The sequence below is a fragment of the Streptomyces sp. NPDC032745 genome (genome assembly GCF_055579465.1).
In genome coordinates, this window is sequence record NZ_JBVING010000025.1 from 1 (window position 1) to 54,947 (window position 54,947).

The 54,947-nt window shown below is 69.6% G+C and carries 55 protein-coding genes; 26 read left to right on the top strand and 29 right to left on the bottom strand.

The genetic code is table 11. From position 1 onward, the window contains the following. Positions 1–198 precede the first annotated feature (198 nt). Together ACZ5WG_RS38805 and ACZ5WG_RS38810 are read right to left on the bottom strand one after the other, a co-directional pair. Entirely contained in the window at positions 199–1,566 is a 1,368-nt protein-coding gene (locus tag ACZ5WG_RS38805; protein ID WP_468729422.1) for an NAD(P)-binding domain-containing protein, read from the bottom strand. A 127-nt stretch (positions 1,567–1,693) separates the two neighbouring features. Beyond that, positions 1,694–1,969, bottom strand: a complete 276-nt coding sequence (locus ACZ5WG_RS38810; protein ID WP_468729423.1) for a DNA glycosylase AlkZ-like family protein — start codon at positions 1,967–1,969, stop codon at positions 1,694–1,696. A 154-nt stretch (positions 1,970–2,123) separates the two neighbouring features. Here ACZ5WG_RS38810 and ACZ5WG_RS38815 point away from each other — a divergent pair, with 154 nt between their 5' ends. Further along, the gene (locus ACZ5WG_RS38815; protein ID WP_468729362.1) at positions 2,124–2,495 is read left to right on the top strand and encodes an ArsR/SmtB family transcription factor; all 372 of its coding nucleotides are present in this window, start codon (positions 2,124–2,126) and stop codon (positions 2,493–2,495) included. A gap of 106 nt (positions 2,496–2,601) precedes the next feature. Here the strand turns inward: ACZ5WG_RS38815 and ACZ5WG_RS38820 are convergent, their stop codons facing one another. Beyond that, positions 2,602–2,937 (bottom strand): alkylmercury lyase family protein, encoded by a 336-nt coding sequence (locus ACZ5WG_RS38820; RefSeq protein ID WP_468729363.1) that lies wholly within the window; start codon positions 2,935–2,937, stop codon positions 2,602–2,604. Positions 2,938–3,076: 139 nt separating this feature from the next. Beyond that, entirely contained in the window at positions 3,077–3,346 is a 270-nt protein-coding gene (locus tag ACZ5WG_RS38825; protein WP_468729364.1) for a hypothetical protein, read from the bottom strand. Between the two features lie 142 nt (positions 3,347–3,488). Here ACZ5WG_RS38825 and ACZ5WG_RS38830 point away from each other — a divergent pair, with 142 nt between their 5' ends. After that, the gene (locus ACZ5WG_RS38830) at positions 3,489–3,887 is read left to right on the top strand and encodes a heavy metal-responsive transcriptional regulator (RefSeq protein ID WP_468729365.1); all 399 of its coding nucleotides are present in this window, start codon (positions 3,489–3,491) and stop codon (positions 3,885–3,887) included. A 129-nt stretch (positions 3,888–4,016) separates the two neighbouring features. On the opposite strand, the gene ACZ5WG_RS38835 is transcribed toward ACZ5WG_RS38830, so the two are convergent. From ACZ5WG_RS38835 to ACZ5WG_RS38865, 7 genes are all read right to left on the bottom strand, one after another. Further along, positions 4,017–4,409, bottom strand: coding sequence for a TOBE domain-containing protein (locus ACZ5WG_RS38835; RefSeq protein ID WP_468729366.1), 393 nt, complete (start codon positions 4,407–4,409; stop codon positions 4,017–4,019). A gap of 149 nt (positions 4,410–4,558) precedes the next feature. Next, the gene (locus tag ACZ5WG_RS38840) at positions 4,559–4,777 is read right to left on the bottom strand and encodes a heavy-metal-associated domain-containing protein (protein ID WP_468729367.1); all 219 of its coding nucleotides are present in this window, start codon (positions 4,775–4,777) and stop codon (positions 4,559–4,561) included. Further along, positions 4,774–5,823 (bottom strand): urease accessory protein UreH domain-containing protein, encoded by a 1,050-nt coding sequence (locus ACZ5WG_RS38845; protein ID WP_468729368.1) that lies wholly within the window; start codon positions 5,821–5,823, stop codon positions 4,774–4,776. The genes ACZ5WG_RS38840 and ACZ5WG_RS38845 overlap by 4 nt, the downstream gene beginning before the upstream one ends. A 106-nt stretch (positions 5,824–5,929) precedes the next feature. Next, on the bottom strand, positions 5,930–6,346 hold the full coding sequence (locus tag ACZ5WG_RS38850) for a hypothetical protein (protein ID WP_468729369.1): 417 nt from the start codon (positions 6,344–6,346) through the stop codon (positions 5,930–5,932). Positions 6,347–6,373: 27 nt separating this feature from the next. Continuing rightward, positions 6,374–6,631: a hypothetical protein gene (locus ACZ5WG_RS38855; protein ID WP_468729370.1), complete on the bottom strand. Its 258-nt coding sequence runs from the start codon at positions 6,629–6,631 to the stop codon at positions 6,374–6,376. Continuing rightward, positions 6,628–7,404 (bottom strand): aquaporin, encoded by a 777-nt coding sequence (locus tag ACZ5WG_RS38860; RefSeq protein WP_468729371.1) that lies wholly within the window; start codon positions 7,402–7,404, stop codon positions 6,628–6,630. Before ACZ5WG_RS38860 ends, ACZ5WG_RS38855 begins: the two co-directional genes overlap by 4 nt. 40 nt (positions 7,405–7,444) lie before the next feature. Beyond that, a complete protein-coding gene (locus tag ACZ5WG_RS38865) occupies positions 7,445–7,759 on the bottom strand; it encodes an ArsR/SmtB family transcription factor (protein ID WP_468729372.1) in 315 nt (104 codons plus the stop codon). A gap of 52 nt (positions 7,760–7,811) precedes the next feature. Here ACZ5WG_RS38865 and ACZ5WG_RS38870 point away from each other — a divergent pair, with 52 nt between their 5' ends. Together ACZ5WG_RS38870 and ACZ5WG_RS38875 are read left to right on the top strand one after the other, a co-directional pair. Then, on the top strand, positions 7,812–8,189 hold the full coding sequence (locus tag ACZ5WG_RS38870; RefSeq protein WP_468729373.1) for a low molecular weight phosphatase family protein: 378 nt from the start codon (positions 7,812–7,814) through the stop codon (positions 8,187–8,189). A 33-nt stretch (positions 8,190–8,222) separates the two neighbouring features. Next, entirely contained in the window at positions 8,223–8,687 is a 465-nt protein-coding gene (locus tag ACZ5WG_RS38875) for an arsenate reductase ArsC (protein WP_468729374.1), read from the top strand. Between the two features lie 517 nt (positions 8,688–9,204). On the opposite strand, the gene ACZ5WG_RS38880 is transcribed toward ACZ5WG_RS38875, so the two are convergent. Next, the gene (locus ACZ5WG_RS38880; RefSeq protein WP_468729375.1) at positions 9,205–10,488 is read right to left on the bottom strand and encodes a cation:proton antiporter; all 1,284 of its coding nucleotides are present in this window, start codon (positions 10,486–10,488) and stop codon (positions 9,205–9,207) included. Positions 10,489–10,913: 425 nt separating this feature from the next. On the opposite strand from ACZ5WG_RS38880, the gene ACZ5WG_RS38885 reads away from it, so the two are divergent. Beyond that, positions 10,914–12,008, top strand: a complete 1,095-nt coding sequence (locus tag ACZ5WG_RS38885) for a carboxylate-amine ligase (RefSeq protein WP_468729376.1) — start codon at positions 10,914–10,916, stop codon at positions 12,006–12,008. Positions 12,009–12,538: 530 nt separating this feature from the next. Next, entirely contained in the window at positions 12,539–13,375 is an 837-nt protein-coding gene (locus tag ACZ5WG_RS38890; RefSeq protein WP_468729377.1) for a class II glutamine amidotransferase, read from the top strand. Between the two features lie 51 nt (positions 13,376–13,426). Here the strand turns inward: ACZ5WG_RS38890 and ACZ5WG_RS38895 are convergent, their stop codons facing one another. Continuing rightward, entirely contained in the window at positions 13,427–14,920 is a 1,494-nt protein-coding gene (locus ACZ5WG_RS38895; RefSeq protein WP_468729378.1) for a long-chain-fatty-acid--CoA ligase, read from the bottom strand. Between the two features lie 144 nt (positions 14,921–15,064). Between ACZ5WG_RS38895 and ACZ5WG_RS38900 the strand changes: the two genes are divergently transcribed. The 6 genes from ACZ5WG_RS38900 (at position 15,065) to ACZ5WG_RS38925 (ending at position 21,494) form a co-directional block, all read left to right on the top strand. Next, entirely contained in the window at positions 15,065–16,087 is a 1,023-nt protein-coding gene (locus ACZ5WG_RS38900) for an AraC family transcriptional regulator (RefSeq protein WP_468729424.1), read from the top strand. 334 nt (positions 16,088–16,421) lie between these two features. Next, on the top strand, positions 16,422–17,474 hold the full coding sequence (locus ACZ5WG_RS38905; protein WP_468729379.1) for a beta-keto acid cleavage family enzyme: 1,053 nt from the start codon (positions 16,422–16,424) through the stop codon (positions 17,472–17,474). A 118-nt stretch (positions 17,475–17,592) separates the two neighbouring features. Continuing rightward, positions 17,593–18,567, top strand: coding sequence for a quinone oxidoreductase family protein (locus ACZ5WG_RS38910; RefSeq protein WP_468729380.1), 975 nt, complete (start codon positions 17,593–17,595; stop codon positions 18,565–18,567). A 48-nt stretch (positions 18,568–18,615) separates the two neighbouring features. Then, on the top strand, positions 18,616–19,530 hold the full coding sequence (locus tag ACZ5WG_RS38915; RefSeq protein ID WP_468729381.1) for a TauD/TfdA dioxygenase family protein: 915 nt from the start codon (positions 18,616–18,618) through the stop codon (positions 19,528–19,530). 105 nt (positions 19,531–19,635) lie between these two features. Continuing rightward, positions 19,636–20,913 carry an MFS transporter gene (locus ACZ5WG_RS38920; RefSeq protein WP_468729382.1) on the top strand — a complete coding sequence of 426 codons (1,278 nt, stop codon included), beginning with the start codon at positions 19,636–19,638 and terminating at the stop codon, positions 20,911–20,913. Beyond that, the gene (locus ACZ5WG_RS38925) at positions 20,910–21,494 is read left to right on the top strand and encodes an RBBP9/YdeN family alpha/beta hydrolase (protein ID WP_468729383.1); all 585 of its coding nucleotides are present in this window, start codon (positions 20,910–20,912) and stop codon (positions 21,492–21,494) included. The genes ACZ5WG_RS38920 and ACZ5WG_RS38925 overlap by 4 nt, the downstream gene beginning before the upstream one ends. A gap of 8 nt (positions 21,495–21,502) precedes the next feature. Here ACZ5WG_RS38925 and ACZ5WG_RS38930 read toward each other — a convergent pair whose 3' ends face one another. Then, positions 21,503–24,346, bottom strand: a complete 2,844-nt coding sequence (locus tag ACZ5WG_RS38930) for an ATP-binding protein (protein WP_468729384.1) — start codon at positions 24,344–24,346, stop codon at positions 21,503–21,505. A 605-nt stretch (positions 24,347–24,951) separates the two neighbouring features. Between ACZ5WG_RS38930 and ACZ5WG_RS38935 the strand changes: the two genes are divergently transcribed. Together ACZ5WG_RS38935 and ACZ5WG_RS38940 are read left to right on the top strand one after the other, a co-directional pair. Continuing rightward, on the top strand, positions 24,952–26,283 hold the full coding sequence (locus ACZ5WG_RS38935; RefSeq protein WP_468729385.1) for a ricin-type beta-trefoil lectin domain protein: 1,332 nt from the start codon (positions 24,952–24,954) through the stop codon (positions 26,281–26,283). Beyond that, on the top strand, positions 26,280–26,561 hold the full coding sequence (locus tag ACZ5WG_RS38940; protein WP_468729386.1) for a hypothetical protein: 282 nt from the start codon (positions 26,280–26,282) through the stop codon (positions 26,559–26,561). Before ACZ5WG_RS38935 ends, ACZ5WG_RS38940 begins: the two co-directional genes overlap by 4 nt. Here the strand turns inward: ACZ5WG_RS38940 and ACZ5WG_RS38945 are convergent. Continuing rightward, entirely contained in the window at positions 26,554–26,883 is a 330-nt protein-coding gene (locus tag ACZ5WG_RS38945; protein ID WP_468729387.1) for a hypothetical protein, read from the bottom strand. The two genes, ACZ5WG_RS38940 and ACZ5WG_RS38945, sit on opposite strands and share 8 nt — an antisense overlap. A 227-nt stretch (positions 26,884–27,110) precedes the next feature. On the opposite strand from ACZ5WG_RS38945, the gene ACZ5WG_RS38950 reads away from it, so the two are divergent. After that, positions 27,111–27,548 (top strand): VOC family protein, encoded by a 438-nt coding sequence (locus tag ACZ5WG_RS38950; protein WP_468729388.1) that lies wholly within the window; start codon positions 27,111–27,113, stop codon positions 27,546–27,548. A gap of 315 nt (positions 27,549–27,863) precedes the next feature. Here ACZ5WG_RS38950 and ACZ5WG_RS38955 read toward each other — a convergent pair whose 3' ends face one another. Further along, positions 27,864–28,598, bottom strand: coding sequence for a DUF899 domain-containing protein (locus ACZ5WG_RS38955; protein WP_468729389.1), 735 nt, complete (start codon positions 28,596–28,598; stop codon positions 27,864–27,866). A 461-nt stretch (positions 28,599–29,059) separates the two neighbouring features. Between ACZ5WG_RS38955 and ACZ5WG_RS38960 the strand changes: the two genes are divergently transcribed. Both ACZ5WG_RS38960 and ACZ5WG_RS38965 read left to right on the top strand, forming a co-directional pair. Continuing rightward, complete coding sequence (locus tag ACZ5WG_RS38960) at positions 29,060–29,890, top strand: DUF2182 domain-containing protein (RefSeq protein ID WP_468729390.1); 831 nt, start codon at positions 29,060–29,062, stop codon at positions 29,888–29,890. Positions 29,891–30,208: 318 nt separating this feature from the next. After that, on the top strand, positions 30,209–30,862 hold the full coding sequence (locus tag ACZ5WG_RS38965; protein ID WP_468729391.1) for a DUF1326 domain-containing protein: 654 nt from the start codon (positions 30,209–30,211) through the stop codon (positions 30,860–30,862). A 65-nt stretch (positions 30,863–30,927) separates the two neighbouring features. On the opposite strand, the gene ACZ5WG_RS38970 is transcribed toward ACZ5WG_RS38965, so the two are convergent. The 3 genes from ACZ5WG_RS38970 to ACZ5WG_RS38980 all read right to left on the bottom strand — a co-directional run bounded on the left by ACZ5WG_RS38970 (position 30,928) and on the right by ACZ5WG_RS38980 (position 32,996). Continuing rightward, positions 30,928–31,254 carry a hypothetical protein gene (locus ACZ5WG_RS38970; RefSeq protein ID WP_468729392.1) on the bottom strand — a complete coding sequence of 109 codons (327 nt, stop codon included), beginning with the start codon at positions 31,252–31,254 and terminating at the stop codon, positions 30,928–30,930. A 198-nt stretch (positions 31,255–31,452) separates the two neighbouring features. Next, positions 31,453–32,007 carry an SRPBCC family protein gene (locus tag ACZ5WG_RS38975; RefSeq protein ID WP_468729393.1) on the bottom strand — a complete coding sequence of 185 codons (555 nt, stop codon included), beginning with the start codon at positions 32,005–32,007 and terminating at the stop codon, positions 31,453–31,455. Positions 32,008–32,069: 62 nt separating this feature from the next. Further along, positions 32,070–32,996 (bottom strand): acetoacetate decarboxylase family protein, encoded by a 927-nt coding sequence (locus tag ACZ5WG_RS38980; protein WP_468729394.1) that lies wholly within the window; start codon positions 32,994–32,996, stop codon positions 32,070–32,072. 364 nt (positions 32,997–33,360) lie between these two features. On the opposite strand from ACZ5WG_RS38980, the gene ACZ5WG_RS38985 reads away from it, so the two are divergent. Next, positions 33,361–35,712, top strand: a complete 2,352-nt coding sequence (locus ACZ5WG_RS38985; RefSeq protein WP_468729395.1) for an arylsulfatase — start codon at positions 33,361–33,363, stop codon at positions 35,710–35,712. Between the two features lie 81 nt (positions 35,713–35,793). Here ACZ5WG_RS38985 and ACZ5WG_RS38990 read toward each other — a convergent pair whose 3' ends face one another. The 6 genes from ACZ5WG_RS38990 to ACZ5WG_RS39015 form a co-directional block, all read right to left on the bottom strand. Beyond that, positions 35,794–36,450, bottom strand: a complete 657-nt coding sequence (locus tag ACZ5WG_RS38990) for a GAP family protein (protein ID WP_468729396.1) — start codon at positions 36,448–36,450, stop codon at positions 35,794–35,796. 288 nt (positions 36,451–36,738) lie between these two features. After that, positions 36,739–38,874 (bottom strand): MMPL family transporter, encoded by a 2,136-nt coding sequence (locus ACZ5WG_RS38995; protein ID WP_468729397.1) that lies wholly within the window; start codon positions 38,872–38,874, stop codon positions 36,739–36,741. Positions 38,875–39,235: 361 nt separating this feature from the next. Next, on the bottom strand, positions 39,236–40,450 hold the full coding sequence (locus ACZ5WG_RS39000) for a macrolide family glycosyltransferase (RefSeq protein ID WP_468729398.1): 1,215 nt from the start codon (positions 40,448–40,450) through the stop codon (positions 39,236–39,238). A gap of 71 nt (positions 40,451–40,521) precedes the next feature. Further along, entirely contained in the window at positions 40,522–41,820 is a 1,299-nt protein-coding gene (locus ACZ5WG_RS39005) for a cytochrome P450 (protein WP_468729399.1), read from the bottom strand. Between the two features lie 26 nt (positions 41,821–41,846). Further along, positions 41,847–43,070: a beta-ketoacyl-[acyl-carrier-protein] synthase family protein gene (locus ACZ5WG_RS39010; protein WP_468729400.1), complete on the bottom strand. Its 1,224-nt coding sequence runs from the start codon at positions 43,068–43,070 to the stop codon at positions 41,847–41,849. Continuing rightward, the gene (locus tag ACZ5WG_RS39015) at positions 43,067–43,324 is read right to left on the bottom strand and encodes an acyl carrier protein (RefSeq protein WP_468729401.1); all 258 of its coding nucleotides are present in this window, start codon (positions 43,322–43,324) and stop codon (positions 43,067–43,069) included. The genes ACZ5WG_RS39010 and ACZ5WG_RS39015 overlap by 4 nt, the downstream gene beginning before the upstream one ends. Positions 43,325–43,787: 463 nt before the next feature. Here ACZ5WG_RS39015 and ACZ5WG_RS39020 point away from each other — a divergent pair, with 463 nt between their 5' ends. After that, entirely contained in the window at positions 43,788–44,723 is a 936-nt protein-coding gene (locus ACZ5WG_RS39020; RefSeq protein ID WP_468729402.1) for an alpha/beta fold hydrolase, read from the top strand. A gap of 346 nt (positions 44,724–45,069) precedes the next feature. Here ACZ5WG_RS39020 and ACZ5WG_RS39025 read toward each other — a convergent pair whose 3' ends face one another. Both ACZ5WG_RS39025 and ACZ5WG_RS39030 read right to left on the bottom strand, forming a co-directional pair. Further along, entirely contained in the window at positions 45,070–45,222 is a 153-nt protein-coding gene (locus ACZ5WG_RS39025) for a DUF6879 family protein (protein WP_468729403.1), read from the bottom strand. Between the two features lie 179 nt (positions 45,223–45,401). Further along, a complete protein-coding gene (locus ACZ5WG_RS39030; protein ID WP_468729404.1) occupies positions 45,402–45,605 on the bottom strand; it encodes an EF-hand domain-containing protein in 204 nt (67 codons plus the stop codon). Positions 45,606–46,006: 401 nt separating this feature from the next. Between ACZ5WG_RS39030 and ACZ5WG_RS39035 the strand changes: the two genes are divergently transcribed. Further along, on the top strand, positions 46,007–46,207 hold the full coding sequence (locus ACZ5WG_RS39035; protein WP_468729405.1) for a hypothetical protein: 201 nt from the start codon (positions 46,007–46,009) through the stop codon (positions 46,205–46,207). 298 nt (positions 46,208–46,505) lie between these two features. On the opposite strand, the gene ACZ5WG_RS39040 is transcribed toward ACZ5WG_RS39035, so the two are convergent. Further along, positions 46,506–47,471, bottom strand: a complete 966-nt coding sequence (locus ACZ5WG_RS39040) for a pirin family protein (RefSeq protein ID WP_468729406.1) — start codon at positions 47,469–47,471, stop codon at positions 46,506–46,508. A gap of 76 nt (positions 47,472–47,547) precedes the next feature. Between ACZ5WG_RS39040 and ACZ5WG_RS39045 the strand changes: the two genes are divergently transcribed. The 6 genes from ACZ5WG_RS39045 (at position 47,548) to ACZ5WG_RS39070 (ending at position 51,940) form a co-directional block, all read left to right on the top strand. Continuing rightward, positions 47,548–47,928 (top strand): tetratricopeptide repeat protein, encoded by a 381-nt coding sequence (locus ACZ5WG_RS39045; protein WP_468729407.1) that lies wholly within the window; start codon positions 47,548–47,550, stop codon positions 47,926–47,928. A gap of 60 nt (positions 47,929–47,988) precedes the next feature. Next, positions 47,989–49,185 (top strand): methyltransferase, encoded by a 1,197-nt coding sequence (locus tag ACZ5WG_RS39050; RefSeq protein WP_468729408.1) that lies wholly within the window; start codon positions 47,989–47,991, stop codon positions 49,183–49,185. Positions 49,186–49,237: 52 nt separating this feature from the next. Next, complete coding sequence (locus ACZ5WG_RS39055; protein WP_468729409.1) at positions 49,238–50,086, top strand: MerR family transcriptional regulator; 849 nt, start codon at positions 49,238–49,240, stop codon at positions 50,084–50,086. 107 nt (positions 50,087–50,193) lie between these two features. Then, positions 50,194–50,844 (top strand): DUF6230 family protein, encoded by a 651-nt coding sequence (locus ACZ5WG_RS39060; protein ID WP_468729410.1) that lies wholly within the window; start codon positions 50,194–50,196, stop codon positions 50,842–50,844. Beyond that, complete coding sequence (locus ACZ5WG_RS39065) at positions 50,835–51,293, top strand: DUF6114 domain-containing protein (RefSeq protein ID WP_468729411.1); 459 nt, start codon at positions 50,835–50,837, stop codon at positions 51,291–51,293. The genes ACZ5WG_RS39060 and ACZ5WG_RS39065 overlap by 10 nt, the downstream gene beginning before the upstream one ends. Beyond that, positions 51,290–51,940 (top strand): hypothetical protein, encoded by a 651-nt coding sequence (locus ACZ5WG_RS39070; RefSeq protein ID WP_468729412.1) that lies wholly within the window; start codon positions 51,290–51,292, stop codon positions 51,938–51,940. The genes ACZ5WG_RS39065 and ACZ5WG_RS39070 overlap by 4 nt, the downstream gene beginning before the upstream one ends. 90 nt (positions 51,941–52,030) lie before the next feature. On the opposite strand, the gene ACZ5WG_RS39075 is transcribed toward ACZ5WG_RS39070, so the two are convergent. Continuing rightward, entirely contained in the window at positions 52,031–54,790 is a 2,760-nt protein-coding gene (locus ACZ5WG_RS39075; protein ID WP_468729413.1) for a penicillin acylase family protein, read from the bottom strand. Between the last annotated feature and the right edge of the window lie 157 nt (positions 54,791–54,947).

Below are 54,947 nucleotides of genomic sequence, written 5' to 3' on the forward strand. Positions count from 1 at the left end.
CAACACCTACTCGCCACCTGGACCGGCACCTGCCCAACCTGCCAACAACCCGCCCCATGGCAGCCCTACGACACCAGGTAACAAAGCACTACTAGCGGCCTGATGCCGACGCGCAGAACGCGGGCAGCACGGCGCGGGGCCGCGACCGGTCCCCCGTACCTGTCGCGGCCCCGCGGGCGTGGAGGTCGGTCACCGGGGTCAGCAGCCGCCGGAGCGGGCCGGGGCGCCGATGGTGAGGGTCGTCGGGGCTGCGCAGCAGCCGCCGCCGGTCTCCTCCGCGGTCTCGGGCTGGTCGAAGAGGCCTGCGCCGCCGCAGACTCCGGTCTCGGGGAGGGTGAGTTCGACGCGCTCGGCGGCTTCCCGGTCGCCTGCGAGGTGGGCGGCGATGGAGCGGACCTGCTCGTAGCCGGTCATGGCCAGAAAGGTCGGGGCACGGCCGTAGGACTTCATGCCGACGAGGTAGACGTCCTTCTCCGGGTGGGACAGCTCGTTCACGCCATGGGGGTAGACCGTGCCGCAGGAGTGCTGGTTGGGGTCGATCAGCGGGGCGAGCCCGATCGGGGCCTGGAGGCGCTCGTCCAGCCTGAGCCGGAGCTCGTCGAGGAAGGAGAGGTCGGGGCGGAAGCCGGTGAGGACGATGACCTCGTCGACCGGGTCCAGGCGGCGGCCGTCCTCGCCGACGAGGACGATGCGGCCGTCACCGTCGCGCTCGACGGCGTCGGTGCGGAAGCCGGTGACCGCGTCCGCGTACCCGCCGTCCACGGCGGCCTTGGCGGCGAGGCCGAGGGCGCCGCGGGCGGGGAGTTGGTCGGCCTCGCCGCCGCCGAAGGTGGAACTGGAGATCCCGCGGCGCAGGATCCACACCGCATGGGTTCCCGCGCCTTCCTCCTGGTTCTTGGCCAGGCCGGCGAGGTACGCCAGGGCCGTGAAGGCGGAGGCCCCGGAGCCGATCACGGCGGTGCGCTTGCCCACGTACCGGGCGCGGACGGCGGGGTCCTTCAGGTCTGGGACGTGGTAGGAGATCCGGTCCTGGGCCGCCTTCTCGCCGAGGGCAGGCAGGCCGCTGCCGCCGGCTGGGCCAGGGGTCGACCAGGTACCGGAGGCATCGACGACGGCCCGCGCCAGGACGCGCTGCTCGCGCCCGTCGCCGGTCTCGTAGTGGACGAGGAAGGGCTGGGCGTCGCGGTCGGCGTCGACGATGCGGTCCCGGCCGGTACGGGAGACGCCGGTGACGGTCGCGCCGTAGCGGACCTGCTCGCCGAGGACGTCGGCGAGGGGCTGGAGGTAGAGCTCGGCCCAGTCCCCGCCGGACGGGTAGGTGGCCGGGTCGGGCTTCGCCCAGCCGGTGGGGGCGAGGAGCTTCTCGGCGGCCGGGTCGACGACCTCTCCCCAGGTGGAGAACAGCCGTACGTGCGACCACTCGCGGACCGCAGATCCTGCGGCGGGGCCGGACTCCAGGACGAGGGGTTCGATGCCGCGGTCGACGAGGTGGGCGGCGGCCGCGAGTCCGGCGGGTCCGGCCCCGATGACGACGACGGGCAGGTCGGTGATGGCGGGCGCGTTCACGGTCAGCTCCTCGCTGTTTCGACATCCGTCGATGGCTCGCACTGCCAGCATGGCACTTGCTTCGATAACCGTCAATATAGACGGCCGCGGGCCCGACATCCGCACTGGCGCCCACGCCCCGCCCGCGTCACCCGAGCAGGTGGCGCCAGCCCATGGGGTCGGATCGGAGGCCGGCAGCAGAGCCGCGGACGGCTCGAGGACGGCGGGGGGGTTCGCGGGCGTCGGTGGGCGTGCAGTCGGTCCACCACTTGAGGTCCTCGGTGGTGGCCGGACCGAAGGCGGCGAGGTAGGCGGTGGCCAGTTCGGCTCGGGCCTGACCGGCGGGGAGTTCGGGGTGGGGCTCGGCGATCGTCCAGCGGAACCGGGAGGAGGCCCAGGTCCCAGCGGGCGCAGTTGCGGACAGATGCGGCCCTCAATCACGCCCTGCGACCCGTCCTCGAACTCCCCGCGCGGTGCCGGCCGGGATGCCGCGCGCGCCGCCCGTAGCCATCGGGCATCTCGCCCATTTCCGAGGCACTCCCTGCCGGCCTTGGTTCGATACGTGTCAACATAGACCCATGTCGAATGCGAAGGTTCTGCCGCTCCTGGAAGCCGATCAGGCCGTCGCGCCGTGCTGCCCGCCGCTGAACGAACGCCCCATGTCTGCGGACGAGGCCGAGGTCGCGGCGAAGATGTTCAAGGCCCTCGGCGACCCCGTCCGGCTGCGCCTGTTCTCCGCCGTCGCCTCCCACGCGGGCGGAGAAGCATGCGTGTGCGACATCTCCGACGTAGGTGTTTCCCAGCCGACCGTCTCGCACCACCTGAAGAAACTCAAAGAGGCCGGGCTGCTGTCCTCCGAGCGGCGCGGGACGTGGGTGTACTACCGGGTCGAGCCGTCCGTGCTCGCCGCTATGGGCGCGCTGCTGGTCGGCGCCGCGAAGTCGGCGTGACGGCGGAGCGAACAGAGCCGTCGCCGACCGATCACGCGACTGAGGTGCCGGCGATCCACCAGGCCGGTATCAACGGGGGAAGACGGCGGCGGCCGGAGTCCGGACGTCAGCCGTCCTGGAGGAGCGGGCCGAACGTACGCTGCCCGATCTGCATGGCTTGGACCTGGCTGACGATCTCACCGCGCACCGCGGGGTGTGCCAGCTGCCATTGCTCGGCCGAGGCCCGGCTGGAGAAGAAGTTGAGGACGTCGCAGCACACCGCGGCGGCTGGGCCTTCGCCCTCGCGGCGCCCGACGAATACGACCGCCGCGGCAGGCTCCCACGCCGCCGCGCCGTTGGTGAAGGAGACCGTCGCCGGCCGGCCGTCCACGGGGTCGGTGGAGGAGACGGTCACGTCCTGGCCGAGCATCGCGGAGATGCCGAGGGCGTCGATCGCACACATCGCCCACGGTCACGCGTTGGCGAGCTGCACCTCGTGACGTGTCTCCTCTGCCGAGAACGGGTACGCGGCCTCGATCCGGCCCGATGCGTCGAGGGTCAGGCAGTCCTGCCCGGCCGATCGAGTCCAGGGGGTCCGTCTCTCAGCAGTCCTGCTCGTCGGCCTGCTGGGGCTTGTGCGCTCCCGCCAGTGCCTCCCGCAGAGCCTGGACGCTCGGCGCACCGTCGGTGCGGCCCTCGGCGTCGCGGTAGAGGCGGCACGAGACCGACGGCGGAGCACCGGGGATCGGGAATGGGTCGATTCCGTCGAGGAGGACGGTAGGAGACCCGGTCATGCCCCACCGAGCCGCGTCCTCCTCCGCAGACACCTCGACCAGCTCGATCCCGGCAGCACGGCCGTGGAGTGCTGCCACGAGCCGATCCCTTACGACCGGTGCGTTCGGGCAGTCCGGCACCGTGAGGATCGTGATCCGCATCCCGCTGTCCTTCCAGGTCGCTCGTGAACCGACCGTAGACCTTCCAGTGCACTGGAAGGTCAAGGCGTAGCGTGGAGGGATGCGCATCGGCGATCTCGCAGCGGCCGGCCAGGTGACGGCCAAGACCATCCGCTTCTACGAGCAGGCTGGGCTGCTGCCCGCTCCGCCCCGCACGACGGGCGGGTACCGCGACTACGCTCCGGGGGCCGTGAGCCGGCTGGCGTTCATCCGGGACGCCCGGGGCGCGGGTCTGACGCTCGCCGAGATCCGTTCCGTCCTGGACATCCGCGACAGCGGGCAGGCTCCCTGTGAACACGTCACGAGCCTCATCGATCAGCGGCTGGCGGACATCGAGCAGCGCATGGCCGAGCTCCGCCAGACCCGCACCGCGCTGTGCGAGCTCGCCCGGCGGGCCGCCGCCACCGACGCCGACACCTGCTCCGAAGGCGAGATCTGCACCATCCTCAGGAGGCCGTGACCGGCTCCGGAACCAGGCGAGGGACCAGGGTAGGGACCAGGGGGGAAGGTCACGGAGAGCAGGGCGATCAGCAGTCCTGCGGCCGACCCGGCCGGCCCGGCCAGTCCTGTCCTGTCCCCCACTCCACGGTCAGCTGCGTTCGACGTGCACGCTCGTCGATTTGACCCGTGCGGTGGCCCGCATCCCGATCTCGATCCCGAGTTCTTCGACGGCCTCTCGAGTCAGCAGAGACACCACCCGGTGAGGGCCGGCCTGGATTTCGACCTGGGCGGCGACATCGCCGACCTTGATGCCGGTGATGATGCCGGGAAAGGCGTTCCGGGCCGACGTGTACGGGGCGTCCTCGTCCTCCGCGCTCTCCTGGGCGAACTCGACGCAGAAAGCGGCGAGGTCGGGGCCGTCGACGATGCGCCGCTTGCCCTCACGGCGGGTGGGGAACCGGTCGGCGTCCGCCCAGCGCCGGGCGGTGTCGATGCTCACGCCCAGCAAGTCGGCAGCCTGGCCGATGGTGTACGACTCCATGCGCCACACCCTAGATGGGCAGGTCGGTCGTCTCGCGCACGACCTCGACGGGGCGGTCCGCGCGACGTGTATGCACTCATCTCATGTTGAACGCGCGCTTCCATGACCTCGTCCGGATGCCGCAGCACCCGGACGAGGCCGTGGAAGGTTCAGCTGAGGTGGCGGCCCTGGTATCCGGCTTCGGTGATGGCGGCGATGATCTGCTCCGGGTCCAGGGGCGTCGCGCACTCGACCACCGTGCGTCCGGTGCGTACGTCGGTGGTGCTGGCGGTGACGCCGGGGAGCTCTTCGACTTCGTCGTCGATGAGCAGGCCGCAGCTGTTGCAGTGCATGCCGGTGATGGCGAAGGTCATACGGCTGGTGCTCACTTGGCGGCCTCCGGGGCCTGATCGGGGTCGTGGAAGGTGATCTGGCCGCCGTACATTCCCATGCCGCAGGTGAAGGAGAGGGTGCCGGTCTTGGGGGTGCCGAGGTCGATGACGGTCACGCCGGTGACGGGCAGGACTTCCTGGACGCCGCGGTCGGGAACGACGAAGGAGCGTACGCAGCCGTTCGTGCCGCGTGTGGCGACGACGAGCTTGGTGGGCACCCCGGCCCGGGCGGTGACGGCGGCGGGTGTGTAGGAGTTGGTGCGGGCCTGGACGGTGATCGTCTGCGTGCCGTCGGCAGCCGTCCGTACCGTCTCCGCGGGAACGCTCGCCGCGACCGGCCGGGGGGTGGCGGTGGGCCACCAGCCGCCCAGGCGCAGTCCGGATCCGAGGGTCCACACGGCGACGAGCAGGACGACGACGCCGGTCACCCACGTCAGGCGGCCCTGCCACAGCTTGGCGGCCGAGCGCAGGAAGAAGCCGAGGACGGCGAAGAGCGGTCCGGTGCCGAGGACGAAGCCGGCCATGACCGCTGCCCCGGCGTAAGCAGAGCCTGAGGTGACGGCGATCAGCTCCACGCTCAAGGTCACCCCGCAGGGGATCAGGACCGTCAGGAAGCCGAGGACGGCCGGGGTGGTGACGGCCGTGGACTTCGCCGAGCGGCGCACCCGCCGCCCCCAGGAGGCGGGCAGTCGCGGCACCAGGTGCCGCACGGCCCGGACGCCGAGCATGTCGAGCGCGAACACCACCATCAGAACGGCGCTGGCGACGAGCAGACCCGCGCGGGCCTGCGGGCCTGGCTGGACGGCGGCGCCCAGGAGCCCGAGTACGGCACCGAGCAGCGCATGGGAGGCGAGCTTGGCGCCGAGGAAGGCGGCCACGGGCGCGAACAGCCCGCTGCGCTCCCACGCTTCGGCCGGCCATGCGGTGGCGCGGCGGCCGACGGCGCCGGCGAGCAGACCGCCCTGGACGGCGGCGCAGGAGGCGCCGCCCGCGAAGAGACCGGTGGTGACACCGGTGAGGAAGAGGGTGCTGGTGGAAGCCATGGAGGAAGAGCTCTCCTCTGAGGAAGGGGAAGCCGGAGTGAGGACATGGCAAGGCACCCGCCGGCCCAAGGGCCCGTGTGGGCGTGGGGGCGGGGTGCCGGGCTGCTCAGGTCCGGCTGACGCAGAGGAGTGCGACGGGATCCGGTGCCCGCGGCCAGGCACAGGAGGCGCCCGGGGGCCGCGCCGAGCGTGCGGCGACGACGGGGGCCTCCGCTACGACGGCGGGGCCGGGGGCGGCGAAGATCACGGGAGCCGGGGAGTGGGCGGAGGCCAGCGGGCACTCCATGGCCGTCACCGGGCATCCGTCACCGCCCGTACCGGAGATGACGGGCCCGTGCGAAGGGTCCGAGCCGCTCGCCGTGGCAGCCATGCCCGAACCGGTGACGGTGCTGCCCATCGAGGCGGGCATGCGCATCGTCTGCGCATGTCCGGGCCCGGACATGAGGTACGCGCACAGCAGCAGCACACCGGCCAGGAGGGCGGTGAGTGCCGGCTGCGGGCGCCGGGCCGAACGGATGGACATGCCCGTGATGCTAGCGACGCCGTACGGTCAGGCGGACGCCGGGATGGCCGACACGCATGCGGCGCGGCAGGTCAGGAGCTGAGGAGGGCGGAGATCTCGCTCGGCGGTCAGCAGGCGGGCGTCGCGGGCGGCTCGTACGGGCGGCGCGGCGACGATGTCGCCGAGGGACGGGACGCCGCCGTTGTCGGTGCGGCCTCCGTCCAGCGCCGGTCCAGGTGGTCGGCGAGGTACCCGACCACGTGGGCGGCGGCCGATCACCACCACCACATCCGTGCGCCGCGTCATGCCGCAGGCGTCCCGCTGTCCGTCTTGCCGCGCATGAAGATGACCGCCACCAGCGCCAGGCCCACCACCGCGCCCACCAACTGCACGCCGACGAACGCCGGGACCGAGGCCGGGGCGATGCCCGCGAACGTGTCCGTGAAGGCGCGGCCGATCGTGACCGCCGGGTTGGCGAAGGAGGTGGAGGAGGTGAACCAGTACGCGGCGCCGATGTACGAGGCCACCGCGACGGGGGCGAAGCGGAGGCGGTCGGTGCGGGCCAGGCCGAAGATCAGCAGGATCAGGCCGGCGGTCGCCACGACCTCGCCGAGAAGGAGGTTCCCGGCGGATCGGTCGTGGGTGGACCACTTCACCAGCGGCTCGCCGAACATCGCATCGGCGAGGATCGCGCCCGCAATGGCACCCACGACCTGCGAGGGCGCGTACACGGCCAGCTCGCGGGCGTTGACACCGGCGCCGCCGCGACGGGCGGTCCACCACTCGGCCAGCGTCACCACCGGGTTGAAGTGCGCCCCGGACACCGGGCCGAGGAGGGCGATGAGGACGCCGAGCCCGAAGACCGTGGCGGTGGAGTTGGCCAGCAGCTGCAGGGCCACGTCCTGGGTGAGCTCGGTGGCCTGGATGCCGGAGCCGACGACGACCGCGACGAGGGCTGCGGTGCCGACCAGCTCGGCGGCGGCGCGGGCGATCAGCGGGGTGCGGGGCGGGGTCGCGCCGGGTGCGGGCTGGGGCACGTCGGCGGGTATGGGGCTGCCGACGGGCTTGGTGGCGGTCAAGGCGGGTTCTCCTCGGGCGGGTGAGGCAGAGCGCGAAAAGCTATGGGCAGGACCGCTTGAGGTTCGCCTCGGCGGTGGCCCGCGCGGTCTGGGCGAGGTCGGCGAACTGACCGGCGAGGGCTTCGATGACTTCCGGGCGCAGGCGGTAGTAGACGAACCTCCCGCACGGCTCCGTGTCCACGACCCCGGCCTCCCGCAGGACCCGCATGTGGTTGGAGAGGTTCGTCTGCTTGGCACCCGTCTCCTCCACGAGGTGGGTGGTGCAGAGCGTCTCGCGGGCGAGCAGGGTCACGATCCGGAGCCTGAGCGGGTCGGCCAGAACCCGGATCAGATCAGTGTCGACTGACGTCATCATGGACTGATACTGTCACATCAGTCGAGGCTGACACCAGCCCAAGCTGACCTTATTGGCTCCTTTGAACGGGATCGCCATGCCCCCGCCCTCCTCGCCCCTCCCGCCGGACGAACGCCCGGCCGCCGGGGCCGCCCGTCTCGCCGAGCAGGCACGGATCCGTACGCACCTGGTCGTGCCGGCGGAACGACTGACCGCCGAACGCCCGGACGCCCTCACCCAGGCCCTCGCCGAGGCCGACGTGAACCTGGCCGACGCCTATCCCAAGCCGCTGACCGAAGAGGCCGTCCAGGCCTGCCCCGTCATGCCCGGCCGCCGCCACCTCGACCGGCCCGTCGGCGACCCGGACGGAGCGCCGATCGCCGTCGTCCGCGACATCCGCGACGCCATCGACGCCCACATCACCGAGCTGCTCGCCCAGCCCGCCCCCTGAAGCCCCACCGCTCCCCACCGCAAGGAAGAACAGATGCCCTCCACTCTCCCCCGGCCTGGCGGCTGGGAGGTACCCCCAGCCGCCTCCGTCCTGTTCGTCTGCATCCACAACGCGGGCCGCTCCCAGATGGCGGCCGGCTTCCTGCGCCACCTCGCGGGCGACCGCGTCGAGGTCCGCTCCGCCGGCTCCGTGCCCGGCGAGCAGATCAACCCCTCCGCCGTCGCCGCCATGGCCGAGCTGGGCATCGACATCTCCGACCAGAAGCCGAAGGTCCTCACCCCCGAGGCCGCCCAGGCGTCCGACTACATCATCACCATGGGCTGCGGCGACGCCTGCCCGTACTTCCCCGGCAAGACCTACCTCGACTGGCAGCTCGAGGACCCGGCCGGCCAGGGCGTCGAGGCCGTCCGCCCCATCCGCGACGAGATCAAGGGCCTCATCGAGGGCCTGATCGCCGAGATCGACGCCAGGCCGAAGGCCGGAGGCGACGCGACGTGACCGAACCGACCCCGACGGACGACGTACGCGACGTCATCGTCATGGGCTCCGGCCCGCGCCCCTGAACCCCGAGGCCCTGGCGTAGCGGAGGAGAGTCGCCCCGACGGGGTCGAGGGCGGTCGGGGCGCGGACCATGAGTGTCGGCGCCCCGCATCGCCAGCGCTGCGTGGACCGGCTTGAGGACCTGCCGGCGCCAGGAGTCGCTCAGCCCCCGTTCCTCTCGGGCCGTGCCGAAGCCTCGCTGCCCGGTACGACGCGTCACACCGAGCGGCATCAGGGGTTCGGCGGGTCCCGCCCTCACGGTCGGCAACCTCAGCGTTCGCCTCCACGAAGCCGACCGCGACGAGGAGGCGTTGGAGGCCGCAGAGGAAGCCGTTGGCCTGGCCGCCGCCAACCGGGCGACAAACCCGCGACAACCCCGGCTCGCGATCCGTGCTGTGTACCGGCCCTGCGCGGTGACGGCCCCATCAACGTGATCCGGGAGCAACCACGTGTCGCCCGCGCCGCGACCTGGGCCTCAGGGTGGCACTTCGTCGTCGGCGAGTGCGTTCTCCCGCAGGTTCGACTTGACGCGGAGTGTTCTGGTGAACCATCCGGCGTAGCGGTTGCCCAGGAAGGGAGCCGAGGCCCCGTGGAGCAGGATGCTCATGCCCACCGTCACGGCGATGACCTCGCCCAGCAAGGTCCCCCCGGGCAAGTGCTCTTCGAACGCGATCAGGCCGAACACGAGAGATGCCAGCCCGCGCGGACCGAACCAGCCGATGTAGGCCACGGAAGCAGGGCGCAGGCCGGTGCCGATCAGTGAGAGGGCGACCGGCAGCATCCGGATGACGGTAAGGCTGATCAGCGCGTAGGCCACGGACCGCCACGTCAGGTGTTGGAGCACCGGTCCCAGGAGGACGGCGCCGAAAACGAGGAAGCTCAGCGAGGCCAGCAGCAGCCCGAGGCGTTCGGTGAACCTCGTGCTCTGCGTGGGATCCTCTTCCAGGACACGGACGCCCGGGTCGGTCGGCGCACGGCGCAGATGAACGCCGAAGGCCAGGCCGGCGACCCAGGCGCCGATGAAACCGCTGCCCTCGCCCATGACACACAGCACGTATGCGATGACCGGAACGACCAGCGCCATGAACTGCCGCCAGTCGGAGCTGCTCCACCCTCGGGAAAGCGACCAGCGCAACAGGCTCGCCCCTGCCCAGCCGGCCGCGATACCGATCACGCCACTCAGCAGCAGCGCACGCAGGAACGTCTCGGCCACACCGGGATGACCGTGGCCCTCACCCGCCGCCGCCAGAGCCACCACGAAGAACGGAAGCGTCAGACCGTCGTTCAGACCGGATTCCACGGACAGGCCACCGCGGACCAGCGCCGGCACCCGCTTGTTGGAGACGGCCTGCTGCCCGAGCGCGGCGTCCGTCGGCGCCAGGATGATGCCGGCCAAGGCCAGCTCCCACACGCTCAGGCCCGGAAGCAGGGGCCATGCCGCCAGCCATCCCAGAGCCATCGTGACCGGCAGGCCCACCGCGAGCAGCCGCAGTGGCAAGAACTCCTCCCGGCGCAGGTCCCGGGCCCGGATCCCCGACGCGTCCGCGAAGAGCAGCAGAACCAGCGCGCTCTCCAGCAGAACCTGGACGGCCTCCGTATCCCGCGCCTCGTCCAGCAGGTCCAGGCCTACCGGTCCGATCACCAGGCCGACGAGCATGAACACCAACGGCCCCGACACGACCGTGGTCGACAACCGCCGCGACAGGGCTCCGTAGCCGACGACCACGCCCCCGGCGATAACGACGGCCCATCCGCTCATCCGCTCTCCTCACACCAGGCATCCGCCGTCGCCCGGACAGCTGTGCCACGGCACGCGTGCCGCGGTGCCCAGGCTGCCCATCTCGCCACACGCAGAGACCAGGCAGCGGCCCTACGCATCCACCCACTGGGTGATACTGCTCCGAACGCACTCGGCTCGGCTGGACCGGCCCGATGAAGGCCGGGCGCGCCGAGCCGGACGAAGCAGGCGCCCCCACGGATCGGCGAAGCCCACAGGACCCCGGTCGTACGAGCACGCGCCACGGCACCGTCCCTCATCTTCGGTACCGGGGGCCCCTGCCGCACTCCGACGCATCGATTGGCGGCCGGCATCACAGCTCACGCGAGAGGCACCGGTCTGCGCCTCGTTGTGCGCCAATTGCCCCTCACGTGGGTGATCACAGCTGGTTCGGGGTAACTCCCAGCATGATCACTTTTGGGGTCGAAGAGGAGTATTTGCTGGTCGACCCGGAGACTCTCGTTCCTACCCCGCTCGTGCAGGAGGTGCGTGCCACGGCCCGCCTGGCACCCATCGCGGAGGAGCGAGAGGTCCAGGACGAGCTGCTGCAGGCTCAGATCGAAGTCGCCACCCCTGTGTGCACGACGCTCGTGGAGCTGGGAGGCCATCTCCTGCGGTTGCGCCAGGCGGTCGCCTCTGCCGCGCAGGCGAACGGCTGCCGCATCGCTGTCACTGCCACCTCGCCGGTCAGGGATGCCGTACCCGTGCCCATCACCAGCACGGCGAGGTACGTGAAGATGCGGCAAGAGGCCCGATTGCTGGTAGATGAGCAGCTGATCTGCGGGATGCACGTCCATGTCGGGATGCCCGACCGCGAGACCGGGGTGGCTGTCCTGAACCGGCTGCGCGTCTGGCTGCCGACGCTGTTGGCGATGTCCGCGAACGGGCCTCTTTGGGACGGGCGGGACACCGGGTTCGCCAGCTGGCGCACGATCATTTTCGGCCGCTGGCCGGTCAGCGGACCGCCACCGCATTTCGCGGGGCTCTCGGACTACGAGGCGCGGGCCGATGCACTGGTGGAACCCGGGGTGATCCCGGACCGGGGGCAGCTGTACTGGCACGCTCGGCTCTCCGAGCGCTACCCGACCATCGAGGTGCGCTGCTGCGACGTGCAGCTGGAGGCGGACGACGCGGTGATACTCGCCGGTGTCGTCCGCGGGCTCGCCGTCACCGCGGTCGCCGAGGAGAAGGCGGGAGTCGCTCTCGCGCCATGCCGACCGGAGCTCCTGCAGGCCGCGACGTGGCATGCGGCCAGACACGGCCTGGGCAGCACGCTGGTGGACCCGACGGGCCGGCTACGGAGCAGCGGGGACGTGCTGGGCGCGCTCCTTCGCTACATCGGCCCCGCCCTCGAAGAGAACGGTGATCACCGCGAGGTGACCTCGCTCGTCCACCGGCTGCTCCGGCGGGGAACGTCGGCCGACCGTCAGCGCCGCGCCCTGGCCGAAGCCGGCCTGCCGGCGGTCGGTGCGCTGATCACTGCAGGAGCCACTACCGCGTGAGCTTGCCGGGATTGAGGATCAGGGCGCGTCGGACCGGCTCGGGGCATTGTGGGGCCGGACAGATCCGGTGGACCCGGAAGGCCGGTGGGCGCCTGTCGGTTCCGCCATGAGCCGCGCCGGGAACCACCCGCCCCTCCGCACGATTCCGCCACCCGTCCTCATCCTGCTCGCCGCACTCGCCCTGCTCGCGGTCGTGCGGCCGAACGTACACAGCCCCGACGGTGGAACGGACAGCCCGGCTGATTCCATCGCCCCGGCGCGGAGCGATCGCCCTCCGATCCGCTCCGCATGGCGATGCGCGGCGAAGGAGGCGAAAATAGGGTGACCGGAATAAGAGCCACCCGATCAGCGAACACGGCCTCGCCCACAGCACGGGGAAAAGCGCCACTCCGCTCTCAGCGCGCTCGAAAAGCAGGGCAGTGGAGGCGGTGGCGAGATGACCGGCGAACTCATTGCAGACTCCGGCAAGCCGGGGGCGAGCGCGACGAGGTCTTCCCGCAGGTTCGGGTGAGGGAAACAGGTGATCGCTCATGTGCCGATGGCTCGCTTACTCGGGAACACCCCAGCTCCTCGACACCATCCTCTACAAACCGGCCCACTCGCTGATCGACCAGAGCCTGCACTCCAAGCTGGGTGTCGAGACGACGAACGGTGACGGATTCGGCGTCGGGTGGTACCCGGAGGGCAGAGACGGCACCCCCGCCCTCATGCGGGACGTCGGCCCCGCCTGGAACAACCGCAACCTGCGGGAGCTCGCGGACCACGTCACCTCCCCGTTGTTCTTCGCCCACATCCGGGCGTCGACGGGTACGGCGGTACAGCAGACGAACTGTCACCCGTTCCGGCACGGCCGCTGGATGTGGATGCACAACGGCTCCGTCGCCGGCTTCCACGCCATGCGGCGGGACCTCACCCTGCTCGTCGACCCCGCCCTGTACCCCGAGATCGAGGGGACGACGGACTCGGAGACCATGTTCTACCTTGCGCTCACCTTCGGCCTGGAGCAGGACCCGCCGGGCGCCGTCGCCAAGATGGTGGGGCTGGTGGAACGCGTCGGCCGCGAACACGGCGTGGAGTATCCGATGCAGATGACGGTCGCCGTCAGTGACGGGACGACCCTGTGGGCCTTCCGCTACTCCAGCCAGGGCGCCTCACGGTCGCTCTTCTACAGCAGCCGGGTGGACTCGCTGCGCAAGCTGCACCCCGAAGTCACCTTCCTTCAGGAAGTGTCCGACGAAACCCGCCTGGTGGTGTCCGAACCCCTCGGCGATCTGCCCGGTGCCTGGAACGAGGTACCCGAGAGCAGCTACGGCGTCGTACGGGCCGGGGCCGACGAGTTGTGTACCTTCACCCCAGAACCGGTATGACGCAGCGTCGTACGGTAGTAGACGGAGCAAGGCCGAGGCCGTCCGGAGGTTTCACCGACCGGTGACCACGATCTCGCGCTTGAGGATCTTGCCTGTGGGGCCCTTGGGGAGCTCGGCCGTGAAGGTGACGATCCGGGGGTACTTGTACGCCGCCACCCGGTCCCTGGCGTACTCCCGGATCTCCTCGGCCGTGGCCTCGGCACCGGGCCGGAGCACGATCACCGCTGCGATCTCCTCGCCGTGGAACGAGTGCGGCACGCCGACGACGGCGGCTTCGGCGACAGACGGGTGCGCGTACAGCACCTCCTCGACTTCACGCGGGTACACGTTGTAGCCACTGCGGATGATCAGGTCCTTCTTGCGGTCGACGATGAAGTAGAAGCCGTCCTCGTCGACGCGCGCCAGATCACCGCTGTGGAACCATCCGTCGCGGACCGCCTCCGCCGTGGCCTCGGAGCGGTTCCAGTAGCCCGTCATGAGGTTCTCGCCGCGGATCGCGATCTCGCCGACCTCTCCCGGAGGCACCGCGCCGCCGCCCTCGGCGACGAGCTTCATCTCCACTCCGCGGACGGGCTGTCCGATCGAGCCCGCCTTGCGCGGGCGATCCGGGTGGTTGAAGGCGGCGACCGGTGAGGTCTCGGAGAGTCCGTATCCTTCGAGGACGGTGACACCGAAGCGCCGCTCGAATCCGTGCAGCACCTCGACCGGAAGCGAGGCGCCGCCCGAGACGGCCAGGCGGAGCCCGTTGGCGCTGAAGCCTTCGGGGAGCTCGGCATGGAGCAGCGCCGCGTACATCGTCGGCACGCCGAGGAACACGGTGACCCCGTCGCGGGCCATGATCTCCAGGGCGCGCTGCGGCTCGAACCGCGGCAGCAGGGTCAGTGTGGCGCCGGCGGCGACGGCCGTGTTCAGCGCGCAGGTCTGGCCGAAGGCGTGGAACAGGGGCAGGCCACCGAAGAGCACATCGTCAGGTCCGACCTGAAGCAGCGTCTCGGCCGCGGTGACGGTGTTGGTGGCCAGGTTCCGGTGGGACAGTTCGGCCCCCTTCGGCGTCCCGGTCGTGCCCGAGGTGTAGAGGATGAGGGCCGCGTCGTCATCGGTACGGTCGACGACGCCGGGCAGCGGTTCGTGGGCCCGCAGCATGTCGTCGAAGTCCGCGGGCTCGGTCACCAGGCATTCGGTTCCGGTCTCGGCGGCGGCCTTCACGACCTCGTCCGCGAACAGAGGGAACACCAGCGCGATCCGCGCCCCGCAGTCGCGCAGGGTGAAGGCCACCTCACGGGCTTTGAGGAGCGGATTCATCGGCACGACCACGCCGCCGGCCCGCAGGATGCCGTAGTAGACGACCGGGAACAGCGGCACGTTGGGCATGGTCAGCGCGATGCGATCGCCGGGCTGGACGCCGCCGTCGCGCAGGAGGGCGGCGACCCTGGCGCTCGCGTCGTCCAACTGGGCGTAGGTGAGCGTACTGCCGTCATGGCGGACGGCGATGCGATCGCCCTGGGCCCCGGCGGAGTCCACGAGGTACGCGGCAAGGTTGGTCATGTCGGCAATCTCCCTGTGTTCGTCTCGGGCGCCACGAGCGGACCGGGCCGGTGAACGGCGCCATGCTAGGTTGCCCACTCATCGCCGTGCTTGTCCTGGCGTGACATGAGACTTTTCTTTTCGGGACAGTCTTGGAGCGTGCACATGAGGCCCCTGGTCCGCACCGCAGCCCTCAGCGGCTACGTCGAGCTGTGCCGATCGCTCGCTATCGACCCTCAGCCGCTGATGAAGCGCGTGGGCCTGGACACCGCCGCCCTCGCGGTCCAGGACCGGTGGATCTCCGGCTCCGCCGCGGTCCAGGTGCTGGAACTGTCGGCAGCCGCCGCGGGTCACGAGGACTTCGGATTGCTCATGGCGGAGTTCCGGCGCTTCTCCAACCTCGGCCCCATCAGTCTGGTCGTCCGTGAGGAACCCGATGTGCGGAGCGCACTGGGGCTGTTGATCCGCCACCAGCACATGTACAACGAGGTCCTGGACACCCGACTGTCCGAGGGCGACGGGCTGGCCACGTTGAAGGTCGACCTGCGGCTCGGCGAATCGATGGACACCCGGCAGGCCACGGAGCTGGCCATCGCCGCCTACCACCGAATCCTGCGCGACTTCCTGCACACCCGGTGGCAGCCGCTCTCCGTATGGTTCAGGCACCCTGCACCGGCGGACGCCTCGACGCACCGGCGCGCCTTCGGCCCCATCGTGGAGTTCGACCGCGAGTTCGACGGCATCGTCTTCTACGCGGGCGATCTCGACGCGCCCAACGCGATGGCGGATCCACTGCTGCGTGAGTACGCCCACCAGTACTTCGAGGCGATCACCGTGCCCAGGGACACCAGCGCCGCGGACCGGGTGCGCGAGCTGATCGAGGTCCTGCTGCCGACGGGGCGCTGCTCGATCGAGCAGGTCGCCCGTAGCCTGGGCGTCGACCGGCGGACCGTTCACCGGCACCTGGCCTCCTCGGGCGAGACGTTCTCCTCGCTCCTGGGCGCCACCCGTCGGCACCTGGCGGAGCAGTTCGTCGCGAACCCACGGCGCTCACTCACGGAGATCTCCGACCTGCTGGGCTTCTCGTCGCTGAGCGGCTTCTCGCGCTGGTTCCACGAGCAGTTCGGGTGCAGCCCCAGGGCGTGGCGCAGCGCCAGGAGCCGACACCGACTCCCCGGCCAGGACTGACACCGCGGGCGGGACGGGCTCGGCCGAGTCGTGCCGGCCCACTCGGCACGGCCCATGCGATGTCCCCAAATGACAAATTATCTGTCCCTGAGAGTCAAGCGATCGCCGTTGCCCGCCCCTACCTTGGCACCACCGCAGAGACGCGGTCGGCCGCCGGACGGGAGCGGGCTCCCCTATGCACGCTTCCTCCGGACCGGTCGATCGTACGAGGGCCGCCATGCGCCCGCTGTCCCCCGGTGACCCGCATCCATCCTCGCCGGACATCCCAGCCCCTCGCATCGCACGCGGCGATGCTTCCGGCGAGTGATCACCGATCGCACGAAGGAGACGGACCGTGCATTTCCACGACGACTCACTCTTCCCGGAGAACCAGGAAAAGCTGGTGATCCAGGCCGCTCCCTACGGGCCGGAGTGGCTGCCCGGCGACGCCGACGACCTCCCCCTGACGATGGACGAGCACGTACAGGCCGCCGTGGACTGCTACAACGCCGGGGCCACCGTGCTCCACATCCACGTACGCGAGCTCGACGGCAAGGGCTCCAAGCGGATGTCCATGTTCAACGAGCTGCTGGGCCGGCTGCGCCAGGCCGTGCCGGACATGGTCCTGCAGATCGGCGGCTCGATTTCGTTCGCTCCGGAGGACGAGGGCAGCGAGGCGAAGTGGCTGAGCTACGACACCCGCCACCTGCTGGCCGACCTCGACCCCGCGCCGGACCAGGTGACGATCGCGATCAACACCAGCCAGATGAACATCGTCGAGATCATGACCGACGACGACCTGGCAGGCACCTCGATCGCGAAGCCCGAGTACTACAAGGCCTACCGCGACATGGTCGTCGAGGCGGGCCCCGATTTCTACCTGGAGCACTTGGAGCGCCTGCGCGAGAACGGCATCCAGCCGCACTTCCAGCTCGCCACGCTCGCTCAGCTCGAAACCGTGGAGCGGCTCATCCGTGCCGGCGTCCACACCGGCCCGCTGATCCTCAACTACGTGGCCATCGGCGGCGGTTTCGCGGGCCGGCACCCCGCAGACCTGATCGAGTTCGTCCGTCGCACGCCGGACGGCGCCGTCCTCACCATCGAGAGTTCCATGCGCGCGGTGGCGCCGATGAACGCGATCGGCATCGCGCTCGGTGTCCACGTGCGCGTGGGCAACGAGGACAACCTGTGGCGGCGCAAGGGCGAGCGCATGACCACCGTCGAGCAGATCGAGCAGATGGTGCAGATCTCCGAGACGCTCGGCCGCGACATCGCGACGGGCGCCGAGGCCAAGAAGATCTACAAGCTCGGCGAGCACTACTCCGGGGCCGCCGAGACGCTGGCCCGTCTCGGCATGGTGCCGAACCGCCGTCCCGGTCAGCGCGGCCCCATGCTGCGCGTCGTCTGACCGCGGCACGGGACCACCGCGCCACCGCGCCGCTGCGGACCCACGGGGCTGCCGGGGCCCCCGGCACCGGCAGCCCCTTCCTCCCTTCCCCACCTCCCCCGAACAACGGAGCACGCCCATGGCTCACGCCATTCGCTTCAAGGAGACCGGCGGTCCCGACGTCCTGCGCTTGGAAGAGGCCGTCGTCGGCGATCCCGGCCCGGGCGAGGTACGGATCCGGCACCGAGCCGTCGGACTCAACTTCGCCGACACCTACTTCCGCAGCGGCCTGTATCCCGCACCGTTGCCCGCGGGGCTGGGCGTCGAGGCCGCGGGGGTGGTCCAGGCGGTGGGCGAAGGCGTCACCCATGTCGCCGAGGGCGACCGGGTCACGTACACCGGAAGCCCGCTCGGTGCCTACAGCACGGAACGGGTCATGCCCGCCGACTCCCTGATCCGGCTGCCGGACGGCATCGGCTTCGAGACGGCCGCCGCGATGACCATGCGCGGCCTCACTTCCGCCTACTTGTTGCGCAGGATCCACCCCCTGAAGGCCGGGGACACGATCCTGCTGACCGCGGCGGCGGGTGGTGTCGGCCTCATCGTCTGCCAGTGGGCCAAGCTGCTCGGGCTGACCGTCATCGGCACCGTCTCCACCGAGGAGAAGGCCGAGCTCGCCCGCGCCCACGGCTGCGACCACGTCATCCGCTACCAGCGCGAGAACGTGGCCGAGCGGGTGTGCGAACTGACGGACGGCGTCGGCGTCCCGGTCGCCTTCGACAGCATCGGCAGGACCACCTACGCCGCCTCGCTGGCCTCGCTACGGCGCCGCGGTCTGCTGGTCTGCTTCGGTACGGCCTCCGGGCCCGTCCCGCCCATCGACGCCATGCAACTTGCGGTCAGCGGCTCCCTGTTCGTCACCCGGCCGGCTCTCGCCGACTACATCGCCGACCCTGCGGAGCGAGCGGCGCTGGCGGGAGAGCTCTTCGGCCACGTCGCCTCCGGACGCATCGCCATCGAGATCAACCAGCGCTACGCGCTCGACGACGCCGTACGGGCGCACCGCGAGCTCGAGTCGGGACGGACCACCGGATCGTCCGTCTTCGTCCTCTGAGCCCCTGCCGCATCACGCGCGTCTCCACCCTCTCCAGGAGGAAGCACCATGGAAAAGACCGTCTCTTCGCTGGAAGGCGCACCCGCGTCGGTGCGCGCCCACTCCCGCGGCTCGATCAAGGCCGAACCGCTGACCTGTACCATCGGCGCCGAACTCTCCGGAGTGAACCTCGGCGACGCCGTCCGCGACGACGAGCTGTTCGCCGAGATCAAGGCCCTGCTCCTGCAGTACAAGGTGCTGTTCCTGCGGGAACAGCACATCACGCGAGCCGAACACGTCGCCTTCGCGGAGCGCTTCGGCCCGCTGGAGGACCACCCGGTAGCCGGCAGCGACCCCGACAACCCCGGCCTGGTACGGATCTACAAGGATCTGGACAGCTCTCCGGAGCACTACGAGAACGCGCTGCACACCGACGGCACCTGGCGTGCCAACCCGTCCATGGGCGCCGTGCTGCGCTGCATCGAGTCACCCCCGGTGGGCGGTGACACGATCTGGGTCAACATGGCCGAGGCCCACCGCCGACTGCCGGAGCACATCAAGTCACAGGTCCGGGGGCTGCGGGCCCGGCACAGCATCGAGGCCACCTTCGGCGCCGTCATGCCGCAGGACAAACGTCAGGCGCTGGGGGCGCAGTTCCCCGACGCGGAGCACCCGGTGGTGCGCACCCACCCCGAGACGGGCGAACAGATCCTCTTCGTCAACGCCTTCACCACGCACTTCGTCAATTTCCACACACCCGAGAACGTGCGCTTCGGGCTGGACTACGCCCCCGGCGCGGGCCTCCTGCTGAACTACCTGATCAGCCAGGCCGCCGTCCCCGAGTACCAGGTGCGCTGGCGCTGGACGCCGAACAGCGTCGCCATCTGGGACAACCGCTCCACCCAGCACTACGCCGTCCAGGACTACTGGCCCGCCGTCCGCAAGATGGAGCGCGCCGGAATCGTCGGCGACAGACCGTTCTGACCCTTTCCCTTTTCCGTCGAAGCAGTTGAGGTGATGACAATGGGGTTTCTCACCACTGCGGAACCCGCCCCGGGCAGAACCGGTTCCGGTTCCTCGGAGTGGCCCGTGTCCCGGCGCTACGCCTGGGTCGTCTTTGCACTGAGTTTCGGACTCCTGCTCTCGGACTACATGTCCAGGCAGGTCCTCAACGCCGTCTTCCCGATGCTGAAGGCCGACTGGCTGCTCTCGGACGCCCGACTGGGGTCCCTCAGCGGCATCGTGGCGCTGGCGGTCGGTCTGCTCACCCTCCCGCTCTCGCTGCTGGCCGACCGATGGGGCAGGGTGAGATCCCTGGTCATCGCGGCCACGATGTGGAGCCTGGCAACCCTGGGCTGTGCGGTGGCGGCGAGCTACGACCAGATGTTCGCCGGCCGGCTCTTCGTCGGGATCGGTGAGGCCGCTTACGGCAGTGTCGGCATCGCCGTGGTCCTCAGCGTCTTCCCGCGCGCCCTGCGGGCGACGCTCTCGGGGGCTTTCATCGCCGGCGGGGCCTTCGGCTCGGTCCTGGGCATATCCATCGGCGGCGCCGTGGCCCAGGCGTACGGCTGGCGCTGGGCGTTCGGCGTGATGGGCGTCTTCGGCCTGGTGCTCGCGGGCATCTACGCCGTGGTGGTCACGGAGAAGCGGCTGGCCCCGCGGCAGGATCCGGCGGAGGACGGGGCCGGCACGGATGAACGCGACCGGCTCCGCGTGCTCCTCCCCCGGCTGTTCTCCTCCGTCTCGGTGGTCAGCGCCTACATCGGCAGCGGTCTGCAGCTGTTCATCGCGGGCGCCCTGATCGCCTGGCTGCCCAGCTACTTCAACCGCTACTACGACATGCCCACCGCGAAGGCCGGGGCGACCGCAGGGCTCTTCGCCCTGATGATCGGAATCGGCATGATCGCCGGCGGCATCGCCTCGGACCGGATCAGCCGGCGCGCCCCGATCCGCAAGTGGGCCGTCGCCATCAGCTGCAGCGTGGGCTCCCTCGTCCTGCTGATGACCGCGTTCCGCCTGCCGGCCGGCCCCGTACAGCTGTTGGTGCTGGGGCTGGGAACCCTGCTGTGCGCCGGAACGGCCGGGCCGGGGGCCGCCATGGTGGCGAACCTGACCCCCGCGGCCATCGCCGCGACGGCGTTCGCCACGCTCACGCTGGCCCAGAGCCTGCTCGGCCTCGCCCCCGGCCCCGCGGTCACCGGGATGCTCGCGGACCGGCTCGGTCTGCTCGGCGCGTTCCAGCTCGTCCCGCTCGTGGCGGTCGGGGCCACCGCGGCGTTCCTGATCGGCCGCCACTCCTACGACCGTGATGTGCGCCGTCTGACCGGGCTCGCCCCGGGGGCTGCGGAGCCGGAGGTGTCCTCATGAGCCGTACCACCGAGCCGGTGGTGGTGATCGTCCCCGGTCTGCGCGACCACGTCGAGGAGCACTGGCAGACCCTGCTGGCGGATCGGCTCACCGAGGCCGGGCGAAGCGTCCGCACCGTTCCCCCGCTGACGCAGGACCGGCTGAGCTGCGAGGCAGGCGTCGCCGCACTGGACAAGGTGATGGTGCAGATCGCGGGGCCCGTCGTACTGGTTGCCCACAGCGCCGGTGTGATCACCACCGTCCACTGGTCCCGGCGGCACCCGGCGCAGGTGCAGGTACGGGGGGCGCTGCTGGTGACTCCGCCGGACTTCGAGCAGCCGTTGCCGGAGGGCTACCCCACCACCGACGTGCTCGACGAGAACGGCTGGAACCCGGTGCCCCGCTCGCCGCTGCCCTTCCCCAGCATCGTCGCGGCCAGCTCGAACGACCCTCTGGCCGCCGTCGGGCGAGTAGCCGAGCTGGCTCGGAACTGGGGCGGCCGCCTCGTGGAACTCGGCGATGTCGGCCACCTCAACCCCGCCTCCGGCCATGGCCCGTGGCCGGGGGCGGAGGAACTCCTCCGCGAGCTCGAACACTGCTGATTGACGGTTCAAGGCTGCCGGTGTTCGGGCGGGCTGTTGCGGCGGATCACCTCGGTGGCCAGCTCCACTCGGGAGGTCAGTCCGAGCTTGCGCAGGATGTTGGAGACGTGGGTGCTGACGGTTCGGCGCGAGATGCACATGCGGGCGGCTGTTTCGGGGTTGGAGTGTCCGGCAGCGACGTGACCGGCGATGATGCGCTCGGTGGAGGTGAGAGCTTCCCATCCCGAGCGGGCGGTGCTGCGGGGGCCGCGGGTGCCGCGGCTCACGGAGACCGCGCGAAGGCGGGCGGCGGCACGTGCCGCGTCCCAGACTGCGCCCAGGCCTGCGTAGATCGCCATGGCTCGCTCGAGGTGGGCGCGGCCGTCGGAGGGCCGGCCGCGTCTCGCGTGCAGCTCGGCGGCGTCGGTGAGGGCGTGCGCCTGGTTCAGCGGCCGTGTGGCTTCACGGTAGTGACGGGCTGCTTCCAGCAGCAGCTCCGGATCCTGCGCGATGAGCCCCTCGCACCGGCAGGCGTCCCCCAGATGATAGGGAGCGCTGCTGTGTGCGGCACGCGAGCGCGCCGCCTGCGCGTAACGCCGGGCTGCCGGCGAGTCGCCCTGGTCAAGCGCGAGTCGGACCAGATCGGGTGTCAGGAAGCTGAGGATCAGCTGACCGGGCAGATGCCCGATTCCGGCATCGAAGCTGTGCGCCAGGCGGCGGAAGGCGCGCTCGGGATGCCCTTGCGCCTCGTCCAGCAGGGCCTGGGTGCACAAGAGGACGTACTCGTAGAACCAGGAGACCGTTCCGCTGTCTTGTGCCGCTGCTGCCTGGTTCATGTGGGTCTCAGCGTCGTCCCGCCGGCCTTGATGGACGGCTATTGCCCCCGCCAGCGCTCTCAACGCCCGGCTCATTGCAAAGTGGACGCCGGGGTCGAGGCCGGCGTCCACCTCTGCGATCGCGTCCTCCCACCGCCCGGCGTGGAACGCCAGCAGCGCACAGGACAGGTGGTACCACGGCAGGAACACACCCCCGAGGTCCTCGGCGCTCGGGCGGACGCTCGCCAAGGTGCGCTCCGCGTCCGGGGTCAGATCCAGCTCCATGTAGCAGTTGGCCAGCGCGAGCTGCAGCCCGAGCCACTGCGCCGGATGGATCGTGTCGGGTGTCAGACGCGATGCCTGGCGGGCGAGCTCCAGTGCTTCAAGGCCCGGAGCCTCCAGAAAATGCTTGGCGGCCAGCACTTGCAGGGCATAGGCCAAGGCCGTCGCGTCGCCCAGCTCGGCAGCCGCTCGCCGCGCAGCGGCAGCCACGGCTCCCGCTTCCGGCAGCCGCCCCAGGGCGAAGAGGCACACCGACGCAAATGCTTGGAACCGGACCGCATCGATTGTCACCGTGCCCGCCGTTCCGCACGTAAGACGGGTTTCTGCCAGAGCGACGTCAGGGCGGCCGCGCGCGAACGCGGCCTGCACGATGATCCAGCGGAACAGATCTTCCAGACCGGAATCGGCAGGTCTGGCCAGAGCGATGCGGGCGCTCTCTTCGGCCTCGGCCAGAAGACCTGATGACAGTTGTGCGACGACACGGTGCAGACGTAACTGCTCGTAGCGTGGGTCAGCGGGATCGGCGATCTCCAGCGCCGTGCCCAGCAGCCGCAGGGCCAGACCGGGCGCACGCGCGGTGAGCTGCGCTGCGGACCCGGTTATCCAGGGGACCAAGAACTCCCCGTCCGGGGGAGCGGCTTCCAGTAGATGTCCGGCGACTCGCTCGGGCGCCGCACCGGCACGGGTCAGAGCCTGCGCGGCCCGGATGTGCAGCAGCGAGCGCACTGAGCTCGGCACGGCGTCGTGCAGGGCTCTGCGTACCAGGTCATGACGAAAGACGACACGTGGGCCGTCGGGAGTCAGGATTCCGGCCGCTTCGGCATCAGCGACGCTGGTGAGCAGGACGTGGGCCGGCGCCTCCAGTACTGCTGCCAGATCGTGGAGCGTGCAGCCGGCTCCCAGCACGGACGCCGCGCGCAGCATGTGCAAGACCTCGTCACGCAGGTACGCCAGCCGGTGAGTGATCAGCGTGTCGATCGCCGGAACGGGGCAATCGGCCGTGACCTCTGCGACGGCCCCGTGCATCGTGATCGCCTCTTCCCGTTGAAGGGCAGCGATCAGCTCCCCCAGGTACAGCGGGTTGCCTGTCGCCCCCTCGCACAGCCGAAGCAACCGGGGGCCGGGTTCATGCCCGATCGTGTCGGCCACCAACAAGGGCACGGCCGAGGAGGCCAGCGGACCGAGCTGCAGCACCGTGCGATTGCCGCCTCGCAGCCCGCGGGCGAGTACGTCGACCTCGACCACCCGGGGAACCGGTCGAAGCGCCCCGACGATCAGCAGCGGCAACTGAGCCACCGATTGCACCAGCCGCTGCAGTACCAGCACGCTGGCCCGGTCGGCCCACTGGAGATCATCGAGGAAGAGCGCTACGGGCCCCTGCGCACAGATCTCCTCCACCAGAACGCACATGGCCTCCACGGTGGCGAAATCCGCGCCTCCCGGCGTGCCCGGCAGCCCGTACCGAGCCTGCCCCAAGAGGACTTCGGCGGCCCGCGCCCGCAGCGGGTCCGTAGGCCCGTCATCGATCCCCAGGCAGGCCGATATCAACGCGAACGGGCGATGCGCCTCCAGCTCCTGAGCCGATCCCCACAACGCCTGGAAGCCGGCGCCTTCGGCGTCTGCCGCCGCGCACCGAAGCAGCGCTGTCTTGCCCGCCCCGGCCTCGCCGGCGATGAACGCGGCCTGCCCCGAGCCGCCCGCGGCACGTACCGCCAGAGTGGTGAGGATCGCCGTTTCGGCATCGCGTCCGACGAGGCGAGGCCCCAAGAATTGCACGGCCGTCTCTCCCGTAGTGATGCCATCTGCCTGCTGAACCAGGCAGCCTTGCGCCGGACCCGGCCGGCGGTGCCGCGGTGTCGGGTCCAGAAGAGTCAGCTGCCCGACGAGAGGTGACGGCCTCTGGCTGAGTGCTCTTCCCCCCACAGCAGGTGGTGGCGGTCTCATTCCCGCAATTCGGCCAAGTCCTCACCTCTACCGGTCACGCCCGCCGGGCTGCGACTCGTAGAGCTGACTCCACGACAGCAGACAATAGACGCAGCCCCGTTCCGATACGTACCGGGTGGCGCACATTTGAGCTTCATAAGAGGCTTCGGAGGTCGGACAGCCAATCCGGGGCGCCTTTCTCCGGCGTCGGCCTGCCACACCCGACCGCCCTGGCCCGGACACCCGCCGACCCCCCAAGCATTCCTACGTCAGGTGACGGATGTATCGGCAGCTGCGCGTTCCTACTTTGGCGGTGCTACGACGGCTCCCTCCTCGCAGGACCGTCGGATCGAACGAATGGACCCTCACGCAGTGCGGCGAAGTCCTGGGGCGGCTGCTGATCCCCCGGAGGCGGAGACGCACCGTGCAGGGTGCCACGACGAAGGAGGAAGTGGCAGATGCACAGCAGCGATGCCGTTCGGGCTCACGTGCCCAGAAGGCGGCGACCCGGACCCCCGGTACCCATCGGGATCCTGGTGTCGACGATTTTCGCACTGGTTGCCGCCCTACTGGGGGCGGGGGCCCAGCAGGCGCAGGCGGCCGGCGAGACGTCCCACCAGTGCCGCTACGCCGGTGACGGCAAGAACGCCGAGGACTGTGTCTTCATGCTCGCCAAGGACCAGCGGGCGATGGATGTGCCCTGGAATTCGTCCGATTCCGGGGCGTGGCTGCAGGCCTATGACCGCCACGACGGCTCCAACCAGGTGTTCTCGTTGCAACCGCAGGGTGACGGAAGTTTCCAGATCAAGACGAATTCCGGGTTGTGTCTGATGCCGGGATGGTGGGACTCCACGTGGCGGATCCGGCCTGTGGAGCAGCAGCGGTGCGACGGCTCCCAGAAGTATCAGTACTGGTATTTCGAGCCGGGTCAGTTCAAAGGCACGGGAACGAAGTTCATGATCCGCAACGTGGTCGACGACCAATGCATGGACGTGGCGAGCAGCTGGCTCGCCGGCCACGCCGACTACCTGAACATGTGGCCGTGCCACGGCAAGGAGAACCAGTTGTGGGGCTCCCGCTTCGGCGGCGGGAAGGACTTCACCACTGACTGGGCCGCCAAGTACGCGCTGACCAAATGTGATGCCGCCGTCCTTGCGCATTCGGCCTACCCGTACTGCAGTTACAGCCAGACGCAGGCGGCGGTGACCGGCAACGATGCAGGGGTGGCCCTGTGCCTGCAGGCGCAGCACACCGACGCAGCGATCCCGTCGACCACCGTCGACTACAAGGTGACCAACAGCACCTCCACCATCACGACGGATTCCATCGCCAACGGCACGAAGGAAACCATCACCGTCAAGCTGGGTTCCTCCAGTGATTTCTGGCACGCCGACTTCGCGGTCGAGGCATCCCAGCTGATCACCCATTCGGTCCAGACCGGTACGACCAACACGGAGGAGAAGACCTACCACGCCGTGGTCCCCGCGGCGCCTGCACACTCCACGACCTGGGTGAAGGCCTTCCCGGTCAGCAAGACCTACACCGGCCGGTTCGTCTTCGCCAAGGGCAGTTGGGACGAGTGGACCTACTCCACCGACGCCGAGATCACCGTCACCTACCCCGCCGGTTCGGGGGCCACCATGATGTACGACTCGGGTGTCGCTGAGGACAAGCTCGACGAGAACGGCCGATGGGTACGGCAGCCCGCCTGCATCAGTGACGGACCGACCCGGAGCATGACCACACCGGATCAGCCCGGACCGGCACAGACCACGCCGCCGCGTACATGAAGATCTACGACCTGAGCAGCAGCCCGCTGGCCATCGGCACCGCGGTGCCTGACAGAAAGGCCCTCAGCTACTGGATCTACCCACAGAGCCACGTCACCGCCGCCGCGGTCGCCGAGGGGTTGAGAAGCAGCACATGCGCCGGCGTGGACCTGGTGTTCACCGACGGCAGCACCCTGCGTGACAGCTGGTCCTGGGACCAGAGGGGCCACCGGGCAAGCCCCGCCGAACAATGCACGGCCCTCACCCTCGACACCTGGAACTACGTCACGGTCAGCTGAGACGACAGTTCCCAGAGCCGCACTCGGCGAATGCGGCTCTGGGAACGACCAGCGCGTCGGATCGGAGTCTGCCCGGACGGAACGAGTCGGCCGGGGTGAATCGGTCGGGAAGCAGTCGGCCGCCGTGCGGCGGCTGCTGTGCCTCGCGACGTTGAGGGCGGCGACCGTAGCGGACGTCGCCGCCGTCGAGGACGGCCAGGGACGCGGAATCGTGGTTGACGTGCTGGCCCAGGTCGTGCGAGCCAAGCACGCTGGCGAAGCCGACGGCGTACTCGACCAGGACGACAGTGGTGTTGTCCGGGGTGAGGGACTCAAGGGACATGGGAGTGTCGTGCCGGGCCCCCTCGTCATCCGGACCGACAACTGCGTATAGGGCAACCCGGCCGCAAGCGTGGCCGCCGAACAGGCCGCCCCCAGACGGCCATCTGCCTCGACCAGTGCTTCCACCTGTTGTGGGTTCGACACAGGCCGGGTGAATTGCCCAACCCGATACTCGGCTGCGTCCTTGCCGGAAGTACCCGATCGGCCCGGCTCGGTAGCATGCAACGCATGGCCATCAAACTTGAGAACGTCGGTATCGCCGTTCGCGACCTCGAAGCAACGATCTCCTTTTTCACCGACCTCGGGCTCACGGTCGTCGGCCGTGACACGGTCAGTGGTGAGTGGACCGACACCGCCGTCGGCCTTGATGGCAATCACGCCAAAATTGCGATGCTCCAGACGCCAGACGGTCACGGTCGCCTTGAGCTCTTCGAGTACATCCACCCCGAAGCGATCGAGACGAACCCCACTCGTCCCAACGAGATCGGCATGCATCGTGTCGCCTTCTCAGTCGACGACATCGACAAAGCCCTTGAGACAGCCGCAAAGCACGGATGCCACCCGCTTCGCGGTGTGGCGACCTATGAGGACGTCTACAAGCTTTCGTACGTCCGCGGCCCCAGCGGCATCATTGTGATGCTCGCCGAGGAGCTGAAGAAGAACTGACTGCTGAGGGTCGGTCCCGCGCTTCCGGTCGGCAGCAGCTTCAACACCGCGCTTTGTTGACTGTCCACGACATCGCGCACCGCCTTCCGCGACAAACCGACAGCGGGCTGCGGCCTCGGAGAAGAGCTCACCTGGAGCTGTCCGTGGCAGCCGAAGAGTCCAGGGAACAGCCCCCTCGGCATGACGTTCCTCTGCCGGGCGGCGTTCACATGAGACTCGGCCTTGAGATCGGTAGGCGCCACCTCGCCGTAGCGGGTGCCGTCCATCCAGTCCGCACGGAACTGCGGGCGGCGCCGCAGCAGGCAGCCGCATCTCTCAGGTCTTCTCGTATTCGTCGTGGCGGCGCAGCCAGTGCGTCTCCTCGCCCTCCTCGTGGCGGCCCAGCGGTGTCCGGTCGAGGAGACCGTAGTAGGCCATGGCGGGCTCGAGGCCGCGCGCGGTGGTGACGTACGTCCGGTAGACGATGCCGTCCGACAGCGCGTAACAGCTCAACCCGGGTCCTTCGGTGACGTACCCGAGCACGTCCGTGCCGCACGCCCGCGCCATCTGGCTCACGGTCGGCGGAACCCCGGCCTCCAGGAACGGTCTCAGCTCCTCCGCCGTGTACGTGAAACCGAGGTCGCGGTGGAAGTCGCTGCCGCCGGCGGAGACCCAGTCGAAGCTCCAGCCCATCCGCTCCCGGTAGGGGAGGAGCTTGTCGAGCGGCGCCCGCGAGGAGCAGATCAGCGTCACATCACGGGCCTTGAGGTGGACCGCGTTGGGATCGAGGGTGTCCGCGATCGAGGAGCAGACAGGGCATCCGGCCTCGTACGGCGGTCCGAACATGAAGTGGTAGACCAGCAGCTGCGAGCGCCCGTCGAAGAGGTCCGCGAGCGGCCTGGTCCCGCCCTCGGTCTCGAACCTGTAGTCCTTCTCGACCCGCACCCGGGGAAGTTCCCTCCGCTTCCGCGCGAGCGCGTCACCGCGCCGGGTCAGGTCCTTCTCCTCCACGAGCAGCTCCGCTCGCGCAGCCTCGAATTCCTCCTGTGTGCCGACTCTGTGCTCGGGCATTTGCCTTTCCCTCCTGTGCGGGAGCAGAACACCGCATCGCGGCGGACGGTCGCCCGCAGCGGCTGCCGTCAGTGCCTGCACCGGCGTTACCCGTCGCCCTACGTCCACCGTACGCGCGCGGCGTCGGACCTTCGCGACCAGCTGGGGGCCCTCAGGGCGCACTCGCCGGGCGCCGTCGATGCGCAGGGAGTGTCGGCGGCTGCCGCCTCGGTGCTCGTCGTCTCCACAACCTGCGACTGCGGCACTTCCTGCCCCTGCATCGCTGATCCGGGGGCAGGTCAACGGGAATCGGCCCACCGTGCTGGCGGCCGGCCTCCCGGGTTTTGGGCCTTCCGGTTCTGTGATCTGCTGGAGATCTGGAGATGTCGTCGGACCGTCGGCTGTCCGCGGTGTACCACCGCCAGCGGTGTGGCACGGGTGACCGAGGCGGCCGGGGCAACTCGCGACCTTGGGAGGTTCCCGTGCCGCACCTCCGTCTGGCCCCTCCGGCACCCACGCGGCCCGGCGTCCTGCTGCCCGCGCGGGACCTGGCGGTCGCGTGGTTCCTGATGGTGCTGCTGGCCGCGCTGGCGTGGGTGCTGACCATCGGCCAGTCCCGCCACATGGGGATGGAGCCCGGCACCATGGGTCTGGCGCTCCCCCTCTTCCTGCTGCTGTGGGTGGTCATGATGGCGGCGATGATGCTGCCGTCCGTCGCACCCGTCGCCATCACCTGGGTGCGCGGGATCAACCGCCGTTCGGCCGGCCCCGCCCGCGCCCTGAGGATCGCCGGGTTCGTCAGCGGCTACCTCCTGGCCTGGACCGCATTCGGGCTGCTCGCGTACGGCGCCCTGGCCGCGACCGGGCACCTGGTGGACAGCAATCCCGGGGCGGGCCGCTGGATAGGCGCCGCAGTGTTCCTCGTCGCGGCGGCTCAGCAGTTCGGGCCTCTGAAACGAGTCTGCCTGCGGCACTGCCGCAACCCGATGTTCCAGCTGCTCCAGTACTCGCGCTACCGCCCCTGGGCGAAAGACCTGCGGGTGGGCACGCACCACGGGCTCTACTGCGTCGGATGCTGCTGGGGCCTGATGATCGTCCTGATCCCGCTCGGCGTCATGAACGTCGCCGCGATGGCAGGGCTGGCGGCCGTGATCTTCCTGGAGAAGCTCTGGCGGCAGGGACCCTGGCTGGCCTGGGCTGTCGGCCTCGTCTTCCTCGTCCTCGCCGTGCTCGCGCCCTTCCAGGACTGGCTGCTGCCCGGCCTGGAGACATCCGGTCCCCCCATGGACCAGATGGCCGGCTGGACAGGGTGAGCCGTCGCTGCGTGCCCCGCGGGAAGCGACCCGTACAGCGGGCCTCCCCCCGCGTTCCAACGAAACCGGTTGTTGCGCGGACCCCGGGAGTTCTCTCCTTCCAGGCTGGGCGTGCCTACGGAAGGTGTACACATCACCGCATGCCTTCGACCGGTGCGCGGCCGCGGTGGCTGCGTTCGCGGGCGGCCCGAGCTTTCGCCCACGCGGCAGCGGGAGGAGAATTGATATGACCCGTACGGCCGAGCGCCTGTACTGACGTCCGGCGGGGCAATCTCCGACCGTGCTTCCCGTCCGTACGGGCCGCGAGGAGGCGAGGAGATGTCTGAGACGGCAGCGACCGTTCCGAGATGGCACACGGCCGGCGACTGGTTCGATACGTGCAGGTGCAACGTTCCCTGCCCCTGCTCGTTCGCCCAGGCGCCCACCTACGGCGAATGCGACGGCGTCCTGGCCTGGCACATACGCGAGGGCAACTACGGCGAGGTACGACTGGACGGCCTCAATGTGCTGATGCTCAGCTCCTTCGTCGGCAATGTGTGGGCCGAGCACACCGATACGTTCGCGGCGGTATTCCTCGACGAGCGAGCCGACGGCGCGCAGCGCGAAGCACTACAGATGATCTTCGGCGGCCAGGCCGGCAGCTGGCCTGCCGAAATGGTGAGCATGATGGACGCCGAAATGCGGGGCATGGACTTCGCCCCCATCGAGATCGAGGTCGACGAAGACCTCGGGGGCTGGCGGGCCACGATTCCCGACCGGGTCGAGGCGAGCGCGCAGGCGCTCACCGGACCGACGACTCCCGAAGGCGCCCGAGTCCAGTCGACCAACCTTCCGGGCTGCGAGACCGGGCCGGGACAGATCGCGACCTGGGGCCGCTCGACGGCGGACCGCGCCGACGCCTTCGGTTTCCGCTGGAGCCGCGAAGGCCAGTCCAGCAAGCACATCACCTTCGACTGGACGGGCCCCGACTGAAATCGACTGCCGCATTGCTCCTGGCAAAGCTGACCCCAGCCGGTCACACATGAGAACGCCGTGTCTCAGCCGTCCCCGTCCGACAGCCAGCGCAGTTCGATCTCGAGCCATTGGCTTTCCTGACGCCATGCGTCCAGGACCGTCACCATCCGGCGGCTCACTGCATCGGCGGTGAGGGAACGCCACCGGCAGCACGCAAGAGACTCGACGAGCAGATCGATCCGCTCGTCATGGCGGGGCACCGGTACCGGGTCCGCCGTTTCGGGGTTGTCCATCGCGGCGAGCGCGCGGCGGCTGACCATTTCGGGGGTGAGCCTTCGCCACTCGTACGGGCTGAGGGCGTTGGCCACCGCGCGCACGCGGGTGTCCGTCAGGGATGCCGGGCGCAGCATTCGAGCCCTCCGCGGTGTGGGCGGCTCCCGTCGACGGCCTCTTCGTCGGCACGGGCTCTCCCACCCCTTGCATTGCATCAAAGGGGGGTGAAGTGCGCAGATCGTATGCCCGCAGTCCGGCTTCTCGCTATGTCGCCGCTCACAGAGCGGCGTACGCGTTCGAGTGGGCGGTGCACACCCGGGGCGGGAGGCCGGAAGTCAGCTGCGGACGTGCGTCCGGACGGCACGCAGGGCGCGGCGTTGGACCAGTCTGATGACCGGGCCGCTGGCCCATATCAATGGGGTGACCAGGGCGGTCGGCTGGATCGCCATCGTCCAGGTGAGGCGTGAGCCGGAGGGTGTGGGCTCGACGCTCCAGTCCTCCGCCGCGTGGCGGAGGCCGGGGCGAGATGCCTCGTAGACACTGAAGGTGTACCGATGCCCTTCGTCCCAGCGGAAGAAGCGTTCCCGTGCGGTGAAGAATTTCAGCAAGGTGACATCGCGTACCGTGCCGACACCGAATGGGCGGGGTGAGTTCCACTTCAGGTCGGTGAATGCCCACACCCAGTGGACCAGCTGTTCGCCGGTAAGGATCTCCCAAATCCGCTCGGCCGGTGCTGTGGTCTCTACGGAGTGTTCGTAGCGGAAGGGCGCAGACACCAGGAAGCTGTCTCCGCTGTCGGTGAGCGGGTACCAGTGGCGAGCCATTAGGTGCGTCCTCCCTCTGGAGTGCGGATCGAGGTAGGCGCGATCTCGTGTCAGATCGGCAGGCATGCCGCTCTACGTGGATACACGTGCATCAACGCATGCCCCTAACAGCATGGGGGAGGGTTTGGTTATGCAGCATTGTTCTTCTTCAGGTCTTCAAGGACCATCCACTCGTCGGATTTCGTGTACATGGAGCCTTGCAGGACGAATGCGCCCAGTACGGCATTGCACGGCAGGAGTCGGCCGATCGGGTCCTCTTCGGACGGGTAGATCTCCATGCTGGGGGCGTCGCCGGCGTAGACGTCTGCCTGAGTGATGTGCCAGGGGGTGCCCACGAGCTGGAGCACCTCGGCTCCGGCGTGGCCGTTCGGTCCGGGCCCGACGCCCGGGAAGCGCTTCAGCGCCACTGTCGGCAGCACGTAGTCCTGAGGTTCTCCTGTCGCAGGGGGCAGCGGCAGCAACAGGTTGTAGGGGTAGGGCAGTTCGTCCGTCCTGTCGGCCGGCAGGGGTACCGAGAACAGCTTCTCGCCCTTGGTGACGCTGGAGGAGGCCAGATCGTTGAAGTTGGGATCCACGGTCTTCGTCTGGATCGAGCCGCGAGACATCTGGCTCAGGAAGAGATTTCCGTGGTTACGGATCGTGATCCGGGCCATCTTCTTGGGGTAGCCGCCCAGTTCGCGCCCGGCGAGCAAAGCCGCGTCGTTGTCCACGTAGATGGCGGGGACGTACCCGTAAGGGCGACCTTGATGAAGTACCGAGATGGATATGATCACTTCCATGTACGGGCCGAGATCGCATTCTCGATATTTGGCGAATACCAGGTTCGCCGATGCCTGGTCGGGCAAAGCGGGAATCTTTATGAGTTCCAACTCTTTCGGGATCAGCGCGGCCGCCTTTTCGGCGTCGGTCGCAAAGGCTACCGAAACATAATCCATGCCCTTGTAACCGGCCATCGCCCCGTCGTAGGTCTGCCCCCAGTGAGGCATCGTCTTCGTCGTGTACTCCTCCGGTGGCAGAGTACCCTTCAGGCCAGGCTCGATAGCAGGCGTAGTCATGTTCTCTTCCTTTGAATTACGAGACGCCGGACTGCATCGGCACACGCCGCTGGAATTCGAACCTGCGCAGCCATCTGCGAATATTCGGAAGGCCCAGTGGCAGCCATCTGCTGATGGAACTATCATATTCATGGTGCTCTGCGCACGGCAGGCCAGCAACTGGGCGTCGACGTCGACCGCAGGGTCGGATTAGCACAACCTCGCGCGGTTTCGCGCCACTGAAATTCTGACTTCTGAGCCCCGTAAACGGTTCGTCTCGTCGGGCTTTCCGCGAGCCGCTGATGGCGCGGGCGCCGTCGCTCCGCGCACATCGGCCCATCTGCCGAACCGTCCAGCGGGTCGGCGGGAAGGGAGGACCAGCACGATGCCAGTGAACGAGTACAAGCCGGGGAGCGCCTTCTCCGGAGTGATCGGGCGGACCACGGACGTGTCCAGCCCGGCGTGGCCCGAGCCGCCGGGGGCGGTGCCGGGATCACCCAACGTGCTGACGATCGTGCTCGACGACACGGGTTACGGACAGCTGGGCTGCTACGGAAGTCCGATGCAGACGCCCCGCCTCGACGGTCTCGCCGCGGGCGGACTGCTGTACAACAACATGCACACGACGGCACTGTGCTCGCCGTCGCGTTCGTGCATCATCACCGGTCGCAATCACCATGCCAACGCCATGGCGGCGATCACCGAGCTGGCTACCGGCTACCCGGGTTACAACGGCAACATCCCGTTCGAGAACGGGTTCCTGTCCGAGATGCTGCTGGAGCACGGATACAGCACGTACATGCTCGGCAAGTGGCACCTGATGCCCTCGGCCCAGGAGTCACCCGCCGGACCCTACAACCGCTGGCCGCTGGGCCGCGGCTTCGAGCGGTTCTACGGTTTCCTCGGCGGCGACACCAACCAGTGGTATCCGGAGCTCGTGTACGACAACCACCAGGTCGAGCCCCCCGCCTCGCCGGAACAGGGCTACCACTTCACCCCGGACCTGACGGACAAGGCCAAGCTCTTCATCTCCGACGCCAAGCAGGTAGCCCCGGACAAGCCGTTCTTCCTCCACTTCTGCCCCGGGGCCACCCATGCGCCGCACCACGTGCCGCGGGAGTGGGCCGACCGCTACCGCGGGCAGTTCGACGACGGCTGGGACGCCTACCGCGAGGTGACGTTCGCCAACCAGAAGCGGCTCGGTGTCGTACCCGCCGATGCCGTTCTCTCACGCCACGACCCGGACGTTCCCGAATGGGAGTCCCTGTCCCCCGACGCCCGCCGTCTCGCCGCGCGCATGATGGAGGTCTTCGCCGGGTTCCTGTCCCACACCGACCACGAGATCGGGCGGCTGCTGGACTTCCTCCAGGAGATCGGCGAACTGGACAACACGCTGATCATGGTCGTCTCCGACAACGGGGCGAGCGCCGAGGGCGGCGTCACCGGGACGGCCAACGAGGCGCAGTTCTTCAACAACGCTCCCGAACCGATCGAGGAGAGCCTGAAGGCGATCGACGACCTCGGCGGTCCGACCACGTTCAACCACTACCCCTGGGGCTGGACCTGGGCGGGCAACACGCCGTTCCGGCGCTGGAAGCGGGAGACCTACCGCGGCGGCGCCAGCGACCCGTTCCTCGTACACTGGCCCGCCGGCATCAAGGCCCGAGGAGAGGTGCGCACCCAGTACGCACACCTCGTGGACATGGTGCCCACCGTGCTCGACATCCTCGGGGTCGAGCCGCCGGACACCATCAAGGGCGTCACCCAGTCCCCCCTGCACGGTGTCAGCTTCGCCCACACCTTCGACAACCCTGCCGCGCCCAGCCTCCACCGCACCCAGTACTTCGAGATGCTCGGGCACCGTGCCATCGACCACGACGGCTGGCGCGCCGTATGCCCCTGGCCGGGTCCGTCGTTCACCGAGGCGCAGCAGCCGTTCGGGACGCCCATCAGCTCGGAGAAGCTATCCGAACTGGACGCCACCGCCTGGGAGTTGTACCACATCGACGAGGACTTCGCGGAGACCCGTGATGTCTCCTCGGACCATCGTGCCAAGACCATCGAGCTGATTTCCCTGTGGTACGTGGAGGCCGGAAAGTACGGAGTGCTGCCGATCGACGGGAGCGCACTGGCGCGGATGGCAACGGAACGTCCGCAGATCAGCAAGGCACGGACCAGCTACACGTTCCGGCCCGGCACCCAGTCGCTGCCGCCCTCCGTCGCCCCCCGGGTGCTCAACCGTCCGCACAGCATCACCGCCGATGTGGAGATCCCCGCCGACGGCGCCGAAGGCGTACTGATGAGCCAGGGTTCGATGGCCGGCGGCTGGAGCTTCTACATCAAGGACGGCAAGCTGACGTACGTGCACAACTACGTCTCGCGGGCCCTCTACACGGTGTCCACGACGGATCCGGTACCTGCCGGCCGGCATGAACTGCGCTTCGAGTTCGAACCGACGGGCAAGCCCGATCTCGCCGCCGGCAAGGGCACACCGGGGCGTGCCGAGCTCTACGTCGACCGTCACCTCGTCGCAGCGGCCGAGTTCCCGGTGACCACCCCCGTCATGTTCAATCCCGGCGGGATGACCTGCGGGGCCAACCCCGGCCAGCCGGTGACCCCCGACTACCCGTCGCCCTTCCGGTTCACCGGCGAACTCCACACCGTGACCGTCGACCTGTCGGGCGAACTCATCACCGATGCGGACAGCGAGATGCGCATGCACATGGCCCGGCAGTGAACACGGAGCATGACCCCAGCCGCCCGGCCACCGCGTCCACCGCGTCCACCGGTCTCGTCCCGGCCCGACTCCGACTCCGCGTCAGGTGGTGAGCTGATAGATGCTTTTGCCCACCAGCCAGAGTCCGATGAGCAGCGAGATGGTGACGATCGTCTGATCCTGATGATCTTCCATCCAGGCCCGCAACCGGCCGAGAGTGTCCTGTGCGGCCTGCGGGGAGAAGGTCGCGTAGAGCTCCATGCCGAGCAGGGTGGCGGTGGCCAGCAGGCAGAACCCGAGCAGCGTGAGGACCGTGGCGGCCTGGGACATGTCGGCGTCGACGACGGTGGCGCAGCCCGCCGCGACCAGGCCCCACGGCTGGACGAGGACTGCCAGCCCGGCGGCGGTCCAGTACGAGACCTCGTTCAGCCGGGCGGCCCACGCCGGGGGCTTGCGGGGCCGGGTGCGGGGGCCCCGGAGCGAGCGGCGTTTGTGCTCCCCGTAGACGACCAGCCCGACGCCGATGACGAGCTTGCCCGCGAGGGCCGCTGTCGACGGGGCGCTCTTGGCCGGAGGAGGGGTGCCGCCGGTCGCGAACACCACCAGGGCCAGCACGACGACCAGGCAGGCGAGCCAGGCAAGGATGAAGACCAACCCCTTGCGTACGCCGCGATCGGCGGACAGCAGGAGGATGAACGCGGTCACGGGGATCGGTTCCAGGGTGATCGCCAGGCCGATCAGGAGAAGGTCAAGAACCATGCCGGCATCCGCTCCGAAGCCCGGCGAGGGTGTCTTCCGGCCCGTACTGGAGCGACGCCGCGGCCTCCGGCCTGTCCCAGGGGGTGACCCTTCCCACTCCTGCGGCAGCGATCACCGGTACCTCCTGTCGTCTCGCCATCCCTACCAAGGGACAACCATCCCCGCTGAACCCAGGACAGCGGTGACGCCGCGCGGCATTTCACCCGTCAAACGCCCCTCCGGGCCCAGGAAGTGATCGCGTCAATCCCGCGTGATCGGAGGGACCTCGCTTCTTTCACGGTCCCGCAGCTATCGCGATGTCGTCGTCGGGACGGCAGCTTCTTGACTCCGCACGTGGTCGGCGGGCTGGCCTTCTTCCTTCTTGTGCCGCCGGAACGGGAGCCACCAGTTGAATTGGCCAAGGAGAACCATCAAGGCCGGTACGAGAAGCAGTCGGACGACGGTGGCATCGATGAAGACTGCGACCGCGACGCTGACCCCGACGGCTTTGAGTACGACCAGTCCGGAGGCCGCGAGGGCGGACATGACGACGATGACGATGAGGGCGGAGGCGGTGAACAGACGGGCGGTGTGCCGGATCCCGCGGGCGACCGCTTCGTGTGTCGGTACGCCCTGGTCGTGCTCTTCCACGGTTCTCGCCAGCAGGAGGATCTCGTAGTCCATGGAAAGGCCGAAGGCGATGCACAGGATGAGGACAGGGGCGATCGTGTCCGTTACGCCGGTGACTTCGCTGATGCCCAGCCATGTGTGCAGGTGACCGTCCTGGAAGATCAAGACCATCACGCCGAGCGTGGCGCAGAGGCTGAGGGCGTTGGTGAGGAGTGCCTTGACGGGCAGGGCGATGCTGCGGGTGTACCAGCCGATGAGCGCCAGCGTGGTGGCGGCGATCAGGAGCAGGGCAGTGATCAGGTGGTCGGAGATGGAGTCCTGGAGGTCGGCGAGCCACGCCTGGGCTCCGCCGACGAGGGCGGGTACGGGTGAGGGTGTGGCTCGGACGGCACGTACCACGTCTGCGCCCTGCGATGTTTCGGGTCCGACGTCGGTGAGGGCTGCTACCCAGACGCCTGCCGGGGAGGTGTAGAGGTGTCCTGGGAGTGGGGGCTTGGCGCGGGCGCCTCGGAGGTAGCTGCCGGTGGCGGTTTCCACTCGGGTCACATGGGGGATGCGGCTGAGATCGCGGGCGTAAGCGTCGAGTTCGCCGGCATCGCGCGGGAGCCGGACAGTGGGGAGCACGATCTGTACGGGGTGGAGTGCTGCGCGATCGAAGTCCTGGCGGAGGGTCGTGGTCGCCCGGTGCACGGCGGCGGATGGGGGCAGGGCCCGGTCGTCGAAGGATCCGAACTTCGCGCCGATCAGCGGGAGTAGGAGGGCTCCGAGCAGCATGGTGAGCGTGAGTGCGACCGGCAGGGGCCGGCTCATGACCCTGTGGGCGAGGCGGTACCAGGCGTCAGGCGTTTCGGGGCTCGGTGCGGGCTGTCGTCGGCTGCGGGTACGCCTGGTCATGCGGGGGCCGAGGAGCAGGAGCGCGGCCGGCAGGGCGAGGAGGGAGAGGGTCATGCCGATGGCAACGGCGCAGATGCCTCCGTAGGCGATGGAACGGAGCATGCCGAGAGGGAAGACCAGAAGGGCTGCCAGGCTGGCGATGACGGTCAGGGCTGAGCAGACCACGGTGCGGCCGGCGGTACGCAGGGCCTTGAGGAGTGCGCGGCGGTGGCAGTGCGGTTCGTCGGCGAGTTCTTCCCGGTAGCGCGTGATGATGAAGAGGCTGAAGTCCACGGCCAGGGCGAAGCCCAGAGCTGCGGTGAGGTTCAGGGCGATGACGTGTACGGGTGTGAAGCGGGCCAGGACGGTCAGCACGGCGGCACCTGCCGCCACGGTGGAGCAGCCGATCAGCAGGGCCAGGGCGGCCGGGATGACGCCCGCGAAGACCAGGACGAGGACGACGGCGGTGACCGGCGCGGCGAGGAGTTCGGTGCGCAGCAGGTCGGAGCGGGCTTGGTCTTCGATGGCCAGGCCGACGGCGACGGGCCCTGCGGCTTGCACTTCGAGGGGTCCGCGGCGGCCGGTGAGTGCGTCCAGGATGGGCTGGAGGTCCTGGCGGAGGGTGTCCTCGGTGGTCGCCAGACGCAGGTGGATCAAGGCCGTACGGCCGTGGTCTCCGCGGAGCGCCGGGGAGCGCCGGGTCCAGTAGGAGTCGACGGCCACGACCTTGGCGAACTGCTGTGCCTGCTGTGTCAGGCGCCTTCCGGCGAGGTCGGCACCTGGGTCATCCACCGAGCGGGGCGCGGTCGCCACCAGTGTCACGGTCGGGCTGCCGGCGCGGAAGGCCGTGGACAGGGTGTACTCGGCGCGCACCGACTCCGAGTGGGCCGGCGCGGTACCGGCGTGCGTCAGGCGCTCGGTGCCGGAGGCAGCGGTGATCACGGCGAGGGCCAGGGCGAGGAGAGTCAGAGTGAGGACGAGAGCCGGGTGGCGCAGTACCCATCCCGCGACGGCACCCGGCCGAGATCCCTTCGGCTCGGGGAATCCGAGCGACGGCCGTGCGGGTGCGTCGCGGTCCGGCCTGTGGGGCCGGGGCCCGCCTGCGGGGTCGTTACGGCTGGTGTGAGGGGCAGGCATCGTCTCGTCTCACGCGTGGGGGCCAGGGCTCAGGCGCCTTGGGATCGGTACAGACCGGCCGCAATGTCGTAGCCGGCCTGCGAGGGCAGACTGTTTCGCCCACCCCCGCGCGCTCGTCCCCTTCTTCTCGAAGCGATACCTGCCGCCGGCCTGGTCTCAACAGCTGTTACGCCGTGAGGACGGGAGTGAATGCCTGTTCCACGGCGTCCGCCGCCGCCTTGGCGCCACCCGCCTCTTGGATCGCCTGGCGCAGCGCGTCGACGCCGCGGGCGATGTCCGGGTCGGCGGTGACGTGCTGGACCGCGTCGCGCAGCGCCTGGGGGGTGGCCTGGTCCCGGGGCAGGTGCCGGCCGAGTGAGAGGAGCTCGACCTGGAGGGCATTGGTCCGTTGTTCGGACATCTGGGGGACGACGACGAGTGGCACGCCGTGGGCCAGGGCCTCCATGACGCTGCCCATTCCGCCGTGTGTGACGAACGCCGCCGCGTGGGCGAGCACCGCGAGTTGCGGCACCCTTCGGTGGATCTCCATCGAGGACGGCACAGGTCCGAGGCTCTCGGGGTCGATGGTGGGACCGACGGACATGACGACGTGCCAGCGGCTGTCGGCGAACGCGTCCACGCACGCCTGGTAGAACTCGGGGCGGCGCGTGAACTGGGTACCGAGGGAGACCAGCAGTACGGGTCGTCCGTCCTGGGGCGGCGTCCAAGTGCCCTGGTAGGAACGGTCGGCCAGCGCGGGGCCCGCGTAGGTGACGGTACGGGCGGTGACGGTGTCGGGCTTGCGCTGGAAGGCGCGCGGCAGGAACGCCACGGCGTGCTCGGGAGCGAGAAGCAACTCCTCCAGTGTCACGTTCAGCCCGTGCGCGGCGAGCAGGGGCCTCGCCGCGTTGAGTTCCGGGACGTGGGTCAGGTCGGGGACGCCGAACATCTCGGGCAGGACGCCGTCGTAGGGCAGGTGTGAGGGTGAGAGCCGTACGGCGGGCACCTGCCAGTACGCGGCCAGGAGTCCTCCCGCGGCGGCGGACACGTCGTAGAGCACGACATCAGGGCGGTCATCGGCGAAGGCGACCGCCAGTTCGGGCAAGGCGCTCATGGCCTGGCGGAAAGAGAGGACGGCCCCGGCGGCCAGATCCTCAGGGGGCTCCACATCGGTGTCGGTAGGACTGTAGGCGACCAGGCTCGCGCCTGCCGCCTTCACCTGAGCCTCGAATTCCTCGGTCAACGCGTAGCTCACGCGGTGTCCGCGGGCCACGAGTTCGGCCACGAGTCCCAGCGTCGGGTTGACGTGCCCGGGCTGCGGCACGTTGAACACGGCGATGTGTCGGCGGCCGGCACCGGACGGCCGGGGCTCCCGTACATCGGTGGACGCAGACGATGTCATTGATTGCTCCAACTGCTGTGGTGACGGTCTGGAGAGATGCAGATCTAGCCGTATGCGGTGCGCGCGGGCGTTCAACGCGGGTGGGGCACCCTGGCCTTGGGAGGTGCTGACCCTGTGCTGTCCGCCGAAGTCGAGCGCGTGACGGGCAGGGCGGTGAAGGTACGGAGGTTGAGACCGGGAGGCCGGATGGCGGGGCCGTCGGTGCGCAGCGTCGGGAAGCGGCGCATCAACTCCGGGAGGGCTTCGGTGGCGTTGAGGCGGGCGAGGGGTGCGCCGAGGCAGTAGTGGATTCCGGCGCCGAAGGCGAGATTGCGTTGTGGGGGGCGCTGGAAGTCGAGGATGTGGGGGTCGGGGAAGTGTGCGGGGTCACGGTTGGCTGCGGCGATCAGCGCGTGGACGAGCGTGCCGGCGGGGACGGGGACGCCTGCCAGGGTGGTGTCCTGGGCCGGGACACGGACGGCGTTCTGCACGGAAGGGTCCCAGCGGGTGAGTTCCTCCACGGCCTGTGCCGCGGCCTCGGGGTGGGCGGCCAGCCAGCGCGCCTGATCGGGGTGCTGCTCCAGGGCTTGGACAGCGGTGGCGAACAGGGACGAGGTCGTCTCGACGCCGGCGCCGACGAGGAACACGATGTGCGTGGCGAGTTCGTCGCGGTCGAGCGCGTGGCCACCGGACTGCTCTCGCGCGACCCACTGGGACAGGAGGTCAGGGCCGGGGGCGTGCGCGCGCTCATCGAAGAGGGCGAGGAGGTAGCAGTGGAAATCCACACCCGCGGCCTCGGCGGCGGCGATCTGGCCGGGCGTGGCGAAGGGCTCGGTCAGAGGGGCGGTCTGGACGCTGTACCGGGCGATGAGAGACCGGTCGGCGGCAGGCAGGCCGAGGATCTCGCACATGACGGCGGTGGGCAGCGCGCGGGCGACCGTGTCGACGAAGTCGGTGCGACCGTGCTGGTCCAGTTCGGCCTCGAGGGTGTCGAGGTGGGTACGCACAAGGGCCCGGACCGTGGGCCGCAGGCATTCCAGCGCGGCGGGCGTGAAGGGCCCCGACAGCAGACGGCGCACCGGACCGTGCCAGGGAGGGTTGAGCCGTGGGAGGGTGAGCATGACCTTCGAGGTCACAAGGCCGGTATCGAGGCCGCGTGCGGCACGCCACTGCTGGTCGGGCACGTGCCAGTTACGGTCGGTGAGGATCTGCAGGCATTCGCTGTAGCCGGTGACCAGCAGGGCGTGCGGGCCAAGGCCGGCGACGGGCCCGGCGCTGCGGATCTCCTCGAAGAGCGGAAACGGGTTGTCTCGGCCCAGGCGGGATTGGAGTCGGCGGATGACGCCGATCGGCGCGGGCGGCGCGGCCGCTGGGGCGGTGATGTCGGCCATGGGCGGCGGCTCCTGTTCCGTGGGATCTACGCGGCTCGGAAGGCCAGGACGACGTTGTGACCACCGAAGCCGAAGGAGTTGGACAACGCGGCCGTGACGGTCTTGTGCAAGGCGGTCTTCGCCACGAGGTTGAGGTCCAGGCTGGGATCGGGACTGTCAAGGTTGGCCGTGGGAGGGATCGTCGACTGCTGGATGGCCAGCACGGTCAGTGCCGCCTCGACGGCGCCGGCCGCGCCGAGCAGGTGTCCGAGCACCCCCTTGGTTGAGGTGACGTGCGGTCCATGGGGCAGCAGGTGGCTGATGGTGTCGGCTTCGACCTGGTCGTTCAGAACGGTCGAGGTGCCGTGGGCGTTGACGTGGTCGATGTCCTGGCTGACGAGTCCGGCGTCCCGCAGAGCGGCCTGCAAGGCCTGTCGTGCGCCCACACCCTCGGGGTGCGGTGCCGTGGGGTGGTGGGCGTCATTGGCTGAGCCGCAGCCGGCCAGCATGGCGCGGGGGCGCCGGCCGCGGGCCGCCGCGTGCTCTGCCCGCTCCAGTACCAGCACCGCCGCGCCCTCGGCCATCACGAACCCGTCCCGGTCTGCGTCGAAGGGCCTGGAGGCAGTGGCCGGGTCCGCACACCGGCGCGAGAGCGCCCCCAGGTTCGCGAACGCGGCGAGCGTCAACGGGGTGATCGCGGCCTCCGTTCCGCCCGCGATCACGACGTCGCACTGACCGGATGCGAGGAGGTCGCGGGCGGCCGCGATAGCGGTCGCGCCGGATGCACAGGCCGTCGACACCGCAAAGCTAGGGCCCTGTGCCTTGCAGGCCAGGGCGATTTCGCAAGCCGCCGAGTTCGGTGTCATCTTCGGGATCAGCACCGAGGAGACGCTTTGCGGACCCTGCGCCAAGAGCCTGGCGTGCTGCACCTCCCAGGTGGCGACGCCTCCCATGCCGCAGCCGATCACCACGCCGACGCGGGTCGCGTCCCAGTCCGCGGCGCTCAGTGCGGCATCCGCCAGCGCTTCGTGCGCGGCCACGACAGCGAACAGGGCGAAGCGGTCCAGACGGTAGAGGTTGCGTCGCCCCACCACGCCGGTGTCGAACGCGGCTGCCGAGGCGGCGAAGTCCACCGGCATGCCTGCCAGCGCGGGGTTCGTGGCCGCAGCGGTGGAGCCTCCCTCGCAGACCCTGCGCCATGTCGTGTCCACGCCCGCCCCGGCCGGGGTGACCATGCCCAGGCCGGTCACGGCGATGTCCGTCCCGCTCAACGGACTGCCGTCACAGCGGAGATCCTCTTGCCGTCGATCAGTGCGGCCAACTCGCCCAGCGTGGAGCCCTTCCCCACCTCTTGACTGGTAACCGTGACGTGAAACTCCTCCTGGACCATGACGGCGAGTTCGGCCACAGCAAGCGAATCCAGCTCCAAGTCGTTCAATGAGGCATCGGCAGCGATCAGCTCCTGCTCGACCTGGAACGTCTCCTGCAAGATGCCGACCAGCGCTTCGTAGACCCCGCCCGCCATGGAATTCCTTCCCTCCACCAGTGCCGGCCCCGAAGCCGGCCGCCTTGTGATCCCGTTACCGATCAAGATCCGTTCGCCGTGATCAACGAGCCGCTCACAAAGGAGAAACGCTCCTCACAAGGCCGTTTCGACTGTTCTGCGATCGGCGCGGGGAGGAAGACCGCTCCGGCCGCCGTATCTCCCGGCAGGGGCGAACCATGACCGTGGCGGGACCGATGTGGTCTTCACCCGTTCGTACGAACGCAAGCCCTCCGCCCCCGCCTCCACTGCTAGAAAGGGGCCATCACGCTGGCAACACCCCGTGCGGCCCGGGCCGCCTCAAGCGCAGCCCGACCACGTCCACTTGCTCGTGCGAGCGGCGCTCTCGCGCCTTCCAGGCTCCTGGCTCGGCAGACAGCTCGTCGAGTGGCCGCACGGTCCCACCTCGCCAGCACCACGATGCAGTAGAGGAGCGGACAGCCCGATGGAGCAAAACGGGGCCAGCACACGCACGATCCGCAGGGGGAGCATCGACTTCCATGTCGAGACGCGGGCGAGCCCTTCACCGCGCATCTCCCCCATCCTGGCCGTCCGGGCGCTCGCCGAACGCGAGGCCGTCACAGAGCCCCAGGCCAAGGCGCTCCTGCCACTGGCGGACATCGTGTCCGTGCACATCGGCGGCATCTCGACCGCCGGCACGTTGCCCCCGGAATCCTGCCTGAGTGATGTCGCAGACGGACTGGCAGCGGTCCTGGACGAACTCGCTCTGCCCCAGGTCAACGTCTGCGCCATCTCGCACGGAGGGGAAATCGCTTACCACCTCGCCGCGCGGCATCCCGAACGCATGGAGCGTGTCGTCCTCACCGGCGCCACCGGACACCCCCCGACCCTCCCCCGGGGCACGAACCCCGCGGGCCTTCTCGCCCTGCTGAGAGGCCCCGCACGAAACGAGGTGGCCGACGAGATCATCTCCGCGCTGCTGTGTCTCGACCCGAGCCGGCGAGTACGCGGCCGCGAGGTCATGCGCCGGGTACTCACTGACTCCCTCACTTCGGCCGACGACAGCGCCGTCGTCTTGTGGAGGCAATGCTTCGAACTTTTGTGCAACGTGTCCCGGCCTGTTGGCCTGTCGGCTCCCCTGCTGGCGGTCACCGGCGAGCACGACATCGCCACCCGACCTGCCACCTGCCGGGCGCTGGCCGCCCTCTCCTCCCAAGCCGTGTTCGCCAGCATCAAGGAAGCCGACCACTGGGTCTTCCTCTCCCGCGCCCGCGAACATCTCGACCTCACCCGCAGGTTCCTCCTCAACGAATCCCTTGAGGATCTGCCCTACCTCGCCGAACTCGAACACTTCACGCGCCGCCCCAAGGCGACAGTCCCTCGACCTGCCACGCCTCAGCAACACACCCTCCACACGTAGGGGAAAGCGCCACCATCGTGTACCTCGCGGCCGTCGCGCCGGGGGTGACGGGGGCACGGCGAGGACCATCGGCCGCCGGACCGGGCCTGGATGCCTTCCACGAGGGCGCCCAGGCCCCACACGCAGCACGTCGAGCAGGCCGTCATCGACTGGGAAGACTAGGGCGTGGCGCCCCAGGGCCTGGACGCCGCAAGGCCGTAGGGCAACGCGCTGGCCGTCGCGACGCTCGATGGCCGCTTCCACCAGGAGCGGCGTGCAGACTTGGAGAGCCGGGACCGCAAGCTGACGGCTTGTACTCGCGGTGGGGCACAGCAGCAGCCCACAGGAGTTCACGAACGCGAACGCATCAGTCCACGGCTTCGGGGTCCTCGATCAGCTCCGAGCCCAGGACTCGACCGTGCTCGTCGAAGTGCCCCACGGCCAGGACCCTGTCGTCGAACAACCACCAGTCGTTCCCGCCCACGGGAATGACGAGGCCGGCTGGGCCTGTTGGCCGCATCCGAAGAACAGCGCCGCCCCAGCCGGGGAGGCTGTCGGCGTGACGCCTGCGCGTGCGGGTTGAGCTGGACAGCGAAGGGCCGCCACCGGATGTGATGGCGGCCCTTCCCTGCCGTCCCCGTGAGTGAGCGCCGTTGCCGACCGCGGCAGCGGGCCGATAGGGAGGGTTCAGGCCGACTGCTACTTCAGGATGTTCTGGAACTCGTTGAAGTCCAGTACGCGGTCGCGGTTCTCGTCCGCTTCCATGGCAGCCTTGACCTTGTCCCTGAGCTGTCCGGTGTAACCCTCGCGCTTGAAGTGGTTGGCGAGTTCGACGATGTTGATCTGTCCGTCGCCGTCGGTGTCGATCTGCTCGAACAGTTCCATGGTCTCGGTCTCAGTCATGGCTACCTCTCGATTCGCAGGAACCCCAAAGATCGATTGGGTCACCAGACACAGTGGCAGATTTGCCGTCGAACTGCCTGAATCTGTCACCCGGTTGGTCGCAGGGATTTCAGCTGAAGTGCGAGCTCGTCATGATCGCTTTACGTGACCACTTGACTACGCCTGCCTACCAGAGGGGGCTGGATGCTCCAGCGGCGGCTCCAGCGGGTTGCCCTTTCGGAAGGCATGGGCGGGGCAGGCGCGCACGAGCGAGCCGCCCTGTCGCGAATTTGAGGAGGCGTCACATGGCGAAGGCCGCATATCAGACCGCGTCCTACCGCTACGCGCGCGCACACTGACTGCCCCAGCGATGCGGACTACGTCACCAACGTGATCACCAGCGCCCGAAGCTGGCCGGCGCGATGCTCGTCGGGTCCGCCGACGAGGGCGAGATGCCGCAGACCAGGGAGCACCTCAAACTGGCCCGGGAGTCCGGCCTCTCGTACATCGTGGTCGCATCCAGCGGCCGGGTGACGCCCTGGCGGGCGGCCGTCAGCGATGAGGGGGTTCGGGTCGTTGGCGGTTCGGCGCTGCGCGGCCCCAGAACCGGGAGCCTCTGGTGAAACACCCCCTCGCTACGCTCCGTACAACCTGGCGCGCCCAGCCGAGGGAGCCGATCCCGGCCTCTCCTCTACTGCCTGAAGCCATCGAGTGACCTGACGAACCATCACCAAAGTCAGCATTGGGTCAGCGTTGGTCCTGTCAAAGCTGACCCCAGCTGGTCATACCTGGGAAACATCGAGAGCCCGGAGAGGAGCTCCCGGGGTCTCTGGCCCTCCGCCCGCCGGAACGGTCTCCGCACGGGATGTGGCCTCTCCTCGGCTGGTCTCGGCTGGCCGACCCACTTCAGAAAGGTGCAGGTCAGCGCACCCTTCCACGCGCCTTCAGGGGCACCGGCGGGAGTGCCGGGGCAGGGATCGGGGGGCCGTCGTAGCCCTTTACCTCGCCGTAGCGGGTGCCCTCCATCCAGTCCTGGCGGAACTCCTCGATGTCCGCCTGGCTGCGCCCGATCCAGTTCCAGAACATCACGATCTCCTCCTCGAACGGCTCGCCGCCCAGCAGCATCAGGCCGGCGTCCGAGGCCGCGCGCAGGGGGAGTTCCGTGCGGCCGCAGCCGAGGTAGAGCATCGAGCCCGGGAGGACCGGGACGTCGTCCACGTGGGCTTCGCCCGACATCGACAGGACCGCGTACTCGAAGTCCGGGTTCAGCGGGAGCCGGGTCTGCGTGCCCGCCGCGAGGGCGAGGTCAGCGCCGACGATCGGGCTGTACGCCGTGCCAGGCGAGGTCGCCGTGTCCAGGGTGCCCAGGATGACCGTGGCGGTCAGGCCCGGGGCGGTCACGTGCGGGAGCTCCGCGTGGTGCTGGAAATGGGGTTCCACATGGCGGTGGGCCTCCGGGAGGGCCACCCACAGCTGGGCGCCGTGCAGGAGGCGGCCGTGCGAGCGGGGGCTCTCCTCGGAGTGGCTGATGCCGCGGCCCGAGGTCATCAGGCCGAGCTCGCGCGGGCGGATCGTTTCGAGGCTGCCCACGCTGTCCCGGTGCAGCACCTCGCCGTCGTGCAGCCAGCTCACGGTCTGGAGTCCGGAGTGCGGGTGCGGGGCGACCTGCATGCCGGGCTCGCCGGCGATGTCGTCCGGGCCGTAGTGGTCGACGAAGCACCAGGCGCCCACCATGCGGCGTCCCAGGTTGGGCAGGAGTCGGCGGACCTCGGTGGATTCCCCGAGCTTGACCGTGCGCGGGCTGAGGAGCTCGCGGACGGGTTCGGCCACGACGAATCCGCGGCCGCCGCAGGCGGAGAGAGCGGGCTGGCGATCGAGATTGCTCATACCGCACAACTTAGTACCGCCACCAGCGCCGCGTTCGGTGGAATGTCCGGCTGCTGTCACGTGTTGGAGGGGGCGGATGGACCACCTGAACGGCGGAAGGGACCCGATGAACGCGCCGACGACGTATTTCGAGCACGGGACAGCAGCCGAGCGCTGGGACCGGGCCCGGCTCTTCTTCGATGCGAAGGAGTACACGACGGCCGCAAACATCCTGGTCGCACTGGCCGACGAGGCCCCCGAGCAGCTGGCGCCCCGGCTGCTGCTCGCCCGCGCCTACTACCACTCCGCCCAGCTCTCGCGCGCCGAGCACGAGCTCCGCGCCATCCTGGAGCGCTGGCCCGTGGAGGACTACGCCCAGCTGATGCTCGGCCGGACGCTGGAGCGCCAGGGCCGGGCCACCGAAGCCCGCCCCTACCTGCGGATGGCCGCCGCCATGGCCGGCGACTTCCCCGAGTAGCGCAGCCACCGGCCCCGTACGTGCGGAGCCGGGCGGCCCCTCGGTTAGCCTGGGGGCACGATGAACCGTCTGACCACGCCTTTCGGCTCCTACGAGCTCACCCGCTTCCCCGAAGACCCGCGCGACCAGCTCCGCGCCTGGGACGCCGCCGACGAGTACCTGCTGCGCCACCTCGAGTCCGGTACGGGGGAACACGGCCCGGTCGACCTGGCCGGTGCCGGGCAGATCACCATCCTCGGGGACCGCTGGGGGGCGCTGACGACGGCGCTGGCCGCGTACCACCCGACGCAGATCACCGACTCCTACCTCGCCCGGGCCGGCACCGCGGCGAACCTCGACCGCGCCGGGATCGGCACCGCAAAGACCACGGTGCGGCTGCTGACCACGCAGGACGCGCCGCCCGATCGGATCGACGTACTCCTCGTCCGGGTGCCGAAGAGCCTGGCGCTGCTCGAGGACCAGCTGTACCGGCTGGCCCCGCACGTGCACGCGGGCACCGTCATCGTGGGCACGGGCATGGTCAAGGAGATCCACACCTCCACGCTGAAGCTCTTCGAACGGATCCTGGGCCCGACGAAGACCTCGCTCGCCGAGAAGAAGGCCCGCCTGATCTTCTGCACGCCCGGCGCCACGTCGACGCGGGCCGTCGACCCTTGGCCGGTGACGTACACGCTGGACGCGGAAGCGGGCTCGGGCTCCGGCCTGACCGCCGTCAACCACGCCGGGATCTTCTGCGCGGACCGGCTCGACGTCGGCACCCGCTTCTTCCTCCAGAGCATCCCGAACAACACGAACGGCGCCCGGGTCGTGGACCTCGGCTGCGGCAACGGCATCGTCGGCACGGCGGTCGCGGTCGCGGACCCCGCCGCGGAGATCGTGTTCACGGACGAGTCGTACCAGGCGGTCGCCTCGGCGAAGGCCACGTTCCGCGCCAACGTCCAGCGCGAGCGCGAGCGGGCCGACTTCCTCGTCGGCGACGGCGTGTCCATGCTGGACCCGGCCTCGGTCGACCTCGTGCTGTGCAACCCGCCGTTCCACTCCCATCAGGCGACCACGGACGCGACGGCGCTGCGCATGTTCGCGCAGTCGCGCAAGGTGCTGCGTCCGGGCGGTGAGCTGTGGGTGATCGCCAACCGCCACATGGGGTACCACACGCATCTGCGGCGCCTCTTCGGCAACAGCGAAGTCGTCGCGAGCGAGCCGAAGTTCGTCGTGCTGCGGGCGGTCAAGCAGGAGATGCGGCCGCGCCCCATGTGACCTGCTGGTATACCCGTCGGTACAACCTGCGGTACGTCCTACACTCGGCCGCGTGAGCAGCCTGGTGCGACAAGACGACACGGACGACGGTACGGACGACCGTGCGGGCGGCGGTCCGGGCAGCGGTGCGGACGACCGTGCGGGCCGCGGTCCGGGCGGCGAGCGCTACCGCCGCGAGGACCTGGCCCGCGCGGCCGGCGTCAAAGTGCGCAACCTGCGCTACTACCAGGAGCGCGGGCTGCTCCCGGCGCCGCGCCGCGAGGGCCGCATCGCCTGGTACTCCGCGGACCACCTGACCCGGCTGCGGCTGATCAGCGACCTGCTGGGGCGCGGGTACACCGTCAACGGCATCGCCGAACTGCTGCACGCCTGGGAGGCGGGCGGCGGACTGTCCCAACTCCTGGGCCTGGAGCGGGCGATGACCGGGGACTGGGGCCAGGAGGAGCCGGTCACCATGACCCTGGCCGAACTGCGCGAGCTGTTCGGCCCGTCCGCGACGGCACAGGACACCAGGCGGGCCGCCGAGCTGGGTTACGTACGGATCGAGGGCGACCGGGTCACGCACCGGAGCCGGCGGCTGCTGGAGGCGACGCTCACGCTCGTACGGCAGGGCGTGCCGCTGGCCGAGATCCTCGATGCGGGGGACTTCGTACAGACACAGGCGGCCGCGCTCGCCGACCGGTTCGTCGGACTGTTCCGGCGGCATGTGATCGGCCCGGACGGGCTGGAGCAGCTTTCGGCCAGCCAACTGGATCACATCTCGGACGCGGCGGCTGCGCTGCGTCCGGTGGCGGGCGAGGTCGTGGCCGCGGAGTTCGCCCGGGCCATGGCCCGGCGGGTGCAGGCGGAGGTCTCCGAACTGCTGCGCAAGGACGCGGAAGAAGCAGTAACCGATCAGTAGGAGTCGGCCGAAAAGGCGCGGTCGAACAACCTTGCCAACCCCCATTGGCACTCTTACATTCAACTCGTCGGTAACAACGGTGCACAGCCGAAATAAGGGACGATCTCATGGCAGATTCCCCCAACTTATCGGATTCCTCCGCCCCGCCCGGCAGAGACGACGAGGGAGGCGGCCGCGTCCGCTGGCGCCGTTTCGCCGTCCTGACCGTCCCCGCCATCGCCGTGACCGCGGGCCTCGGCATCGCACTCGCGCAGGGCGCGCTCGCCGCCTCCTTCGCCGTGTCGGGCCAGCAGTTCAAGGTGTCGGCGACGAGCCTGGAGGGCGAGGGCTTCGCCCAGTACGGCAGCATCGACGTCAACGCCCGCGAGGAGCTCATCCCGGTGGCGGTCACCGCCATCAAGGAGGCCAAGCTCCACAGCCTCTGCCAGTCGGTGGTGACCACGCTCCCGGTCGTCGGTGACATCTCGCTCAACCTCACCGCGGGCAAGAAGACCCCCGTCGAGGCCAGCAACCTGTTCGTCGACGCCACCCAGCTCTCCGGCAACGCCGTCTTCACCAACATCGAGATCGGCCGCGACGCCTCGACCCTCGACAAGGGACCGGCGGAAGCCGTGGGCATGCAGGACCTGTTCGCCCAGCAGGCGGACACCGTCAGCATCACCGATCTGCAGCAGACGGCCTGGGCCACGAACGCGGGCACCTTCAAGCTCTCCGGGCTCAGCATGAACATCAGCAAGGGCAAGAAGGAATGCTTCTGAGCCGCTGGCGGCGGTGGCGGCGGGGCAGGCCGTTCTGGGGAGGGCTCTTCGCCATCCTCGCCGGGGCCGAGATCTGTGCCCTGCCGCTGGCACCGCTGAAGGTGATGCTCCAGCAGGGCATAGCGGGGATCCCGTCCGTCCTGATGGGCATCGTCATGATCGTGCTCGGCCTCACCGCCTGGTTCTCGCCCGCACAGCGCAGCCTCGCCGGTGTCCTCACCACGCTCATCGCGACCGCCGCGCTCGTCCTGTCGAACCTCGGCGGGTTCCTGATCGGCACCCTGCTCGGGATCCTCGGCGGCGGGCTGATGTTCGCCTGGCAGCCGCACGCCGCGCCGCGCCACTCGCCCGAAGAACACTCCCCCGAACCGCAGTCCCCCGCACCCCCGCAGTCCCCCACCCCAACCGGCACCACTGCGCACCCCGATCCCCAAGGAGCACAGCCATGAGCCGCACGCGTACCGCGCTCGCCCTCGGGTTGGCCGCCGCCGGAGCGCTGTCGGTGGCCTCGGTCACCGCCACAGCCGCGCCCTCACCCCTGGCCGGATCGACCACCGTCACCCCGGCCGGACACTCCTTCAAGGCCACCCTCAGCGGGAAGGCCACCCTCAAGGCCGGTTCGGTCACGGTGACTTGTACGGTCTCCGTGTCCACCGGCACGGTTCCGGCCGCCCCCGGGAACCAGAACCCCGCCGGGCCCGTCTCGTCGCCGATCTCGCCGCCGACGTACAGCTCCTGCACGTCCAGCGTCTGGGGTGTGACCCCGACGGTCACCACCAGCGGTTCCTGGTCGGTGTCGATGCAGGACGGCTCCCCTATCACCGCCACCATGACCGTTCCGGTCGGCGGGCTCGTCGTTCAGACCTCCGGCCTGGCCACCTGTACGGTGACCGCGGCCCCCTCCGCCCCGGCGAACGTCGGGGGGACCTGGGTGAACGGCGCCCCGCCGAGCCTGACCTTCGCCAACGCCTCCGTGCCGGTCACGGTGACCGGCGGGTTCGGCTGCCCGACCAGCGCGACCTCGTCCGTCTTCAACGCCGTGTACAAGGTCACCGACACGACCGACCCTGCGCAGCAGATCACCGTCGGCCCCTGACGGGCGGCGGCGGCCCGGGTACGAGGAGGCCCGCTGGCCCGGAGCGATCCGGGGCCGGCGGGCCTTTCGCACGACACGGCCTACGGGGCCTCAGCGGTGCGCCGGGAACTCCACCACCTGCTGGTACGTGGGCCGGTTCTGCCAGTTGATCTGCGGATGGCTCAGCCCGCCCACCGGACGCTGCACGATCGCGTCCGCGCACCACTGGTTGCCGGCCGCGCAGGTCCCGTCGGCCGGGTAGACGGCCGACGGGGTGGCGGCGGCCGCCTGCCTGAGCGTGGCCGCCACGGCGTCACGGCACGCGGACAGCGAGCCACCGCCGCAGTACGCCCGGGCCAGCGGACCGGCGACCGGGCGTCCGAGCACCGTGCGCAGGTCCTTGTCCACGTAGCTCCACCAGCCGTACTGGAACGCCGACCCGGCATGCGAACCGGTGGGCCCGTGGCCCGCGTTGGGCGCTTCGTCGACGGTGAGGGAGGCGCGCAGGGCGTCGTAGAGCGGGGCGCCGAGGCCCGGTTCGAATTCGGCCTCGACCAGTAGCGGCCACCAGGCGTCCATGATCCGGATGGCGTCGGCGTGCGCGTACGTCTTCGAGCCCTGCACGGTCTCCTTGCGCCGGGTGCCGGCTGCCTGCCAGGCGGCGAGCTTGTCGACCGCGGCCGCCACCGCCGGATCGGTGACCGGAGCGCTGCGCAGCACGGCGAGCAGCTCGGGCAGCAGGTTCTCGGCCCGCAGGTCGGTGAGGGCCGCCTCGGCCATGGCCTGGGTGAGCGTTGCCCGGGTCACCCCGCCGGCCGCGACGAGCGGTTTGACGCGGCGGTCGAGGAGGTCACCGCGGTGCACGGAGCCCATGCCGAAGCCGGCCGCGCTGTAGTCCTCGGCCTGCTTGTTGTTCCAACTGATGTAGTAGTCCTGCCCGATGGACTGCGGGTGCTCGGCGGGCGGCGTGTAGGCGGCGGTGTTGGCCGCCGGGTCGAAGCCCTGCCACTCGTACTGCTGCCGGGCGTACACGGGCAGCGCAGCGTCGACTCCGCCCGGGCGGACCGGGTTCAACCCGCTGTTGTAGTAAGCCGCTTCGCGCGAGTCGGCGTAGAACCAGTTGAAGGCGTAGCCGATGTGCTGGGCGGCCTGCTGGAACGTACGGGCGTCCTTGACGTACGAGGGGTCGTTCAGCATCTGGAAGCCGATGATCGAGTCGGCCTCGTGGCGGTACGTGGAGCGCAGCGCGGTGTAGGCCACGGGCTTGCCGGCGACGGTGGCGCGGTGGGTGACGATTCCGTAGTTCGTCCGCCAGACCTGCATCCGGTACGAGCCGTTCGGCGTCGGGTCGGCCACCGAGGCCTTCCAGGCGTTGGTGCGCTCCAGCTTCTCCATCGGGGTGCAGGTGCCGCGGTAGAGGTACGAGGCGCTGGCCGTGGTCGGGGCGCCGCCGCCCGGCTCGCACAGCTCGACGGCGAAGGTGTCGGTGATGTCCTGCCCGGCGGAGGTGGCGCTCCAGGCGTAGTCCTGGCCGCGGCCGAGCTGGACGTACATGCTGACGCCGGCGAAGGAGGCGCCGCGGGCGCTGATGCCGGGGCCCTGGAGCTCCTGGAGCATGAGGAGTTGGGGCGCGAGGTAGCCGGTCTGCGGTCCGAAGACGGCGACGGGATGGCCGCTCGCGGTCTTCGCCCCCGAGACGAGCAGGGCGTTGGACATGCTCTGCCTGACCGGCTTCGGCGGGTCGGCGGCGGCCGGCGCGGCCGCGGCGCCCGTACGGTCGTGGACCAGCTGCTCGGCGACGACCGATCCGGGGTCCGGGAGCGCGGTGCCCTGCGGGCTCGCGGGCTTCTGCGCGTACGGGAAGCTCGTCCCGTCGTGGACGGTGAGCACGGCCTCGGGGTCGTTGCGCTCGCGGAAGGACTCCCAGACCCGGGTGCCCTCCTCGAGGCCGTACTTCTGCTGCGCGGAGAGCAGGGAGAGCGCGGCCTGCACCTCGCCGCCGCCACCGCCGCCGAACAGGCCGCCGACGACGGAGGCGAGGGCGATCAGGTCGGTGACCTTGAAGGGCTGGATCTCACCGGCGTTGGTGATCGAGTCGATGTGGCCGGTGAGGACGTACTCGCCGGGGAAGTAGCGGCCGTTCTTGGACTGGATGCGGTAGGCGTTGATCCCGTCGACGTACGCCTGCGCGTCCTCCATCGCGAGGCGGCCGCGGTCGCCCTCGGTGGTGCGGATCCGGTCCACCTGGGCCTGGAGGTCGGCCTCGGTGTACGGGGCCTGCGGCCAGAACTGCTGCTCCAGGCCCTGGTTGGCGAGGGCTCCACCGGCGAACGGGGTCAGGTCTCCGCGGCCGACGTGGCGGAAGAGGTCCATCTGCCAGAGCCGGTCCTGGGCGGCGGCGAAGCCCGCGCCGAAGGAAGTCCCGTAGCGGGTGGTGCCCTTGATGTGGGGGACGCCGGTCTTCTTGTCGCGGGTGATGGTGACGTCGGAGCGCGGGCTGGAGGTCGATTCGACCTGGTCGGCGGGGACGCCGAAGGAGGCGTCGTTGAAGAAGTCGTTGACCTTGGCGTCGGTGAGGCCGGGATATCCGGCCACCAGCGAGTCGTAGCGGGCCAGTTGGTCGGAGGCGTGGGCGGGCATCGTGCCGAACGCCTTGTGCAGGAGGATCTGGGCGAGGGTCGCGTTGCCGTTCTGTCCGGGCGGCAGGATGTCCGCGCACCGGCCGCCGCAGTGGTCGGCGACGGGGAGCGGCACGGGCATGTCGGCGCTGGCGGCGGCCGCCGCGGGTGCGAGCGGGGAGAGCAGGGCGGCCCCGAGGGCGACCACCCCGGCGGCGACGGCAGTTCTCAGGCGAGCGGTGGGACGTCGCATACGTGCTCCTCCGTGGGGGGCAGGAACCGGTCACGGGGGAGGGTACTGGCGGGAACTACCACTCAGTAAGATGAACGACCGTCACTTTTCAGTTGGCGTCCGCGTCGGCATCGGCATCGGCATCGGCATCGGCATCGGCATCGGCATCGAGGGTATA

Coding starts and splice junctions, on each gene's coding strand:
- ACZ5WG_RS38815 (WP_468729362.1), top strand. CDS start 2,124: ATGTCGAATGCGAAGGTTCTGCCGCTCCTGGAAGCCGATCAGGCCGTC.
- ACZ5WG_RS38820 (WP_468729363.1), bottom strand. CDS start 2,937: ATGTGTGCGATCGACGCCCTCGGCATCTCCGCGATGCTCGGCCAGGAC.
- ACZ5WG_RS38830 (WP_468729365.1), top strand. CDS start 3,489: ATGCGCATCGGCGATCTCGCAGCGGCCGGCCAGGTGACGGCCAAGACC.
- ACZ5WG_RS38835 (WP_468729366.1), bottom strand. CDS start 4,409: ATGGAGTCGTACACCATCGGCCAGGCTGCCGACTTGCTGGGCGTGAGC.
- ACZ5WG_RS38845 (WP_468729368.1), bottom strand. CDS start 5,823: ATGGCTTCCACCAGCACCCTCTTCCTCACCGGTGTCACCACCGGTCTC.
- ACZ5WG_RS38850 (WP_468729369.1), bottom strand. CDS start 6,346: ATGTCCATCCGTTCGGCCCGGCGCCCGCAGCCGGCACTCACCGCCCTC.
- ACZ5WG_RS38855 (WP_468729370.1), bottom strand. CDS start 6,631: ATGACGCGGCGCACGGATGTGGTGGTGGTGATCGGCCGCCGCCCACGT.
- ACZ5WG_RS38865 (WP_468729372.1), bottom strand. CDS start 7,759: ATGATGACGTCAGTCGACACTGATCTGATCCGGGTTCTGGCCGACCCG.
- ACZ5WG_RS38875 (WP_468729374.1), top strand. CDS start 8,223: ATGCCCTCCACTCTCCCCCGGCCTGGCGGCTGGGAGGTACCCCCAGCC.
- ACZ5WG_RS38880 (WP_468729375.1), bottom strand. CDS start 10,488: ATGAGCGGATGGGCCGTCGTTATCGCCGGGGGCGTGGTCGTCGGCTAC.
- ACZ5WG_RS38885 (WP_468729376.1), top strand. CDS start 10,914: ATGATCACTTTTGGGGTCGAAGAGGAGTATTTGCTGGTCGACCCGGAG.
- ACZ5WG_RS38890 (WP_468729377.1), top strand. CDS start 12,539: ATGTGCCGATGGCTCGCTTACTCGGGAACACCCCAGCTCCTCGACACC.
- ACZ5WG_RS38895 (WP_468729378.1), bottom strand. CDS start 14,920: ATGACCAACCTTGCCGCGTACCTCGTGGACTCCGCCGGGGCCCAGGGC.
- ACZ5WG_RS38900 (WP_468729424.1), top strand. CDS start 15,065: ATGAGGCCCCTGGTCCGCACCGCAGCCCTCAGCGGCTACGTCGAGCTG.
- ACZ5WG_RS38910 (WP_468729380.1), top strand. CDS start 17,593: ATGGCTCACGCCATTCGCTTCAAGGAGACCGGCGGTCCCGACGTCCTG.
- ACZ5WG_RS38915 (WP_468729381.1), top strand. CDS start 18,616: ATGGAAAAGACCGTCTCTTCGCTGGAAGGCGCACCCGCGTCGGTGCGC.
- ACZ5WG_RS38925 (WP_468729383.1), top strand. CDS start 20,910: ATGAGCCGTACCACCGAGCCGGTGGTGGTGATCGTCCCCGGTCTGCGC.
- ACZ5WG_RS38935 (WP_468729385.1), top strand. CDS start 24,952: ATGCACAGCAGCGATGCCGTTCGGGCTCACGTGCCCAGAAGGCGGCGA.
- ACZ5WG_RS38940 (WP_468729386.1), top strand. CDS start 26,280: ATGAAGATCTACGACCTGAGCAGCAGCCCGCTGGCCATCGGCACCGCG.
- ACZ5WG_RS38945 (WP_468729387.1), bottom strand. CDS start 26,883: ATGTCCCTTGAGTCCCTCACCCCGGACAACACCACTGTCGTCCTGGTC.
- ACZ5WG_RS38950 (WP_468729388.1), top strand. CDS start 27,111: ATGGCCATCAAACTTGAGAACGTCGGTATCGCCGTTCGCGACCTCGAA.
- ACZ5WG_RS38955 (WP_468729389.1), bottom strand. CDS start 28,598: ATGCCCGAGCACAGAGTCGGCACACAGGAGGAATTCGAGGCTGCGCGA.
- ACZ5WG_RS38965 (WP_468729391.1), top strand. CDS start 30,209: ATGTCTGAGACGGCAGCGACCGTTCCGAGATGGCACACGGCCGGCGAC.
- ACZ5WG_RS38970 (WP_468729392.1), bottom strand. CDS start 31,254: ATGCTGCGCCCGGCATCCCTGACGGACACCCGCGTGCGCGCGGTGGCC.
- ACZ5WG_RS38975 (WP_468729393.1), bottom strand. CDS start 32,007: ATGCCTGCCGATCTGACACGAGATCGCGCCTACCTCGATCCGCACTCC.
- ACZ5WG_RS38980 (WP_468729394.1), bottom strand. CDS start 32,996: ATGACTACGCCTGCTATCGAGCCTGGCCTGAAGGGTACTCTGCCACCG.
- ACZ5WG_RS38985 (WP_468729395.1), top strand. CDS start 33,361: ATGCCAGTGAACGAGTACAAGCCGGGGAGCGCCTTCTCCGGAGTGATC.
- ACZ5WG_RS38990 (WP_468729396.1), bottom strand. CDS start 36,450: ATGGTTCTTGACCTTCTCCTGATCGGCCTGGCGATCACCCTGGAACCG.
- ACZ5WG_RS39000 (WP_468729398.1), bottom strand. CDS start 40,450: ATGACATCGTCTGCGTCCACCGATGTACGGGAGCCCCGGCCGTCCGGT.
- ACZ5WG_RS39005 (WP_468729399.1), bottom strand. CDS start 41,820: ATGGCCGACATCACCGCCCCAGCGGCCGCGCCGCCCGCGCCGATCGGC.
- ACZ5WG_RS39015 (WP_468729401.1), bottom strand. CDS start 43,324: ATGGCGGGCGGGGTCTACGAAGCGCTGGTCGGCATCTTGCAGGAGACG.
- ACZ5WG_RS39020 (WP_468729402.1), top strand. CDS start 43,788: ATGGAGCAAAACGGGGCCAGCACACGCACGATCCGCAGGGGGAGCATC.
- ACZ5WG_RS39025 (WP_468729403.1), bottom strand. CDS start 45,222: ATGCGGCCAACAGGCCCAGCCGGCCTCGTCATTCCCGTGGGCGGGAAC.
- ACZ5WG_RS39030 (WP_468729404.1), bottom strand. CDS start 45,605: ATGACTGAGACCGAGACCATGGAACTGTTCGAGCAGATCGACACCGAC.
- ACZ5WG_RS39035 (WP_468729405.1), top strand. CDS start 46,007: ATGCTCGTCGGGTCCGCCGACGAGGGCGAGATGCCGCAGACCAGGGAG.
- ACZ5WG_RS39040 (WP_468729406.1), bottom strand. CDS start 47,471: ATGAGCAATCTCGATCGCCAGCCCGCTCTCTCCGCCTGCGGCGGCCGC.
- ACZ5WG_RS39045 (WP_468729407.1), top strand. CDS start 47,548: ATGGACCACCTGAACGGCGGAAGGGACCCGATGAACGCGCCGACGACG.
- ACZ5WG_RS39050 (WP_468729408.1), top strand. CDS start 47,989: ATGAACCGTCTGACCACGCCTTTCGGCTCCTACGAGCTCACCCGCTTC.
- ACZ5WG_RS39060 (WP_468729410.1), top strand. CDS start 50,194: ATGGCAGATTCCCCCAACTTATCGGATTCCTCCGCCCCGCCCGGCAGA.
- ACZ5WG_RS39065 (WP_468729411.1), top strand. CDS start 50,835: ATGCTTCTGAGCCGCTGGCGGCGGTGGCGGCGGGGCAGGCCGTTCTGG.
- ACZ5WG_RS39070 (WP_468729412.1), top strand. CDS start 51,290: ATGAGCCGCACGCGTACCGCGCTCGCCCTCGGGTTGGCCGCCGCCGGA.
- ACZ5WG_RS39075 (WP_468729413.1), bottom strand. CDS start 54,790: ATGCGACGTCCCACCGCTCGCCTGAGAACTGCCGTCGCCGCCGGGGTG.